Source organism: Rufibacter soli (assembly GCF_054781795.1).
Genome location: NZ_BAAGTS010000003.1, coordinates 1 through 55,299, shown reverse-complemented (window position 1 = coordinate 55,299; position 55,299 = coordinate 1). Strand labels below are relative to the sequence as shown.

Sequence of the window (55,299 nt, the reverse complement as noted above, 5' to 3'; positions counted from 1 at the left end):
GTTTCCTCTTCCTCCATGACTTTGGCAATCTGGTAATTAAGGAAATACGTGGTGGCCATGACGGCCGGGATATGGGTTTCCTGCATCCACTGCAGCCACTCGGCGGCCACGGTGTTATCTATGCTTACGGTTTCGTTGAAAAGAATCATTCCCAAAATTAGTGCTTATCTTGCTATAACATATATTCATCCAAAAAAGGTGCCTTACTAAAGGTAGGCGCGTTATCTGAAATCTAATGAGAAATTGTATTCTGGTCGTGCTCCTGTGGGGCTGGGCCTCCATGGCCGGGCTTTGCCAGGCAGACAGCGCCATTTACCTGAGCGCAAGTTACAAGCCGGTGCCCAAAGATAGAGCCGTGTACTTTAGGGTAGACCGGGTATTAGACGCCAAAACAGGGAAGGGCTACCGGCATGAATATTTTATCTCAGGCGCTAAATACCAGCAAATCAACTATGCCAAGCTAGACTCCGTGCGGGAAGGGCCTACGCTGCTTTGGCACAAGAACGGGCAGCTGGAACAGAGGGAAAACTATGTCCACAACAAGCTGCAGGGTAAATCTGAGGGATGGTTTGACGACGGCCACCTGAAGTTTGTGCGGCATTATGAAAAGGGCAAGCTGCACGGTGAGGTAAAGTCCTTCCACCAGAGCGGCCAGCTGCGGCGGCAGGACATGTACGCCGCCGGCGAGTTGGTGGAGGGCCATTGCTTTGACGAACAGGGAGCCGAGGTACTCCATTATCCCCATATGCTTATGCCGGAGTTCCCCGGAGGCCTGGAGGCAATGATGGGTTACATTGGTCGCTCGGTCAAAATACCCTTCGGTATGCGCCTGGCCGGGGCCGAGGGAAGGGCCTTGATCGGTTTTATAATAGACAAAAACGGCAAGGTGTCAAACGTGGAGGTGCTGCAGACCAGCCACGAGGCCCTGGGCAAAGCCGGCATCAATGCCATTAAGTCCATGCCCCGTTGGGCGCCCGGTCAGCAGGAAGGCGAGAAAGTGTCTGTCCGCTATACCGTCCCTATCAAGATAAAGTTTGTCTAGACTCAGGCGTTTTGGGCCTGTTTTTCTAAAAACAGGCCCAAAACGCCTTTACTCATGGTAATCAAGGTCTTTGCTGAAGCTTTCCGGCAGCGTACTAATAGACACCAGGGCAATCACAATGGAAACGGCTCCTAGCAAGGCGGCAGTCTCCAGGATACCCAGGTTGCCTTGCAGGCCTTTAAAAGAAAGCGTGAGAATGACCACCGCCCCGCGCACAAAGTTGGGCACGGTGGTAGTGACCGTGGCCCTGATGTTAGTCCCGAACTGCTCGGCGGCAATGGTCACAAACACGGCCCAGTAGCCACCGCCAAACCCCAGCGCTACGCACAGGGCATAGAAATACGTTTCGCTGGCGCCCTGCGCGAGCAGGAACAGCGCAATATTACCGGCCAGTAACAACAGAAAGATCATAACCACTTTCTTGCGGCTCTTCAGTTTCTGGCTCAACAGCCCACTGGCCAGATCGCCCAGGGTAAGGCCCAGGTAAGAGAAAGCAATGCCCTTGGCCGCCGAGATGGGCACCGGAATGTTTAGTGCCTGGCTAATCTCTGGGGAGAAAGTAATCAAGACCCCAATCACAAACCAGATAGGAATACCAATTAGAATGCATTTTAGGTATTTGAGAAAACGGGTGCCGTTGGTGAACAGGCTCAGGAAGTTACCTCTGGCCACCGCCTGTTGTTGCGTGCGGGCAAACATGCCAGATTCATAAACCCCAATCCGGAGCACGAGCAGCAACAGGCCCAGCCCCCCGCCCACAAAATAAGCGGTGCGCCAGTGAAAGTATTCCCCAATAATTCCCGCCAGGATGGCCCCCGAAATACCCACAGACGCCACGATAGTGGTGCCATACCCTCGTTTTTCTTTGGGTAAAACCTCGCTCACCAGCGTAATACCAGCCCCCAGTTCCCCGGCCAGGCCAATGCCTGCAATAAAACGAAGCCAAGCATATGCTTCCAGATTAGATACGAAGCCATTGGCTATGTTCGCGGCAGAGTACAAAAAAATAGACCCAAATAATACCGAGATTCGACCCCTTTTATCCCCTAATATGCCCCAGAAGATGCCTCCCAGCAACATGCCGGTCATTTGCATATTTATAAGATATACGCCCTGGCTCAAAAGTTGGGCAGGGTTGGTTACGCCTAAGTCTTTAAGGCTGGTGATACGCACAATACTGAATAGAACCAAGTCATATATGTCTACAAAGTACCCTAGTGCAGCTATTATAACCGCCGTATTTAAGATTCTGGGCTGATAAACCGAAGAAGAGGTTGTTGGCATGAAAGGACGAGCAGGAATAAGGTTAGAACTATTTAAAGTTTATGCTTGGAGAAAATTTATGTGGTTTTAGAAATGTTAAGATTTAACCTATATTAAGTTGCTTTCACCGAGTTTTTATACTCGTTCGTCGGAATTATAGGGGGTGAAAGGTTGCACTGCGAAAAAAAAATTATATTTTTGTTCAAGTTCTGTAACCTTAAGCAAATGGGCACGTATAGAGGCGGTTTTTTTTCTGTTTTTGTGGCTTTATTCCTAATAGGTCTGGTCTGGCCAAAAGTAGGGAATTGTGATACTCCTGAAACAAAGGAAAAGTCCTTGCTATGGAAGATAAGTGGTAAAGGTATAAAGACCTCTTATCTCTACGGAACGTTCCATTTAGTACCCAAAGCCCAGTTTGCTCTGCCTGAAAAGGTAACACAAAAACTTGAAAAATCCGAAACGGTCGTGTTTGAAGTAGATCTGGACAGCCCCAAACTGTCTCGTATGATCTCTAAGTCCATGCACATGGCCAAACCCATTGAAAGCCTTATGACGGCGCAGGACTATACGCTGTTTGCCAAGTTCGTGCGTGACAGCCTGGAGCGCAACATGCAAGTGTTCCGGTATATTAAACCGGCGTTCCTGGGTCAGTTACTTCTCTACCCTAAATTACTGGGGTACAGCCCAGAGTCTTATGACCTGGCCCTGCTTAACCTGGCTAAAAAGGAACACAAGGTCATTAAATCACTGGAAACCCCTGAAGAGCAGGTAGCCCTGTTCGAGAAAACCTCCCTGGAAACCCAGACCTCCCAACTCCTCCAGAATATAAAGCAGTTCAACCGCCAGCGCAAACTCATGAAGGACATGCTGAGCCTGTACCAGGAAGAAGACCTATATGGCCTCTATGACCTGATCAATGCCCAGGAAGATAATTCACAAGACCTGCTGCTGAATGAGCGGAATGAGAAATGGCTGGCGCCCTTGCTGACCATGATGCAGAAAAGCTCTTCTTTTGTGGCGGTAGGCGCGGCCCACTTGCCCGGCGACCAAGGATTGATTCAGTTGTTAAGAAACAAAGGCTTTAAAGTAGAGCCGGTATTGAGATAAACTTTACTATTTGAGAGAAACATCTACTATCCCTTTATTAACCAAAGGCCAGCTTCAGAACAGAGGCTGGCCTTTTGGTTTTTCAAGGGTTGCATTCTTGAAAGTAGCGCCTTATTGGTTTGGAAAAGTTAGAAGGCACTTCCTGCTTTTAAACCCACTTGGGAAAACGCCAAAAACCTTCCCGGGAAACGGGAGCAATAAGCAGAAATCTGCCCAGCCGTTTTAAGCATGTTTTTAAGAAAATAGGCTTAAAACGGCTAGGCTCATTATCTATTCTGACTTATCCATTCTGTCTCATCCATTTTGTCATCCTGAAAGTATTTTGGTGGCGAACGGTAAGCATGCATTGTTCAAAATAATCAGAGAAGGCTTAGTCCACTGAAGCTGCTTTTGCTATTTTTTGAAACGCATGGCAACAAAAAAAGGCGCGGGAGAAAGCTCCCGCGCCTTTTGTCTTGTAGGTAAATTAGAAGTTTAGAACCGTTGTTTACCCAAATGGCACCATCACCTTAATGCTCACGTTTCGGCCCATGTTGTACACACCAGTCCGGCCGGTGGCTGGGTTTTCTGGGGCGTACTTGAGGCGGCTGAGGTGGCTTTGGTACGCTCTGTCTAAGATGTTATTGCCAATAAGGTAAACCGAGAGCCTAGTCTTGCCGGCGGCATTAGTCAGGTTTCCGCCTACACCCAGGTTCAGGAGGCTGTAGCCGGGAGTAGGTGTCTCAGTGCCAAAAGCGGTGTAGACCTTGTTCTGGGCAAAGTAGTTCTCCAGTTCCGCCTTGGCGTACCAGTTCCTGATGTAGGTGCCGGCCGTAGGGAAACTTACCCGAAGCTCTGAACTCAGGCGCGGGGCCGGGGTAAAGGGCAGATACTTCCTATCCTGGGGTACATCTTTCTGGATGGAGCGCACCCACGAAAAGGAAGTTTCCAGGTGCAGCCAGTCCAGGGGGTGCGGGTGAATGTCCATGGTAAACTCGCCGCCATACACGTAGGCATCGCCCTGCACATATTTGAAGGTAGGGGCCAGGTCATCTGCCTCACCAGACAGGGAATCGCCGCCCAGCACGCTGGTCAGTTTCTGCGCGAAGATGTAGTTCTGGATGTTGTTCCGGAAGCCGTTTACCCCGAGGGTAATGTGCTTGGTGTCATAGGTAAGGCCGGCGTCTGCTTGCAGGCTGGTCTCTGCGGTAAGGCGGGTGTTGCCCAGTTCATACCTAAACGTACCCTCATGGCGCCCATTAGACGCCAGTTCCGCAATGTTAGGCGACCGGAACCCGCGGGCCAGGTTGGCTTTCACGGTCAGGCGTTCATTGAGGCTGTAGGTGGCGCCCACGCTACCAGACACATTGGAGAAAGTACTGGTGAAGGCGTCAAACTTGGTTTCAGAAGCAGTTGATGGGTCTGTGGTGAATTCGTCTTCCTCTGTCAGAAACAAGGCATCTGAGGAAATGCTGCGGTAGTCATAGCGCAGGCCGCCGCTCAGGTGCAAGGGCCCAAATTCCCGCTTCAGGTACCCAAAAACCCCGGCATCCCACAGACGATATTCAGGGATGATTACTTCCTCGCCTTCGTTGCGGTTCTGCTGTACCATGCCGTTCACGCCAACAGTGGGTTCCCAACCGCCTAGGGTTGGCAGAAAGTATTTCACGTCATAGTTGACGGTGTTCAGGCGCATGGCCAGTTCCTCTTCCTGGGTGTCTACCGGGTTGCCGTACTCGCGGCGCAGGTTCTGCTGCCAGGCCAGGTTGAAGGTAAGCCGTGATTTGTCAAAGACCAGGTTGTTCTGCGAGGCCACCCTAAAATGGTTGATGCGTTGCTGCGGAATGCCCAGGTCATAGCCTTTCAGATCTTCATTGGTAACTGGTTCCTCTTCGGCTTGGCCGTCATGGTTCACCAGTTTCAGGAAGGTGCCTTCCTCATCGCGTTCGCCCTCTACCAAACCCACGGTCTGGTTAAAGGTGCTGAAGGCCAGATGCGAATAGCCCCAGCTTTTGTTCAACCCCACGTATCCGTTGGCGTTGGTTTCCCTAAACCCAGAGTTGTACACGCGGCCGTCAAAGTCATTGCGGTAGTTTCCGGCCACTTTCTGGCTTAGGCGCGCGGCCCAGTTAAAGCCGTTCAGGTTGCCGGCGTTGTAGGCAGAATAGCCCAGCAGGTTGTTATTGGTCTGGTAATTAGTAGTGAGGTTGCCAATTACCTTGCCCTCGGCGATAGGGTCTGGGGTGAGGAAATTGAGCACGCCGGCTATACCGTCTGAACCATACATAAGGCTGCCGGGGCCTTTCACAATCTCGGCCCGCTCCACAGAGTACTCGTCAATCTCAATACCGTGTTCGTCGCCCCACTGCTGGCCTTCTTGTTTGATGCCATCGTTGAGGGTGATGATGCGGTTAAAGCCCAGCCCCCGGATAACCGGCTTGGAGATACCCGCGCCGGTGGAGATCTGCGCCACGCCCGGTGTTTTGGCAATGGCGTCAATCACGTTGGTGGCGCTGGTGCGGTCTAGTTGCTCGCGGCCTACCACGGTGGTGGCCACGGGGTTCAGGCGGGCCTCCGTTGAGGAGGAAACACCGGTCACCACCACGGCCCGCACTTCCACCACAGAAGGGGCCAGGGCCAGATTGAACGTGGTGGTGCCATTAATGGTAACGGGCAAAGCCTTGGTGATATAGCCCACGTATCGGACTTCGGCCAGAAAGCGGCCTTTAGGTAAATTATCAAGCTGGTAACGGCCATTGAGGTCTGTAGAGGCGGCGCGTTTGAGGTCAGTGAGGTAAATGGTGGCTCCAATGAGCGGGGCCTTGGTCTGGCCATCTGTAATGGTGCCCGAGAGCGAGTGGGTTGCCTGGGAGAAAGCGCGGCCACCACTCAGGAGCAAGACCGCCAAAAGCAGAAAATATTTAGGGAATGACATTCTATCTAAGTTATGAGAATAGGAAGACAAGCCGCTAATAGCAGCATAAGCCCCTGCCGTTTAACTATACGGGAGGCTGTTAAGAAATGGAACGCTAGCCCAAGGAGAACAAGGGCTTCATTCTGAGAAAAATACGGTTAGGCCACGGCGGGCGGTCCGCGCGGAGAGGCGGTGTGCGGGTAGCTGAATTTCCAGACGAAGGCGTAGCCTATCTGGTAACTATCTTCCAGGGTGAGAGGGGTAGTGAATACCACCACGGTCTCTGAAGGCTGGAAAGGGATGTTGAAAAGCTCGGCGGTAGGGCAGTGCGTGTGCTGGTGGTCTACGTGCGTACGGCGCTCATCATGGGGTTTGTGCTCTGTGTGCGTATGGGCGTGTAGGGCCACCAGTACCTTGTCAGGTACCATCACCCGCATGAAAAGCAGGAGCAATAGGTAGGCGCTTACGTTCCGGAGGTTTCGCACAGACAGTTGATGTATCTACAAATATATAATAATCTTTTTTGTTAGGAGCCGGGCTACCCGCTGACTTATGGTTTTTGCCCCGGTGGGGAAGTGCTGTTTTGAGGCCGTTTTTAGGAAAACAGGCTCAAAACAGCGGGGCTGGCTTTCTCTGCGGCGGCAGGCCTGGCATTGCTTAGGGCTAATGTATGCGGCTATTTCTGCCATCCTGTCACTTTTTGAGCTCTGGAACAGCTTTTGCCAAGCCTCCTCTACAAAACCGCAACAAATATCATTTTTATAGATAACGAAATGGAAGAAAAAGGCACGATTTCGATTCACACCGAGAACATTTTCCCCATCATCAAGAAATTCCTGTACTCAGACCACGAGATTTTCTTGCGCGAATTAGTTTCTAACGCCGTGGATGCGAGCCAGAAAGCTAAGAGCCTCTCCAGCATTGGCGAGCTGAAAGGCGACCTGGGCGAACTGAAGGTGACGGTGAAAGTGGACAAGGAGAAAAAGCAGATCATCATCTCTGACAACGGGATAGGGATGACCGCCGAGGAGATCAAGAAATACATTAACCAGATTGCCTTCTCGGGCGCCACTGAGTTTGTGGAGCGCTACAAAGACTCCAACGCCGACAAAAGCCAGATCATCGGTCAGTTCGGTTTAGGTTTCTACTCGGCGTTTATGGTGGCCAGCACCGTAGAGATTGACACTTTGTCGCATGCAGACGGCGCTGAGCCCGCGCACTGGACCTGCGACGGCTCCACGGAGTTCACCATCACCACCGGCACCCGCACCGAGCGCGGCACGGATGTGATCCTCAACATCGCCGAGGACTCTGAGGAGTTCCTGGAGGAGGCCCGCCTGCAGACCATCTTGAACAAATACTGCAAGTTCCTTCCAATCCCGGTAGAGTTCAACGGCGAGATTATCAACAACCCGAACCCTATCTGGACCAAGTCGCCGTCTGATTTGACCGATGAGGACTACAAGAATTTCTACAAAGAGCTGTACCCGTTCTCAGAGGACCCGCTGTTCTGGATTCACCTCAACGTGGACTATCCGTTCAACCTGACCGGTATTCTGTACTTCCCTAAGGTGAAGAACGAGTTTGACTTCCAGAAAAACAAAATCCAGCTCTACAGCCGCCAGGTGTTCATCACCGACGAGGTGAAAGACGTGGTGCCGGAGTTCCTGATGCTGTTACACGGCGTGATAGACTCCCCGGACATTCCGTTGAACGTGAGCCGCTCGTTCCTGCAGGCAGACGCCAACGTGAAGAAGATCAATACCTACATTACCCGTAAGGTGGCCGATAAACTGAACGAGATCTACAAGAAAGACCGCAGCGCCTATGAGGAGAAGTGGAACGACATTGCGGTGTTCGTGAAATACGGCATGCTCTCAGATGACAAGTTCTATGAGAAAGCCAAAGACTTCGCGTTGCTGCAAAGCACTGATGGAAAATATTCTACTTTAGAAGAATACCGCGCCCTGGTGCAGGCCAACCAAACCGACAAAGACGGCAATCTGGTCATCTTATACACCACCGATCCTGAGAAGCAGCACGCCTTCATTGAGACTGCCCAGAACCGCAACTATGACGTGGTGAAGCTGGACACCATGATTGACCCGCACTTCATTGGGCAGCTGGAGCAGAAACTGGAGAAAACCACGCTCAAGCGCGTAGATGCTGATACCATTGACAAGCTCATCCAGACGGATGCCAAGCCTGAGAGCGTGCTCTCTGAGGAGGAGACCACCCGCCTGAAGGAACTCTTTGAGAAGGCCATCTCTAACCAGAGCATGACCGTCACGGTAGAAGCCCTAAGCACCGATGACCAACCGGTGATTATTACCCTGCCTGAGTTCATGCGTCGCATGAAGGACATGAGCCGCATGGGTGGCGGTGGCATGATGATGATGGGCAACATGCCCGACATGTACAACGTGACCATCAATGCCAACCACCCCATCAACCACCGCATCTTAAAAGCCAAGGATGACCGCGGTGAGAAGATTGCCAAGCAGGCCTATGATCTGGCGCTGCTCTCGCAGAACATGCTTTCCGGCGCGGCCCTAACCGCGTTTGTGAAGCGTAGCGTGGAGCTGATTGACAAAGAGTAGTGATTAAAGTTTAGTTGTTGGAAAGAGGCCAGAGTAATCTGGCCTCTTTTTTTGGCGTTCTGGTTTCTAATCTTAGTTGGTCTTTATAAACGTTTCTTTTTTTATTCATCTAGTTCTCTATTATTGGTCCTTCTTCTCTAATCTATAGTCTTATTTCACGTCTCTCTTTCCTGTCATCCTGAACGGATCTTGGTAGCGCACGGTAATGACATTGAATTCACGCTACTGCCGTTCGCCCACAAGGTCCTTTCAGGATGACAAAAAGGGGAGTGGTGTTAACCATTGATATTCCAGGTAGCACAGTTTAGTACACCTCCCTGGTGGGCAATTTCATTGGATAAAATAGGATATACCTTGCAGTGAGGGTAAAGCTCCTTTGTTCTTGCCAATACGAATTCATCTTCTGGTAAATCAAAAAATGGAAGTAGAACGACATTCCCAATCTGGGCGAAATTGATGTAACATCCCCTAGCAGTATAATCACCGTTCTCATTCTTCTCGTCCAAAGGCACATAAGGGAAGGAGATAATCTCTAAACCCGTTTTTTGTAAGGCCAGTGCAAAGCGCTTTTTCCAACTTGGGCTTTCCGTTCTAAAATCATTTACCAGTAAACGGTGGTCGTCAAGGAACCTAACCATTCCATCTGAGTGGCCGGTAAAGTCATCTGGTTGGCTGGGGATGATAAATATTTCCTCCAAATGCAGTTCGTTTTGAAGAACCGCTTTCACCTCATCTTTTGATAGGTGACTATTCTCCTTGAAAACCCTCTCTGTGATTATTGCTTTACCTTTTGCCTTAACCACATTGCCCCCATCTAAATTCAAGGCTGAAGATTTGATGGGAAAATGCCAGTCAAAGGTTACCTCAGAAACATCTGTCCTAAGATGACGGTATTTGGCATTATCCAAGTAGCTTGGGTAATAATTGAACTGTACCAACTCTCGTTCTGACACCTGAACAGGCATATAATCCCGGCACCAAATATCTTTAGTGCCTTGTAGTAGTTTGTAACCTATACCTTCTAGGGCTAAAATATTTTTGAGCCTTGCCCAAAATGGACGGCACTTTTCTTCGGTGGAAAGTAAGGAAGAGAGGTAAACGAAATTGGTCTCTTGATCTGTAATCATTCAGCTAATCGCTTCTGCCAAACATTTTTGATTGCTTGTCCAATCTGCTTAAATTCTTCCTCCGTGAATGTATCCGTTTTAGCATTGTTGCACCAGTAGCAGGCACATACAATGTTGTCTAAGGTATACGCTTTATTAGGTTCCTTGCGGTCAATCTCAAATTTTCTTCCACGGTTCCGTTTGGTTAAGGTTTGATTCTTATCCCATAAAGCATCTAACTGCTCTTGTGTGATTCCACAGTATTCACACTGTTTTAATGCTTCATGCCAATTCTTAAATTCATAAAAATCCATTTCTCCCTTTAAAGCCTTAGACTTCCACACACGCAAGATTTCAGCCAATTTCTCACGGGTAGGTTTTAAGGTATTCCATAAGGTTCTACATTCTTCCAGTGAGATGTCATGCTTTTCGGCTATTTCATGATACTTAACTTGTTCAATAACTGCTAATCGTAAAAATTTCTCTTCAGTGGTTTCCTGCATATATTTAAGTAAGATTCTTTTTATAATTCTTGCTTCTAGTGAGATGAATATAGTGAATTTAAAATAGAGTTTCAGTTGCCTCAAAATATGATACTCAAGTACCTACGTTCACTGAAGCTTTCTAAAATTATTTAAAATATCCACTTAAGTCGCCGATAACTCTTTACATTAGCAGTCGCTCTTCACTCTATCATCAACTCAACTTTATTTCCCTCCTAACCATGCCCAAACCCATCCTCACTTTTATTTCCGTTGGCTTGCTCACCCTGGCCCTAGGCTGCTCTTCCTGTTCTAAAGAAGCCTCTACGGCCAACACAGCTGCTAGCGGCAAATCCACCTCCGCCAAACCCGGCAAAGGTTTAATCACCGGCGCTGATCAGACGGAGAAGTACGTGCCCTACCTGAAGGGCAAGAAAGTGGCCATGGTGGTGAACCAGTCGTCTACCATTGGCGGCAAGCCCAGCGTGGATAGCCTGCTGGCGGCCGGGATTCAGATTGTGAAGGTGTTTGGGCCGGAGCACGGGTTCCGGGGCAATGCCAGCAATGGCGCGCACGTAGGTGATGAGGTAGACGCCAAGACCGGTATTCCCATCATCTCACTGTACGGTAAAAAGAAAAAGCCCAGCAAAGAGGACCTGGCCGGGGTAGACGTGCTCATCTATGACATCCAGGACGTGGGCGTGCGGTTCTACACTAACATCAATACCCTGCGGGATGTGATGGAATCTGCCGCCGAGCACAACGTGGAACTGATGGTGCTGGACCGGCCCAACCCGCATGGTTATATGATAGACGGTCCTATCCTGGACATGAAGTACAAATCGGGCATCGGGCAGTTCCCTATCCCGGTGGCGCATGGGCTTACGGTGGGTGAGTTCGCGCAGATGGTGAACGGCGAGGGCTGGATGGCCAATGGCCTTAAGCTCAGTAAGCTCAACATCATCAAACTAGCCAACTACCACCATGATATGCCGTACGTGTTGCCGGTGAACCCTTCGCCCAACCTCAACACGCCTCAGAGCGTGATGCTTTACCCCAGCCTGTGCTTGTTTGAAGGCACCATCATCAGCCAGGGGCGCGGCACGCACATGCCCTTCACGGTTTTAGGCGCGCCGGCGCTCAAAGGCAAATATGAATTCAATTTTACGCCAGTGAGTATTCAGGGCATGAGCGAGACGCCGTTGCACATGAACGAGGCCAGCTACGGCCTGGACCTTCGGAAGTATGACGTGGAGCAGCTACGCAAGAAGCGCCAAATTAACCTGGGTTGGATGATTGAGCTTTACCAGGCCTACCCGCAGAAAGAGCGTTTCTTTGACTCCTCGTATAGCAAGCAAATGGGCGTGATTGAAAGATTGATCGGTGTGGCCGACTTCCGGAAGCAGATTCAGGAAGGCTGGTCAGAGGAGAAGATCAGGGAGACGTGGCAGCCAGGGCTGGCCGCGTACAAAGAAATGCGCAAGAAATACCTCTTGTATAAATAAAGACAACCTTTCCGTTTTAAGCCTGTTTTTGCCAAAAGAGGCCGGAAACGCTCCGGCCTCTTTTGCTTTTATAAGGGCTGAAGGGCGGGTCAGGCCGTAGGGGCAAGACCATTAGAGTGGGAGCGGTTTTTGAGCCAGAGGTTGACCAGCAACAGCACAAATAGCAGGGCACTGATGGCCGCAATAAACTTATGCGTGTACGGCAGTTTCATTCCTATGGTGAGCAGGCACATGTTGCCAATGGCCATCAGGACAATGGTTTTTTCCAGGGTGCTGAGTAAGGATCCCCGCAAGAGGGGAAGGCCGGCCAGCAGAAAGGTGACAAGCCCGAACACCAGCGCGAAAGTAGCCGAGAAAGGCGCCACGACCAGCGTCGCCAAAGCAGCGGCCAAAACAGCCCACGGCCAAGGCCCTTCCCTGAAGGCTTCCAGCGGCGAAGGCGGTACCTGAGAAGAGGCAATAGGCGAAAACAGAAACTGGAACCTTGGGTATTCATAGAGTAACAGCAACAGGTTCAGGAGCAGAAACACTGCGTTCACGTACGGGGTGCCGGTCCAGTGCTGTGACACGGTCACTGCCAGAATAGCAATGTTCATGGGCACCAGCATGATGGCGCCTAGCGTGCTGAACCGCTGCGTGAACAGCAAGGCCCCTATGATTACCTGGCAGCAGGCCACCACCTGGGCAAAAAAGCCCAAGCCATATTGGGCCAACCGCTCCTCCAGCCACGGCGGACCAATCAATTGCCCAAACTGCCCATGCGTGAGCTTGCAGACCCCCGCCGAGAAAAACACATAGCCCAGGAATAAGCGGGTAAGCAATAACAGAAAGTCTTTGTAGGTAAGCATGGCTATAGGAGATTTACGTGGCATTAAATTAGTAGCGGATGCACCTCATATATTACAGTGGGCCAGGCTTTTGCCTCTGAGGGCCTCCGGGCTGGTTCTGGGGGTACGACCATTATGGGCCGTTTTATGCAGGAAAAATGCCTAAAAGCCGGCTATTCGCTTTTTTAGGCCCCATGTTTGCATGCCGGTAAGCAACGCAATGTATTTACACCCATGAAAAGCAACTTCATTTTAGCGGGGCTTGCCGCCTTCACGCTCCTGGTAGGCGGCTGTACCCCCAGCGCCACTCCGGTTACTTCCACTACCACGGCTTCTACGCACACCAATGACCCCAACTTCTTGAACGGAAGCTGGAAACTGGTGAACCTGAACGGTAAACCGGTCTCTGCGGCAGATGCCTCGCGCACGCCCCAGCTCACCTTCCAGGTAGCCGAGCAGCGGGTAAACGGCTTTACCGGCTGTAACCGCGTTTTCGGTGGGGTGACCGCATCAGCTACCCATCTTTCCTTCCAGCACCTGGGTTCCACCCGCATGGCCTGCGCCGAAGACACCCTGGAACAGCCTTTCCTGGCCGCGCTCTCAGACACTGCTTTGACCTACCAGGTAACCGCCACGCAATTAACCCTGCTGAAAGACAGCCAGCCGGTGCTGGTCTTTGCTCGGGCCAAGTAACCTTGCCGCTTGTAAACCAGAAACCCCGCGTTTTGGGCCTGTTTTCAGGAAAACAGGCCCAAAACGCGGGGTTTCTATTGATAGGTGGGTATGGTGCTTGGAGCCGCCTTTCCTTTAGACTTAGGCCCCTATTTTCACCGAGGTCATGTTGAGCGAGCCGCCTACCAGTTTGTCGTTGAAGAAGGAAGCCGGCTCGTCTTTGCCTTGCAGACCTAGGGTATAGAGCAAGGGCAGATAATGCTCAGGGGTAGGAATAGCCATGAGTGCCTCTTTGCCCAGCTTCTGGTAATGGATCAGCGATTGATGCTCGCGGTTCTGGATCAGGTCCTTGAACTTGTCGTTGAGGGTGTAGGCCCAGTCATAGCCACCGCCGTTGATCATAGACCAGTTCACCATACGCAGGTTATGGATCATGTTGCCACTGCCCATGATCAGCACACCCTTCTTCCGCAGGGCGTTCAGTTCCTTGGCCAGGTCATAGTGGTACTGCGGGCCTTTGGTATAGTCAATGCTCAGCTGCAGGACCGGCACGTCGGCGCCCGGGTACATGTGCCGGACAATGGTCCAGGTGCCGTGGTCCAGGCCCCAGTCATGGTCCAGTTCCACCTTTGCCGATTTCACCAGCTCTACGGTTTCTTTGGCCAGCGCGGCGTGCCCCGGGGCGGCGTATTGCACGGCAAACAACTCCTTCGGGAAGCCCCCGAAGTCGTGGATGGTTTTAGGGAAATCCATGGCCGTGATCTTGGTACCCTTGGTAAACCAGTGCGCCGAAACCACTAGCACCGCTTTAGGGGTAGGTATCTCCTGGGCCATTTTAAGCCAGCGTTGGCTAAACTCGTTGTCTTCAATGCCGTTCATAGGCGACCCGTGGCCAATAAAGAGCACGGGCATGGTATATTCCTGAGGCGCAAGGTCCTCGGTAAATTTTCTGAAAGCGCTTAATGTGGTCATAGTAATGGCACCTCCTGCCGCTAATTTTAAAAAGCTTCTTCTTTCCACGGTTATTCAAGTTGCGTGAAGAATGTTGGGCGAACCTGGGGCCGAGGCTATCTTTTCAACAACAGCGTGGTCACCTCAGATTCACTACACAAAGGTCGGGAAGGAAGGGCCGGAAAAGAATAAGGTAGTTTAAGAAATGGCCTGCTGGTAGAGGTCCAGGCCTTCAGACTTGATGGAACTGAAGAATTCGGGCGTGATGCCCAGGTAGGAGGCAATGTGGTACTGGGCAATGCGCTGGGGCAGGGTGGGGAATTTGAGGAGGAAATCGCGGTAATTCTCGGCTGCGGTTTGGGTCATGCCTGTGAGCATGCGCTTCTTAAAGGCGAAGTAGCCGTTTTGGAGCAGTTTTCTGAAAAACAGGTTAAAAACAGGATACTGCTCGGTGAGCCGGTCAAAGGCATTGAAGTTGATGGCTACATACTTAGTCAGTTCCAGGGCCTGAATAGACAGCAACGCCGGCTTGTTGAACGCCACGTCACTGATCCAATAACCTTCAATGGCAAACTCCAGGTTTACCTCTTTGCCCGCCTGGTCCACAATGAAAGACCGAAGGCAGCCGCTTTGTACAAAATACAGCGTGTGGTTCTGGTCACCGGTACGCAGCAGTATTTCCTTTTTACTGGCCTCCCGGGGCTCACAGATAGCCAGAAAAGTCGCTTCCTCTTCCGGGGAAAGCGTTACGTGTTGGGCAAGGGCGGTAGTGAGGTTGGCGGGAAGCAAACTATAGTAATTAGGATGGATGGCTACTGGTGAACTCAACTAATCTGGAACTACTGCTTACCGGCTTGCACCTTTACGCGATTATCTGATACCCCCGCATTATATTCATATAATGAAAGGGCAAGCGTATTGCCTTGTAAATTCCCTTCAATACTGAATGTGCAGCCACAGCCTCTGGCAGACATAACATACGTTAAATCGCTTCCCGCTACCTCTACTTTCTCATACTTATACATTTTGCCAGTAGGCAGTTCTACTGAGACCGACACTTTTTTACCGTCTTCCGGATGCCTGGCTATCCTGACCAGGACCTCTGTGAAAGAAGTGTCCCTCCTGATGTAACTTTCAGAACCAGAATAATCCACTTGCGCAGTGCCCCTGTAGCTCCCAATGAAGTTCTGCGGATGATCTGCCTCTTCTGTTTCTTCACAGGAAAGGAAACAGAAGAGGCATGGCAACACAAGCCAGCAAGCATTTTTGGGAACCCTAAAAGAAGACATGGAGCAAATCTGATTTATTGGCAATAAGTAATTCCTGCAGGGCTGGCTGCCTACGCCCGGTACTTTCTTTATTGCTGTGCCTCGGCGTAGGTTTTAAAGTTATCCAGAATGGCTTGCCAGCCGGATCTTTGCAGCTCAACGGTATTCTGGTCTTCCACCTCAAAGGTCTCGGTTACCTGGGTCTGGCCGTCCTGGCTGTCAAAGATGATGGTAACCTGGCGGTCGTCATCCAGTTTGCTCACAATGGTTTGGTAGGGTACCACCTGCTCATAGGTGCCGCAATAGTCAAAGCCCATGCTGCCGTCTTTGGCTTCCATGCGCCAAACAAAGCGCCCGCCCGGCTGCAGGTCATTGGTGGCGCTGGGGCACTGCCAGGTATCTGCGGCAAAGTTCCAGTGCGTGATATGCTCAGGTTTGGTCCAGAACTCCCATACTTTCTCTACGGGTAACTGAACGGTGGTTTTAACGGTGACGGTGGTTTTGTTTTTTGTTTGCATAGCGGTTGGGGTTGAGTGAAGCGCGTAAGTGAAAAAGAAGTAGGCTTTAAATGGTTCTCTGCTTTGTGAAGGGTTTTACCACTCGGTACACAGCCGGGCCTTGGCGGCCAGAAACTCCTGCCACATCTCCTGCACAATGTCGCCGGCGGGCTTTATATCATGCACCAGGGCGGCGGCCTGACCTATCTCCAGTTCGCCCTCATCCAGGTCGCCTTCATACATGCCGCGCTTGGCGCGTCTTGAGCCCAGCAGTTCCACCAGTTCCAAGGTAGAGGCGCCTCTTTGCTCGGCGGCTTTTACGTCTTGGTAGAATTTATTTTTGAGCAGGCGCACGGGCGTGAGTTGCTTCAGAGACAGTTCGGTATCACCTTCCTGGGTCTGGATGACGCGGTCTTTGAAGCTCTGGTGCGCGCTGGATTCCACGCTGGCCACAAACCGGCTGCCTACCTGCACCCCTTCGGCTCCCAGGGCCAGTGCCCCCAAGATGCCGGCCCCGTTGGCAATGCCACCGGCGGCAATTAAAGGCAAACTAACCGCTTCCCTGATCATAGGAATCAGGCAGAAGGTGGTAGTTTCTTCGCGGCCGTTATGTCCGCCGGCCTCAAAGCCTTCAGCTACAATGGCATCTACGCCGGCCTCCTCGCACTTGCGCGCGAACTTGACGTTGCTTACCACGTGTATTACCTTGGCGCCGTTGTCCTGTAGCTTTTTAGTCCAGGTCTTTGGGTTCCCCGCCGAGGTCACCACCACGGGCACCTTCTCTTCCATGATGATCTTGAAATGCTCTTCCAAGTCTGGGTAGAGCAGGGGCACGTTCACGCCAAACGGTTTATCGGTGGCCGCCTTGCATTTCTGGATGTGCTCCCGCAGCGTGTCTGGGTACATGGAGCCCGCGCCAATAAGACCCAGCCCACCGGCCTTGCTCACCGCCGAAGCCAGCTTCCAGCCGCTGCACCAGATCATACCGGCCTGTATGATAGGATATTGTATGTTGAAGAGTTGGGTGATTCTGTTTTGCATTGTTTTTTAAGTATCAGGTAGCAAAATTGTCAACTAGTGCTTCACATGTGCACCTACCTAACGTAATGGCAACCGGACCAGGTAAATTGATTTGTTAAATCCTTCATAAATCAGCAAGCTACCTCCTTCTTCCTAGTTATAGCCTATCTTAAATCCAGCTCCCAAACTTATTTCTGTAAAGGAACCTAGACTATACACCTTGGCAAAAGTATGTATCCATTTAAACTGCCTGTTGAGGTCCCCTTGGTATTCAACGTTATCTCTAAAGATTGCAGCTTTCCCTGTTATGTAAAGTCTTAATGGTTCTCCTGTGTATGTTCCTAGCCCTAAAACTGGTCCCGTTGAGTTTTGCTGTAGTGCATCACTCTTTCTGTAATAAAGGTTGCTATAGCCTATAATAACGTTAAGATAATCTAAGCTCCAAAAAGGTCTGCTGAAATTTAAATCGGCCTCAACGGAATTAACTTTTGTTCTCAAATTTTGGTCAAAATTTACTTTCCGGTAATGCCACTTGGCGTCCATGTCAAAATCACAGGTTACCAAAAAGTGATTCAACTCTATCTGGGCATTATAAAACTTGTTTTCATTTAAATCTGATTGTAGTCCTATAGCGCTTTTGAGAGTTAGGTCCCTATAGAAGGCCGGAAGAGATAATTCTATTCTACCTCCTACGGGAGTATGGAACACCCCGCTCATTGCAAAGAGGCTTAAAACCTGGTGGTCAAAAAAGTCTTTATAACAGATTGATTTAAGCATCACCTCAATGGCGTCCTTCCCATTTAAATGTATTTCCTGAGGCAAAAACCCAATAAATGAAATAACTAAAATGGCATTTGGGTTGCTTACATCAAGTGTAAATTTTCCATCAATAGATGTGGCTGCACCATTTTGGGTTCCCTTTTCTAAAACGGTCGCTCCTGGAAGAGGGAGTTTATCTTCTTTGGAAAATACGCTGCCATACACCTTTGATTGGCACAAAGCCTTTCCTGAAAACAGAAGGAACAAGAAGAGGAATATGTGAGCTTTTAGCACGGGCCAACTTCACTTTTAATGGGTTTATAATCCTCAGCTGCTAAAATCTATCTCCGTACTATCCCCAATATTCAATCGCTGGCTCAGGCCTTTCAAAGACGAGTCTGAACCCACCAGCGAGTCTTCCAGCACAGCGTACCCCAACTCGGCGTAGCCGCCGATGATGGAGTTGCGCACGATGGTGTAGCTGAGGATGGCGCTCTCTCCTATGGCCACGTTGGGACCCACAATAGAGTTGGAGATCTGCACGCCTTTGCCAATGCTCACCGGCGGAATGATGATAGTGTTGGGGAACTCGGGGTAGTCAGGGCGCCGGAACTCAGGGCGATTGAGCAGGGTGGCGTTTGCCTGTAGCAGGGTTTCTTTGCGGCCGCAGTCAAACCAGTGGTCTACCGTGAGGGGCACCATCTGCTCGCCGTTCTCAATCATGTGCATGAGGGCATCCGTGAGGTGATGCTCATTCTGGGTGCGTATGTCATGGGCAATAATGTGCTCCAGGGCCTCGGCCAGCCGGGCGGGGTGCGCCATCTTATAGAGTCCCACCAGCGCGAAGTTGGATTTGGGGATTTTAGGCTTCTCCACCACCTTTGAGATAAACCCAAAGCGGTCCAAGTCGGCAATCCCGAACATAGAGGGCGTCTTTACCATTTTCACGGCCAGCATGGTATGCTCAGACTGCACCAATTGCTGCATGTCTACGTCCACAATAGTATCACCTAGCTGAATGAGCACACTGTCTTCGTGCCGGAACGTTTCGCGGGCGGCCCACAGGGCGTGTCCCAGGCCCTCACGGGGCTGCTGCACCACAAACTCGGCCTGTATGTTGGGGTACTTGCGCTGCACGTAATGCATGATTTTCTCGCCCAGGTAACCTACCACAAACACAAACTGGGTAATGCCCGTGGTTTGCAGGCGTTCAATGATATGGCCCAGAATGGCTTTCCCGGCCACGGGGACCAGCGCTTTGGGTTGGGTGTGGGTATGGGGCCTTAAACGAGCGCCCATGCCAGCCACCGGAATTACTGCTTTCATACAAAGAATTGGAAGCTTTTACTCCCCAAGCTACGCAATTCTGCCGGTTTTCCTGCATGCCAGGCAGCGGCCTTGCCCCTGCCCTGTGATATAAGCGGGGTAAATTAAATAGCCGTTCTTGAATATTTAAGCAGAACCTTGTTACCTTTAGCAGGGGCTTGCTTACCTGGGCGTTTCTGACCCAAACCAGTTTTAAAGCCGTTTTAACGAAATTCAACTAAAACCGTACATTCTACGCGCCCCCTCCGTATAGAGGATGCCTCTGTGTAGGAAGTACGCATGTAACTAATACCTAATTCTGCATAACTAACCCACCACTATGAAAAAATTATTGCTTTACTTTTTTGGTTTGGTAGTCCTTCTCTCCCAGACTTCCTGCGGGTACAATGACATGGTAACAAAAGACGAGCAGGTGTCCAGTGCATGGGCGCAGGTACAGAACGCCTACCAACGTCGCGCCGACCTGATCCCTAACCTGGTGAACACCGTGAAAGGCGCCGCCAACTTTGAGAAGTCAACCCTGGAGGCGGTCATCAACGCCCGCGCCAAGGCCACCAGCATCCAACTGAATGCCGATCAATTGACGCCCGAGAACATGGCTAAGTTCCAGGAGGCCCAAAGCCAACTTAGCGGCTCACTCTCCAGACTGATGGCTACCGCCGAGGCTTACCCAGACCTGAAAGCCAACCAGAACTTTCTGGAACTGCAGGCGCAGCTGGAAGGCACTGAGAACCGCATTACTGTAGAGCGCCAGAAATTCAACAACTCCGTGCAGGATTACAACTCCTACATTAGGGCATTCCCGCGTAACTTCTTCGCCGGCTGGTTCGGGTTTGAGAAGAAAGGCTACTTTGAAGCCGATGCCGGTGCCCAAAAAGCGCCTACGGTTACTTTCTAGGCTGCTGGCCAATGGCGCATCAGGTAGCAAGTCCTTACAGGAACTGCTTGTGCTCCCATGCCAGTTACGCTCGCTCTTACGTGCGTTTTGAGGCTGTTTTTTCAAAAACGGCCTCAAAACAGCCTTGCTTTCCTTTCTGCAAAACCCAAGACTCCAGACTCAGAAATTCCCATTAATGGCGCGCGAAAACATCACCGAAGCAGATGAGGCCCTCATTGTGAAGGCCATTCAGGACGCGGAAAACAACACCTCTGGTGAGATACGGGTGCACATTGAAGACACCTGTGACGGCCAGGTGCTGGACCGGGCCACCCAGGTCTTTGCCTACCTGCACATGCACCAGACCAAACTACGCAACGGCGTACTGTTTTACGTGGCCCTCAAGAGCCATAAATTTGCCGTATTAGGCGATGCCGGTATCAATGCGGTGGTGCCCAAGAACTTCTGGGAAGAGATCACGCAGCAGGTCATCGCCGACTTTAAGCAGGGCAACTATGCCCAGGGCCTGAGTGTGGGCATACAACGGGCGGGCGAGCAGCTTAAGCAATATTTCCCCTTTGCCGGAGAGCACAAGGATATCAATGAGTTATCTGATGATATCTCCTTCGGTAGTACCCTAGACGAGACCCCATCCAAATGAGAAAACATATCTGGCTTCTGGGCATGCTGTGGTGCTGGGCACTTAGTGGGCTGGCGCAGGACTTTCCGCCCCGCCCCTCGCCCCCGCGCCTGGTCAATGACCTGGCCAATATTCTCTCGCCGGAGCAGGAAGCCGCCCTGGAGCAAAAGCTGGTCAACTACAATGACAGCACCTCAACCCAGATTGCCGTGGTCAACATCACCTCCATTGGCCCCTATGACATCTCTGACTACGCTTTTCAGTTAGCCGAAAAGTGGGGCATTGGCCAGCAAGGCAAGAACAACGGTATTCTCATCCTCACCGCGGTGAATGAGCGCAAAGTCTTCATTGCCACCGGCTACGGCATGGAAGGCGTGGTGCCAGACGCTATTGCCAAGCGCATTACCGAGTACACCATCAAGCCCGAATACCAACAAGGCAACTATTACGCCGGCCTTGACAAAGGCACCAGCTTTATCATTGACGTGGCCAGCGGCGAATACAAAGCAGACCCCCGCGAACAACAGCGCGGCGACGAAGAAGGCGGTTTCCCCTTCCTCTGGATTATCATTGGCGTCCTTATTTTGCTGGTAGTCATGAGCCGTAGAGGCGGTGGCGGCAGAGGCGGACGCGGCGGCGGCATGCGCACCCTGGGCGGTCCTTTCTTTCCACCCGTTATCTTCGGGGATTTCTCCGGGGGGCGCGGCGTGTTTGGCGGCGGAGGCGGCTTTGGAGGAGGCGGTGGCGGTTTCGGCGGCTTTGGAGGCGGTAGCTTCGGAGGCGGTGGTGCAGGCTCAAGTTGGTAGTTTTTCGTCTTTGCCGAGAGAGAAATGCTCTTTTAATTATAACCTGTTTTAAGGGTGTTTTTTTGAAAATAGGCTTAAAATGATGAAGATAGCCCTTGCTGGTTTTAGAACCGGTGAGGGCTTTTTTCTTTTTTAAGGATTTGTCTTGCTATAGTAGTTGTGCCCGCCGTTGTTGGTGTTCCTAGGGGCCAACGACTTAGACTGCCTTTCCATCTGCCATTAAGCCTTTACTGTCCATTTACTTCCTACCAAGCCTCAGGGTTGAAGTCGGGGCCTACCCGCGTCTGTCACTTTTCTCCTTGATGAGAAAAGTAACCAAAAGAATCAAGAAGCCCCGAACTCGCTGCCGCTCAGACAGGCGGGGCTTCACTCTGGTACCACCCGGTAAAAGTCCTCTGTTCCATAGGAAGCCTGCGCCACTGCCAGTTGCAAGGTCATTGCTTACCCTTCCCCAAGCTTCGGGCTACGCGTGGCGGCCCTCCGCAAGGTCCGGGGCAGATTAGCCTACTGCTGCTTGGTCCGTTGCAAGGCCTGCATCGCCCTCTGTTTTTCTTTCAAGTATGGAATGAGCAATGATTTGCCATCTTCTAACAAAAGAAAGATATATGAGAATACTTTTCCTTTTAACGGTGATGTCTTTATTGATTTTTAGCTCTTGTGGTAATGAAAAAAACCGTTGGTGCTAAATTGCTATTGCCACCAGAAAAAGAACTTCATTCTATTATCAGGACTATAATTCAGGAGGATAGTTTGCCGGTTCTTATTGGTAAGTCAGGACAATATCCTTTGAGTGCTGTGGTAAAAAGCTTTAGGATTTCACTAGATACTTCTAATCATCCTGTTGTTTGGCCCGGGGAAGGTATACGATGGAAGGATTTGCTTTCAGTCAAGGCTGATTCTTTAGGCACTAGTAAGTTATTTGCGCTAGAGGATTCAGCCTACGTCATGTTCTTAAATAGCTCTTGGTTGAAAAAACGTAATACCATTAAAAATTTAAGAGCAGACAGAATAAAAGTAGAGGCCTTGTTGAATCTGGAAGAAGGGTTAAATGAATCACCAGCAAAAGCAACCGCGTTTTATATCTTCTCCAATCCTGTTATTTCTAAAGACTTTTCTAGAGCCTACATTGAATTGGCCTTTGCTTGTGATCGCTTATGTGGTTATGGTCATTCCTATAGTTTAAAAAAGGTAGATAGGAAATGGCGTATTGTTAATGAAGAGATAACCTATTTTGAATAAGAACAGAGAAGCCGCTCCAATTTGGAGCGGCTTCTCTGTTCTTATGAAGGCATGCTGCTTATAAATAGCACATCAGCACATTAAATAATCAGCACATTAAGACTATGCGTTGCGGTTGAGGCAGTTCAGGTCTTCAAAGGCCTCTTTCAGGCGGGCAATGAAGGTTTCTTCGCCTTTGCGTAACCACACGCGGGGATCGTAGTATTTCTTGTTCGGGCTGTCTTCGCCGTCTGGGTTACCAATCTGGGCTTGTAGGTAACCTTTTTTGTCTTCGTAGTAGTTTTTGATGCCATCCCAGAAGGCCCACTGCATGTCAGTGTCAATGTTCATTTTGATGGCGCCGTACTCAATTGCTTCCTTAATCTTCTCTTTCTCAGAACCAGAGCCGCCGTGGAACACAAAGTGTACCGGGTTCTCAGAGGTGCCGTATTTCTGCTGGATATATTCCTGGGAGTTTTTCAGGATCTCGGGGCGAAGCTCTACGTTGCCGGGCTTGTACACGCCGTGCACGTTCCCGAAGGCGGCCGCTACGGTAAAGCGGTGGCTGATTTTCTTCAGTTCCTCGTAGGCATGGGCTACGTGCTCAGGCTGGGTATAGAGGTGCGCGCTGTCAACATCAGAGTTGTCTACGCCGTCTTCTTCACCCCCGGTCACGCCCAGTTCAATCTCAATGGTCATGCCCAGCTTGTTCATGCGCTCCAGGTAAGAAGCACAAGTAGAGATGTTCTCTTCCAGTTCCTCTTCAGAAAGATCCAGCATGTGGGAGCTGAACAGGGGCTTGCCGTGTTGGGCATGGAATTTTTCGCCGGCATCTAGTAAGCCGTCAATCCAAGGCAGCAGTTTACGGGCGGCATGGTCTGTGTGCAAAACCACCGGTACGCCATAGGCCTCGGCCATTAAGTGTACGTGGTGCGCGCCAGAGATAGCGCCGGCAATGGCAGCGGCCTGACCGTCATTGTTAAGGCCTTTGCCCGCGAAGAATTGAGCACCGCCTTGTGAGAATTGAATGATCACTGGCGAGTTTACTGCCTTAGCTGTTTCTAGAACCGCGTTGATGGAGTTAGTGCCAATCACGTTGACGGCTGGCAGTGCGAAGTTATGTTTATTGGCGTAATCAAATAAGTCCTGCACCTCATCTCCGTACAGAACACCAGGTCTAAATTGTGGCATCGGTTTACTAGTTATGTCTGTGAGCAAACTTAACTAATTTATCTGGAAGGTTCTACACCTTCTTCCGGCGGGCCAGCTTCTCATACTCTCTTTCAGTGGCATCATCCTGGAAGCCGTAATAGGCATCATAGAAATTAAACGCCAGGCCAATTCCCCACCCAAACGTTAACCAGGCGGGCCAGGGTAGCCCATCTACCGTAAAGTTCTCCCCATTGTTAGAGAAGTGCCAGACGGCCCACACCACCAGGTTCACCATAAGATACGTGAAGAGTTGCCTACGGAAAGCCACCCGTTTCTTCGCCATTTTCCAAAGGATTTTATCTTTCTCAGTTTCCATAGTCTATAAGTGAAAGGTTGAGATAGTATACACTAAAGATAGCCCTAAAATAAGATAAAGTGCTACTATATAGTGGTTAAGTTAAAACGAAGGATTGGCGTAAGTGTTTTACCCATTGAGATAATACTTCTGGAATGCCTGATTTTGGAAAGGATTTGCCGGAAATGGATTGCCTTGATGGAGTATAATGTTCGGGCCTTCAAAAGGGGCGAGGAGGAGGACCATGCATTAAATTAGGGCATTGTGGAGAAGTTTTCGGTAGGGCTCTATGCACTGTTAGGATAGTCAATTAACTGGTTGGCGCTTCGGGAAATAATCATCGGTTGGTGTAAACCCATTACTTCAGAGCTGTGCTCGCTGCCTCAAACCCTCGGTTGGGCAATCCTCAAGGAGAGAGCCTGTGCTTATTTTATAGGAATAGCGTTTTAAGCCTTTTTAGGAAAAACGTGCTCAAGACACCCTCCCCTTTCACCACACATTCCCCCGATTCCAGTCTTTACTTCGAGCGCCTCGCTTGTGGCCCTGCAGGGACTTTACTAAGGGCAGACTGCAACTCGGCCGCAAGGGCAGTGCGAGGGGGAAAGACGGGGCCCCGCGGCCGTGAGCGCTCGGAGGGAAACCATGAAACAACCAAGCATAAGGGCTTAAGGCGACAGCGGCACCACGCCAGCAGGAAGCGGAAAGGCGTGCATAAGTTCTAACCCAAAAGCGGCAGCTTGGGTCGTTAGGCAATAAGAATACCTATTACATAAAACCGGGGAAAATTACCATCACCTCAAACCTTCTTGCTTTAATGCGGTGCCTCCACAAAAGAAACTGTGCCTTCAACCAGCGTCAACACATACAACACCGGTTTACTTGGGCTCGCATCTATCACCAAGCTGGTCACCTGCAAATTCAACAGATACCACCCATCCACCACGTTATCCGGCACGAAAATTAATTCTGTGATAGTGGCATGCACCCGGGTATTAGAAGGATATTGCCAGAAAGCGTGGTGCGCCAGCAGTTGTCCGCCGTCTTCCTCGCGGTCTACGGAGGGTAGATCCAGGAGCAAGTGTTCTACACCTTGCACAGCCAAAAGCTCCGTGAGGGCGGGCTCCAAATAGGTGGGATTGGTACCGGAATACTGGGCAGTGCGTTTCTCTGGAGAATTGGGTAGAGTGCGCAAGACCAGGGCCTCGGGAAGGTTCTCCAGGGAAAGCTGGGCCAGCACGTCCTGGGCCATCACTACCAAGTCTCCGTTGTCCTGGAGCTGGGGTGTTACTGAGACCACCTGGGCCACAAACAGGAAGCGGTGCAGGCATTTGTCTAAGGTGGCAGCGGGGTCGGGCGAAATGTGGCCGTAGCACTCGGTGTGGGTGCCGTTGCCGTGGGGGGTGAGGTGCACGCGCTGGTAATTGGTGGAGCCGCCCAGGGCCACACTGCCTACATAGTCGCCTACGCGTATGGTTTCTATCTGCACAGGCTCAGCCCAGAAGCAGTTTACGTTGTCTGGGCCGGGCGCCAGGGGCAGTGAAATATCCAAGGGTTGCAGCGGGTTGAACTGGTACGTGCGGTTCCGGAAGGAAAGAGTGGCAGCAGAAAGCATGGGCAACGTTTTAGACCTGTTTTTGCTAAAATACGCGAAAAACAGAACGCCGTGCCAGAAAATCAGCCCAAGTCAAAAGTGGCCAAGGTTTGGGTATTAACCCGGCGTTGGTACCAATCATTAAAAACCAATTCCACCTGACGTATCTCTGTTGACCCAAAGAATTGCCTGCGGTATTCCCGGAGCTTGTTCAGGAAAGCCTGGGGGTGTGCCGGCGGTTTCGGGAGCCTGATCAACGAGCTATGGGCCGTCTGGAGCGTATACCGCTGGTCTATGGACTGCAGCAGCACAGATGACTGGAAAAGCATCCGGACCTTCTCCCGCAATTTGCCAAGCTCATCCCCAAGGGGAAACCCCTGCACCATCACGCAAGAAGGTGAGGCCGACACTCCCATAAACACCACTTTAAACTTCTTGATCGGCCGCAAGGCCTGTTCCACCACGTCTATGTAGGCCTGCGGCTGCACCTGGTCCAGGGTAAAGCCCGGGTAGCAGGAAATAATGGTGAGCAGCGTAATGTGAAAGTCAGTAGGCGGATAGTAATACAGGTCGGGTTCCAGTTGGGACATGTCTTGCAGAAAGTTCTGAATGTTCTCTCTTACCGGTTCCTTGGGCCGGGCCAGCAGCGTAATGCCTCTTCTGGTGTCATGGGGTGAATCTATCTGGTCATCCAGCTCATAGTCAGCGGCGGAAAAGTGCTGTTCTGCATTTTCCCAGAGGCTTTGGTAGTGGGCCGCTAAATCCATGGTGCAAGCAAAGGTTATTCATTAGGTTACCAAATACAGCAGAACCGGCCTTCCTATTCTGCCGCCTGGGGCTTGCGGCGCTTCTATGCAAACTTTTAGAAAGGTGTCAACCAGAGGTTGTGGCTTGCCTGAAGGTAACAGATACTTCTTATTACCTCTATGTTTTTACGCTAGTTTCTTTAAAACAGCCCATAAACAGCCGCCAGGCAGGAACCTTAATTTCACGCAGGCTCACTTCCTGGCGGCCGTTCAATGTCATATCTAGTTACAGCACCGGCAACGGGGTAAGCGCCTTAGAATTACGCACCAGGCACACGTACTGGAATACGTCACTTACGCGCGGCTGATCGCCTTTGAAATCAATGCTCTGGTTAGGGAACAGTACTTTAATAGTGGCCAGGCGGGAAGAGGTGCGGTACGGCGAATCCGGCGCATCAGTTTTGAACAGGGTCATAGAGTTTTCCTGGGTGACCGCCCGAAGGTCTTTGATGCCGTGCACAAACACCATGGGCCCGTCATTGTTGGCCATACCGGTATTAATAAAGCGCTGGCCTTTGCTCAGGAACGCGGGCATACCAGCGGCTGGCATCATGTTCTCGCTGTCAATGGTGTACACCCCAATAGACACGGTCTTGCCTTTGAACGGCGAATTGGCCTGCTGCAGGTAATAGGCAAACGGCACCCCGCGCTGCACTTCCACCGGAATGGTATGGAACAGACCCCACATACCGTACAGCTTCGCGTTTTCCAGTTTCCGGGCCTTCACCACGGTATTCAGGTTCAGATACATGACGCTATCACGGCGGGTTTTGCCATCTAAATAGGCCAGGTTCTCCAGGGTGTGCTGCAAATCAAATTGGGCAGGGCCCGAAAGCGTGGGCGAAGCGGCTTCCTGCATGAAGGTAGGCAGTATTCTCTGCGCCATAACCACCAGTGAATCACGGTCCAGGCTGTCCTGGGAAACCGCTTTCCGCAAGGCGATGAAGGCAGAATCTTGCTGCACAACGGCGGGCAGTTGGGCCAGGGTCTGTTGTAGGAACTGCTGCGTTACCTGTACGTCCTGGATTTTGTCTACTCCCAGAATGGAAATCTGCTGGGCTGCAGGCAAGGTCTGGTTGAGGGCTCTTATCTTTTTGAGTTTATCAAAGAAATTTTGGTTTCCCCACTGGGCATTGTTTCGGGCCCAGAACTGGAAGACGGTCTGTAGGTGGCGCTCCTCACCAGTGCGCAGGTACTCGTTCAGGAACCAGGCCTGGCTATAGTCTACCTCGGCTAAGTAATGCTTCAGGCCCACCCGCTGGTTCAGGTGTTGCAGCAGGGCAAAGTCCAGGTCCTGCGGCATGGCGCACCCGTGGGCTTCGCCTAAAAAGAAAATCTGTTTCTGATAAAAGGCGCTGTCAAAAATAGGGAAGGACGTTTGATCGGTAAGCCTTACCTCCTGCTTGTTTTTCTGCAGGTAGGCCTGGTGCGGCGTGCTCTCTCCGCCCACCGCTAAGAGGGCGTAAATACCATAGGCAATAAAGCCTAAGACAAGGAGTACAACAGGCGTAAGCAAGACAAACAGCGCGATTCTTTTTAAGATTTTTTTCATGACGAGGGTGGGTGAATTGTTTCGTCAAAAGTAGAATCTGGGGAAACACGCTGCTTGGGCTTGGGGCGCCTGGCCCGCTTTTTGGGGCCGTAAGCACTATTTGGGGCGAATGACAAAGCCCCTTGGGACGATTAGACAGCTGTAAAGGTCTCTTTGACCACGCTGGCATACGACCGGGCTACCGGCACCAGTTGGGGCGTCTGCTCAAAGGACAGCTTGTACCCCTGCGCGTTGCCGCTCACGGCCTGCACCTGCTTAAAGTTGACCAGATAAGAACGGTGGCACCGGAAGATACCGGGCGCGGCCACCTGGTTTTCCAGCCGGCTCAGGCTGCTACGGAGCAAGGCTTTCTGGAGCCGGTCTTCTTGCAGATAGAAAACCGTGCAGTAATTGTCACTGGCCTCTATGAATAGCAGGTCCTGGGCGCGCAGGCGAAGGGTGTCTTTGTCGTTTTCGGCGGTGAGGGTAAGCCAGGTTTCTGAGACAGGGGCGGGAGAAGGGGCCGCCGCTTCTACAGCCGGGGTTCCTGCCTTGGCCACAGGTTCCAGCGGCTTGTATTTCTGCAGTAAATACACATAGTTCATCAATACCAGCAGCACGGCCGGCACCAGCCCCATGAGAAAAGCAATGAACGACATGTACGCCACTTGTGCTAGCGAGAACGGCATCACGCCCACGGCCGCGCCGTACACGGTGCAGATAAAACCGCCGGTACCGAAGTGCAGAAGGTTCCAGGCAATCTCTTTACCCACGTTCCACCTGTCCTCTGTGAATATCTGGGGCATCATCCGCCGGAAGGCGTAATAATTGAGGAAAGCCGAGAGCGCCGCCACTAGCCCGTAGCCGGCCAGAATATAGTTCTTAAGCGGGTCATGCCAAGCATAGGTCCCAAACGGCTGAAACACAATCAAGGTAAACCCAATGATGAACCCAAACACCAGCGCGTGCAGGGTAGACTTGGAAAGGGTGAGCTCACTGAGCGGGTACGGCTGCCGAAGGAAAGACAACATAAAGGAATGCTTGCGGTAAAACAGTCTCCGCGCAACAGGCGGATAGGAAAGATAAGCAGAATTTGTCTCTTCTACCGGCTAACGCTGAGCTACTTGATCACAATATCATATTTGGCCAGCAGCCCCAGCACGGCAGGCATAGAGAACTTCGCTTTCTTGATGCGGTTCAGCTCTGGGTCCAGGGCGTAGTGCACAGCCGTCCGGAAGTCAGCCTTCTCCAGGTTGGTGCGCTGGAAGACGGTGCGGGTGAGGTCACAGTCCAGGAAGGCGGCCTCGGTGAGGTCGGCGTCAGTGAAGTTGGCCTCCTTGATGCTGCAGTTCTCAAACACGGTCTTTTTCAGGTTCTTCTTGCCAAAGTAGGTGTAGTCAAGGGAGCAGCCCTTGAATTTCACGGCAAACAAGAAGTCATGGCACAAACTGAAGTCAACGCCTACCAGCTTGCAGTTGACAAAGGTGGCCCCGTGCATCTTGCAGTTGCTGAGCTGCACCATGCTCAGGTTGCAGTCCGTGAACCGGCAGTCGGTGAAGCTGCTCTGGGAGAAGTTGGAGTTGGAAAGGTCACAGCGGGAGAAGGTGCAGTCCTCAAACTCGAGGCCCGTCACTACCTTGTCTGCGTAGTTGATCTGGTCAAAGGTCTTGTCCTGGTGGAAGTTCTCAGTCATGGGTAGAGGAAGGCCGCTTGGGGTGAGAATGCGTTTTGCAGCCGTTTTTGCAAAAGTAGGCCTAAAACAGTTTTCTAGCGGGCTTGCGTTTTTAAGTTCTCTATATCCAGGGCCTTGTTAAATACTTTTAACGTGCTGGCTACCTGGGTCATGAGCGCAAGGTTGCCTTCCTCGGTTTGCCCTTCCCACACCGGCATGTTCAGGCTGTGCGTCTGGTTGAACAGGATACTGGTGAGGTACACCTGCTTCTTAATGCCTTTATTCTCTTTGGGCATAGAGAAATGCCAGAACACGTACGGCTTGCCCTGATAGGTGACCGGGTGCATTTCCAGCTCTCTAAAGTTAATTTTCAGCTCCTTTTTGAAATACTCCAACTCATACTGGATATAGGCCAGGATAATCTCGTGCTGCCTTTTCTCTGAGAAAGTGTCTTTGAAGATCTGCGCCGGAATAGCCACCAGGCTGGATTGGAAAACCTGTCCGTTTACGTAGAAAAAGCCCGGCGCCTCCATGGGCCTGACGCTGTCTGCCTCTATGGTAAAGGTGAACCCGTGCTCTTTGCCAGCATACGCCAGGATAGCGCCTTTTTTTGCAGGGATTACGTGCAGGTCAAACGCTTCAGTTGCCGCGCTGCCTTGGCTATAGCCTACAAACGTGGCCAGGGCGAAGAGAAAGACGAGTAAGGTTCTTTTCATATTGTATGCTTTTCTAGGCTTGCTATCACAAGATGCGTTTTTACCACTGAACGGTCTTCTCAATAAACCCAATAAGGCTCTGGGCCATGGCCTGCTGCTCTTCAACTTTGGGGTGGCCGGGCGTGTTCTTGTAGGGCATGAAGTGGGTGTAGATTTTAGGATCGTTCAGGCCGGCTACCGCTTTCTGCACGTAGCCCGGCCAGGGAGAGCCTTCGCGGGTAATGTCCATGTTGCCCAGGGCGGCAATGAGGTGCGCGTTAGGGTATTTGGCGCGTAGGCTTTTCACAAAGTTCTGGTAGGCAGTAATAATGAATTCCTCAGAGGGCTTGGTATCCCCGAACCGGCGCTTGTATTCCTGGTTATTGGGCAGGTTCACAATCCAGGAGTCGTTCTGGAGCAGGTTAATCACCACCACATCTGGCGCCGGCCCTTGGGTGAAATCCCATTTGCTGGCCGGGTCAGCCGGGTTGAGACGGTCATAGATTTCGGGCATGATCCAGCGCTCCCAGCTCACGGTAACGCCAATGCCGCTTTTACAGATGCAGGTGTAGTCAGCATTGAAGTGGCGGGCCGTGAGGGCGGCGTAGCTCAGGTAATTGTCGGTGTTGGTGCCCTGCCAGGAATCCTTGCCCGAGTAGTCATGCATGGCGTACCCGGCCGTAATGGAGTTGCCGTAGAACTCTATCCGGCGTTTTTTAGGGGCATCGGGGGGCAGTATTTTGCCCCCTACCTCAAACCCGTAGAAGGTGGTGGTGCCTTTGTCCCACTCGGTGCGCTTGAAGAGCTCCACGGTATGCGGGCCCCGCTTGAGGCCGGTCGCCAGCGTGAAGAGTTTGGCCACGGTATCGGGTTGGATTATCCGTACGCTGTCGCCGTCCAAAATTACGTTGTAATAGCTTTTGCCGGTATTGTCTTTGAGTCGGGCCTGCACGGCGGTACCCGAGAAATTGAGCTTCACGGAGGTGCCCGACCAATACAGCTCGCTGGCCTGTGGCGAGGGTTTGCCTACCCGCCCCATATAGGCCACGTTGGGGTCTTGGGGAGCCACCAGCGCCATTTTGGAAGAAGTGCAACGGCTGGTGAGCAGCAACAGCAGGAAAGCGTAGAAATAATAAAAACGGCTGGAACGCATGTGACCCAAAATTTAAAGTAAAACCGGCATTGGTAAAGATGCTGAGAACGGGGCTCCTTTCAAAACCCGTCTTGCGGCAAACCGCCAAGCTTTTCTTTAAATTTTGGGTCACTGCGCCTTTAGGCTCCTTCAGGAATTACTGCTGCCTTTCCACAAAGATCTTAGGCAAGGTGTCTGGGGCCGGGTCTACCAGTGGCGCAAACATGGGGTGTGCGCCCAGGTCTGCGGTGGACGGGAAAACGGACGGAGGGTAGTGCACTTCTAAAGAGTCTGCCGTTGCCGGGGCTACGGTAGCGGCGGCCGGGGCCGGCTGGGTCTCAAACACGTTGGCGCGGTACAAGGAGAAGAGCCCAACCAGAAAAAGGGCCACCAGGCCCCCAAGCACGGGCCCTGACAAACTGTACGGTTTTCTCTGCCGGCGCCCGGGCCGGTAGGTGATACTGGGGTTAGCGTGACGTTCCATAATCAGAGAAGGTTAGTTTCCCAGAAGATGCGTTTCGGGCCCGTTTTCCATAAAACAGGCCCAAAACGTTCATCACCCTACTTCTTTACGCCAGGTCTACTTTACGTCTTTCCACCAGGGCTGCTGCGGAAGCGCCCCGCCTAGCTGCCACCGTTGCCCTATCAAAGGCGTGGCCATGGAGATGCCGTGCTGCTGCACGGCGGCAGAAAGGCGGGTAATGGGCTCCTGCCACCGGTGCAGCGCCAGCGAGAAAGCGCCCCAGTGGGTGGGCATGAGCACGCGGCCCTTCAGGTCCAGGTGGGCCTGCGCGGTCTGCTCAGGCATCATGTGAATGTATTTCCAGGCCTCGTTGTACTGGCCACACTCCAGCATGGTTAGGTCAAAGGGGCCGTACTTCTCGCCTATCTGCTTAAAGTGCGTGTCATAGCCCGAGTCCCCACCAAAGTAAACCGATTGGTCCGTGCTTTTGAGTACCCAGGAGCACCACAGCGTCTTGTCGCGGTCACTGAGGCCGCGGCCCGAAAAGTGCCGCGCCGGCGTGGCGGTAAAGGAAAGGCCTTCAAAGGAAGTTCCTTCCCACCAGTTCAGCTCCGTTATTTTATTGGCCTCCACGCCCCAATGCACCAAATGCGCGGCCACGCCCAAAGGCACTATGAAATGCCGGGTCTTGTCTTTGAGCTTCAGGATAGAGCCCCGGTCCAGGTGGTCATAATGGTCATGGGAGAGCAGCACTACATCCAGCGGCGGAAGGTCTTCTATGTTGATGGGCAATTCCTCATTAAACCGCTTGGAGCCTATAAACGAGATCGGCGAGGCCCGCTGCCCCAGCATGGGATCCGCGAAAATGCGCTTGCCACCCATCTCCAGCAACACCGCCGAGTGCCCGAACCAGGTAACGGCAATCCCCATCGCCCCGGGGGCAGCGAAATCTTCTTTCTTCGGTTTCATCATGGGAAGCTTTCCCTCTGGCGCGCTGCCTTCCACCCCGCCAATGAACTTGTAGAAGATCTTGACCTTGTCCAGAAACGGGGACTCGTCCATCATGGGCGTGGGCGAGGTGTTCTGGAACTTGCCATCGCGGTACTGCGGGGATTTTAGGATGCGCTCCAGGCTAGACCCTTCGGGCGATGCCCCAAACTGCGGGGACTTGTTCACAAAAATGGCGCCCCCAATAAAGGCGGCTATCAGAAAGGATAATACAGTCAACATAAACTTCTTCATGATAAGGCAATCACTAGCACAAAACCCCCAGATCTGGCAAAATGTTATGCTTCTACGCTACTGGCCAGAGGTTTGCGCGCTAAAAGGCGTTGGTGGTTTAGCACTGTTTTACAAAAACCAGGCCCGAAACGGAAAGGGAAGTAATGGCAGGTAATTAAGGGGAGTTGGTATGATTTAAGAAGCCAAGTTGGCAGCGAAGGTGTGGAGGACGCTTCTGCGTTTTGAGCCCGTTTTTCGGAAAACAAGCTTAAAACGTCTCTTCGTTCCTTTTCGCTTGTCCTTCTTAATACTCCTGCCTCTCTTCTTTTCCCCATCTTAATAGTCTCGTTCTTTATATTCCAGATATTATATATTTAATCACCTATATATTAAATCGCTCATTTTTCTCAGCACTTTATTTCCCTCTTTCTTCGGCCTGCCTCTCTTTTATCATCCTGGAAGGATCTTGGTAGCCAACGGTAATGACGCCAGAGTAACCGCTTTTCTAGTTCGCCCACAAGATCCTTTCAGGATAACAGAAGAAGAAGAAGAAGAAGAAGAAGAAGAAGAAGAAGAAGAAGAAGAAGAAGAAGAAAAAGAAAAAGAAAAAGAAGAAGGCCTTGGATGAAAGAAGAGGCAAAGGGAATACCCAAAATAAAGCAATCCATATGTGTGCGGACGCTTGCGCCATTTAAGCCTATGCAGATAGCAACTCCCCTTAAAACCTGCCTAAAACTTACTCCGTCTCTTCAGGCAGCAGGAACAAGTCCAGGGCGATCTCATCGGCTAGCAGTTTGCCGGCTTCGGTGAGCAACAGTACGCCTTCTTTCTGCTGTAGGAGGCCTTTTGCCTGTATCTTCTGCAGGTAAGCCGCATGGATGCCAAGCAAGTCCAGGCCCCATTTCTGGGCTACATAGTGGGTGTCACAGCCCCAGTTGGTGCGCAGGGTGGTCATAACGTACTCGTTTACCCGGTCCTCTACGGAGAGTTCTTCTATACTAGCAGGTAACTTACCTTCGGCCAGGGCCTGCACGTATTTGGGGTTGTGTGCAATGTTGAACTGGCGGCTCACGCCGTTGAAGGAGTGGGCGCTGGGGCCTATGCCCAGGTAGGGCACCTGTTTCCAGTAGCTGCTGTTGTGTTTGCTCTCGAAGCCGGGTTGGCAGAAGTTGGAGATCTCATAGTGTTGGAACCCGTGGGCGGCGGCCTGGCTCATGAGCAACTCAAACTGCTGGGCCACGCGCTCTTCCTGGGCGGGCGTGAATTTGCCTTTCTTGAGCCGGTGCCCGAACACCGTGTTGGGTTCAATGGTAAGCGCGTAGCAGGAAAGGTGCTGCACGTTCAGGGCGAAGGCCTGGGCCAGGTCCTGCTCCCAGAGTTCGGGGTCCTCGGCGGGGACGCCGTAAATCAAATCAAGGGAGATGTTGTCAAACCCCAGTTCCTGCGCCAGCCGTATGCAGGCCGTGGCCTCCTGGGCGGAATGCGGCCGGTTCATGAGCTGCAAATGCGGGTTGTGGAACGACTGCACCCCAATGCTCAAGCGATTGATTCGGGTCTGCCGCAGGGCATGTAGCTTCTCAGGGGTAAGGTCATCTGGATTGGCCTCCAGCGAGATCTCAGCGGTGGGGCTTACCGTATGTTGCGCGTAAATGGTCTCCAGCAAGCTGTTAAGCTCGTCCACAGACAAGATAGAGGGCGTACCTCCCCCGAAGTAAATGGTGTCAATGGTCTCGCCGTTCAGGTAGGTCTGCTGGAGGGCCAGTTCCTGGTGCATGGCTTGCAATACCTGCTCTTTGAGGCCCATAGACGTACTGAAATGGAAATCACAGTAATGGCAGGCTTGTTTGCAGAAGGGGATATGAAGATAGATTCCGGCCAAAATAGAATGGGCTATGGAAAGCGTTATAGGTGTAAATAAACCGGCGGTGCGCGAAAGTCAGCGGCAAGCCGTACCTTGGAAACAATGAAGTGGAGGTCTAGTTCCCGTTTGTACCCAAAGATGTGCCGGCAAAGATACGCAATTCTGGGCTTGCTCCTGGGTTTGCTGCTGGTCGGCTTTGGGGCACGGGCGCAGGACAAGCGCGTGGTGCAGGTGGTTTCCCCAGACCCCGAAGCCATAAAACTCTGGCAGCGCCTCCAGCCCAAGCTCACTGCCCGCGATTCTCTAGGCCTGCGCCAAGAGCTGCGGGGCTGGCTCACGCGCGTGCAGGAAGAAGGGTACCTGACCGCCTCCATTGACAGCCTGCGCCAGGGAAAGGACTCGCTTTGGGTGTATGTGTACGCCGGTCGGCCTTACCGCTGGGCCTCCCTTAAGAACGGCAATGTGGGCGAAGGCCTGCTGGAGAAAGTGGGCTTCCGGGAGAAACTGTATAACAACACGCCCTTCCGCCCCGCGGAGTTTGCCCAATTGCAGCAGGCGCTGCTGCGCGAGGCCGAGAACAACGGGTTTCCGTACGCGGCCGTGCGCATTGACTCTATGCGGTTGTATGATGATTCTATCAGGGGCGTATTGCGGGTGGTACGGGGCCCCTTGATTCTGATTGACTCTATCCAGATTGTGGGCAGCAGCCGTCTGCAGCGGCAAGCCCTCTATAGATATACCCAACTGGCCCCTGGGCAGCCGTATTCCCAGCAGAAGGTAGAACAGGCCATGCGCGCGCTCAAACAGTTGCCGTTTGTGCGGATTGTGGGCGAGCCCCAGGTGCTGTTTGCCAAGAACCAGGCCCGGCTGTATTTCTTCCTGGATGAGAAAAAAGCAAACCAGTTTGACGGCATCATCGGGTTCCTACCCGACCCCAACTCTACCAAGGCCAAACTGTTGATTACCGGCGAGGTGAACCTGCAGGTGCGCAACCTGCGGGGCAGCGGCAAGCAGATTGGCCTGCACTGGCGCAAGGTAGAACGCAACTCGCAGCTCCTGGATGTGGAATATCGCCACCCGCATTTCTTCAATTCACCCTTTGAGGTGGCCGGCCTTTTCCATCTTTACAAGCAAGACACGTCGTTCCTGAACCTCCGGCCCCGCCTGGAGGTGGCCTACCCGCTCTCCACCACCAGCCGCGTTACGTTCTTTGCCGAGGTAGTCAGTTCGCAGTTACTCTCGCCGGAGGCCCTGCGGCAGCGCCGGTCAGACTCTTCGGCCATTGACGCCAACTTCACCTCCTACGGCCTGTCCTACGCCTGGAATAACCTGGACGACCTGTATTTCCCGCGCCGGGGAAGCCAGGCCTTCTTCCAGGGGGCGGTGGGCAACAAACGGGTGCAGCGCAACGCCCGGGTGGAGGCCAGCTACTATGACACCCTGCAGCTCAAGACCACCCAACTTTCTTTGGCTACCCGGCTGGAGCGCTTCTGGCCCGTGACCAAAAACGGGGTACTGCTTACCCGGCTGCACGCCGAAGGCCTGGTGAACCAGCGTCTGTACCTGAATGAACTGTATAGGCTGGGTGGCCTGGCTTCCTTGCGCGGGTTTGATGACTATGCGTTTTATGCCTCATCTTACGCCATCAGTACGCTGGAGTACCGGCAGTACACGGGGCAGGATTCCTACGTTTTCCTGCTCTATGACCAAGGCTACCTGCGCCGTGACCTAAAAAATGAAAAAAATATTCAGTGGCCCAGCGGCGTGGGCGGCGGTATCAGCTTTTCCACGGGAGCCGGTGTGTTTCAGCTAGTTTACTCTGTGGGCCGCACCGCGCAAGAGGGTTTTAGCCTATCCAGAGGCAAGATTCACTTCGGGATTACGGGCCGTTTTTAGCCCGTTTCCGTAAAAACTTACACAAAGCGTTTGGAGGATATAGAAAAAGCCCCTACATTTGTATTACAAACAGTGCGGGATGGAGCAGTTGGTAGCTCGTTGGGCTCATAACCCAAAGGTCACAGGTTCGAGTCCTGTTCCCGCTACCTAGAGTAAATGAAAAACGGTGTAACTCAAGCAGTTACACCGTTTTTTGCTTTTATGGGTAAAACATGAGTAAAACATTGGGCAAATAAGGGGGTTTTTCGCAACCATTCCAGGGGGTGGGGTTAGCTTCGTTAAACCCATTCCCGATGCAAGAAATCTTTGAGCAGCAGGCCAGCCAGTTCCTGGACTCAGTCGCCAAAGAGCAGGACAAGCTGCTCAATTACGCTCACTCCCTCACCAAAGACAAAGACGCGGCGCACGACCTGTATGCTGACACCCTGCTCAAATGCCGGGACCGCATCTTCTCCCATGGGTTCAACGGAGAAGGCTACCTGGCCTATCTGATCACCTCCCTAAAATTCAACCATTACTACGCCAAGCGCTCAGCGATGAAGCTGGACTTCTTTGCGCTGCAGCAGGCCCAGGAACAGGACGAAAACCGGGAAGAGCGCCAGGCTCTGGCCGCCGGGGTGCGGGCCTTCATTGTAGCCCACTTCAGTCAAGAGGAAGTGGCGGTGTTTGAACTGCACCTGCAGGGCTTGACTCAGCCAGAGATTGTCTTCCTGACCGACTGCAAACACGCCGTGCAGGTGCACCGCATCATTCAGAAGGTAAAGAGAGAGGTAAAGGCGGCGTTTGTCCGGTAATTAGTTATCTCCCGGGGGAATTCTATACCTGAGAGGTAAGGCAAAGGGTTATACAGGAAACAATTTATTGATATTTACAACATAAGCTCATAAAATACTGAATTGGAAATAGTGCTTATACTTTATTTGGGGATTATATTACCTTTGAATTCAGTATAAAAACAATAATGAACACTTCAAAGAATAGGCTACCTGGCCTTGATTACCTGCGCGGATTGGCAGCATTCGGGGTGATGATTTACCATTATATTTCCTGGACCTATGGGGATTTTGACGCAGATGCCTTCCTGGGGCGGTTCGGGATTTACGGGGTCGCCATCTTCTATATCCTGAGCGGCCTTACCCTCTTCCATGTGTACCATGGAAAGCTGGCGTTCAATTTAGGCAGTTTGCAGGGCTTTTTTAAAAAGCGGTTCTTTCGAATTTTCCCTCTGCTCTGGCTGGCCACTATCGGCGCGCTGGTCCTGGATGCCGCCATCCCTGATTTTACCCTGGTGGCCTTAAACCTATCAGGAGCCTTTAGTGTGATATCCCCCCACTCTTACATTGCTACCGGGGCTTGGTCCATCGGGAACGAACTGGTATTTTACCTTTTCTTCCCAGTCTTCATCTACGCCACCAGGAAATCTCCTTACCTTTTCAGCTTAGTGGTCGCCGGCTTCCTTGCAGCTTATCTATTTTTCGCCTTCAACCTTATAAGCCCGACCCTTCCCCTGGCGGAGCAGTGGCATAGGTATGTGAACCCCTTCAACCAGGCTTTCCTGTTTCTGACCGGGTTCCTGCTGGCCCAGGCATTCAGGGAACGTGATTTTCCCCAAGGGCTGGCGTGGCTGGTCCTTGGGGCGGGGGTGGCTTTGTTTTGCCTTTACCCCGCGTCTGGCGACCAGGTGAATATTGTGACGGGGGTTAACAGGCTGGTGTTCACCCTCGCCTCTGCCATGATATGTCTTGGCGCCTTCAAGGTGGATTTCAAGCTGCAAAGCTGGTTAGCTACCGGATTACTGCTACTCGGAGAGATAAGCTATTCGGTGTACCTGCTGCACCCGCTGGTGAACAGAGTGCTTACCATAATGGTGGACAAGACCGGCTTAGACCTTCCAGGCCACTACCGGGTGCCCGCCGCTATTTGTATAACTTTGGGGATGAGCTATCTGGTATACCAGTATTTTGAGAAATATTTTATGCGGTTTACTAAAGGAGAATATACATTAAAAATACCCAAGCCAGTACATAAATAAAACGTTCCTCCATTCCAATCTTGTTTTATAATCCATGTTATTCCCCTGACTCCGGCCGATAAAGCTATAAAACAAGAAAGGCCCGCCCCAAAAGAGCGGGCCTTTACTTTGGCCTCAAATCAAACAATCACACTAATAAATATTCTTCTCCGGTACGCCGATCTCCCGTAGCCAGGTAGGCACATGGAAAGAAGGGCAAGCCTTGGGTGCCACCTGGCCATGCCCCAGAATCTTGATGTCTGGGCAAACCCTTAGAATCTGCAGCACCTCTTTCTTGAGGGCTTCTTTCTGGGCGGCGGTGCGGGTGTCTTTGGCGTTCATCTTCTTATCCAGCCCGCCGATGTAGCAGATGTGCCGGGTGTTGCTATTAAAGCCAGTGGCACCGTTGGTGATCTCGCCAGCGTCCACCCAGGCGTCTTCATTGTTGTCCCGCAACTTGTCCACTGTACCATCTACCCGAATCACGCGGCTGTAGCCCGGTACTTTCCAGCCCCGGCCGCCTTTGGCCACCGGGTTGGTATGGTAAGCGGCAATGTCTTTGCCGGTCAGCTTGCTGCCTTCCGTGTTGGCAGAGCAATGCAGCATCAGGTATTTGTATTTAATCTTCATCAGGACAGACCGAAAACTTTAAGGATAATGGAAAGCACGCTCAGCAGTTCCGTGGCGTCAATGTAGCCAAGGCTCCAGCGCACCACCGCCAGAATAGCGGTGCCGGCAATAAAGAAGTGCTTGAAATTCTGGAAGGGCCATTGCACGATGCGCCTGGCACCGGTGCGTAGCCAAAGGGGAAACGTCTTCATTATCTCTGGAAAAGCCTAATGGCAGAATTAACAATGACCGCCAGGGAGACCAGACCCAAAGAGCCGAAAAGCCAGAAGTACCACTTATCCACAGGCCAACTCTTCTCTGGGGCAGGCTCCGGCCAAGTCGGTACCTGCACTGTGTAAGGTTCCCTGATCATGGAAAGCCTGAGACTGTCACCCACTTGCCTCAGCTCCACCTTCATGCCTAATGTGTCCAGCAAGATAGGTTTGGTCAGGCGGGGCCGGGTGGCCAGCGCCTTCTTCACCTCGTGCCTGATCACGGCTTTGGTGGGTGCGGAAAGCGTGTCCAGTTTGATGAGCAGGGAATCCACCACCGCATTGTCTGCGAGGGTGTCTACTGCCAGGCCAATGGTACCATGGTACTCAGCGGGTGGGATGATAAGCGGCTCAGTGGGCCGGGCGGTGCGGCAGGCCAGCGACAGCAGGCAGAGCAGCAGACAGAGGAAAAGGTGTTTCATCGGGTTTAGGGTTAAGGTTTGGAAATGCGTCTTTGGATGTAATGGAAGGCCCACTGCCTTGCCCGGTTAAAGGCCCAGCGGCCCAGGGCCCCGCCCGCGCCGGTAGCAATGGCCAGAATCACGGCCTTGGAGAAACTCTCCGGCTCCGGCAGCCATTGCAAGGCCTCAGCCATTTGCGCCGAGCCCATGCCCAGCACCACAGAAGGGCAGTAATCCCACAGTATCTTCATCTCTTTGGCTCCCATCTGCTTTAAAATACTATTCCTCCAAGGGGGCGGGAGGCTTTTGGCGTTGCGTTATAATTGGGGTAATCGGCTTTGTTCTTCTCTAGCCAGGCCTTCAGGTCATTGGTGCGGTCTTCGGCCTCTTCCCGGGCCTCTTTGGCGTACAGGCGCTGCTCGGCGTCGCTGGGCGTTTCCTGTGAGGTGGCCAGCCCTTTGTTGGTAGCCTTCACCGTCAGGAAGGGCAGCGACTTGAAGAAGACCCACTGAGCCATGACCGGCATGATCTGCGTGTGCAGCTTATCCAGTGGCTCAGACATGGGCGTTTCCGGTTCCGCTTCCAGCGCATCACAGAGCTGTTCATACAGGGCATTGCCCAAAACAGGCCGGATGTACTTTTCCTGGCAGCGGGCCAGCCGAGGCTCAAAGAACTGGTTGTCGGTGTTCTGCTGCGCGTCGGTGTGGTCTTTGACGTCCTGGGCGGTGATAAGGTATTTCTGGGCCATGGGGTTAACCGGTAGCGGTTTCTTTAATGTTGAAATCAGAGAAGTCGGTCACGAACTTGTTGCGCTCAAAAGACCATATCTTCAGGACCATGATTACCTGGTCACGCCGGAAGCTGCGCCACATCCCGTTCACCACCCCACCATCGGCGGTTTTGTACTTGCCGCCAGCACTTCGGATTTTCCCGAATTTGCCGGTGTCAAAGTACCGGACGGTCTTGGTATTGGGGTTGCGCTTTCTGGGCTTCTTCCTGGTAGGTATTAAATCCAGGTTGCGGGTGCCGAAGCGCACGTCAGTCACTTTCCCGGCCCGGCCGTTCTTGCGGTTTTCGGCGTTATCGGCGTAGAAGTACATGAACTGGCACCAGGTCTTGCGGGACCAGAAGAGAAAGTCGTCCACTGCTGAAAGCTCAAACTGCTTTTTCTCCAAGAGGGAGAGACTGGTGTAATTCTCCAGCTTCTCCGTTTTCAGTTTCTCCAGTTCGCGGTTCACTTACACCTCCTGCCCTACCGCAAGTGGCTTAGGCGTGCCCAGAATTTCCTCTGCCTGCTCCTGCGTGAAACCAAAGAGGTTCTTGAGAATACCCAGCGCGGATTCGCGGTCTATCACCTGCTTGCCCAGGCGTTCTATCACGTCCAGAATGGCGGTTACCCCGCCCACTGAGCCGCGAAGGCTGGCCTGGGCCATAGCATTGGGGTCATTGGCGGTAGGCGTGGCGAAGGCACCGCTTGTGCTTTCTTCCTCTTCCTCTTCTTTTTCCAGCGGCTCCATGTCTACCATGGCCCGTAGTTCATCCACGTCGGCGATGTCCTGCAGCAGCCCCTCAGAGAAGGTCTGTTTCACCGGCAGGGTGGTCACGATGTCCAGCGCCGGGGTGTCAGAGTCACCGTTCAGTTCCAGGCCGGCCACATGGGAAAGCAATTCCGTGAAGCCTTCAATGATATCCACCTGCTCAGGGCGCACCACGGTATTGTAGTAGAGCTCATAGGCGGCACGGATGGTATTGGCGTCACCACCCAAAGAGGCACCGCCAGGCAGGCCCACAATCACCGGGGAAGTCACCCGGTTGGCGGCCAGTATCTTCTCCACGCAGAGCGCAGAGTAGGTGTCATATAAGGTGTCGTTGTTCTGGGCATTGTAGGAAAGCACGTTGGCGGCATTGTCACCGGTGATGCCAAACAGCACCATCAGTTTCTTACCCTGCGGCCCCACGAAGTTCTTTTCTACATCTGCCTTAAATCTCTTGCGTTGATCGGCTGCAGTCCCAAGCTCGGCATCGTCTTGCGGATCTTCCGGCACTGTCAGGATGTTGCCCAGCGCAAAGTTGTTTTGCACGTTGGAAAGGTGGAATTTGGAAAGGTCCTCTTCCAGCTGCATGTAGTTTAAGGCACCGTCACACTCAGGCTCCGGAAAGTATTCGTTGCTATCTGAGGCATTCATGCGCACATACAGCTGCACTTTATCCCTGGAAGCATTGGTCGGGTTGAAAGCTGGGATCTGCACGGGCTTGTATTTAGCCTTATCGTTTTGGCTCCAGTCGCGACAGAGCCAGTAATTCTCAATAACACCTTCCTCATTCATGGGCTCAGGGGCCACCGTGCGAATGGGTTGGTGGTGCATCTCGGCAATGCCGGTACCGTCTTCGTTCCATACCACCTGCACAGCCCAGGCATTCAGAAAGCCTTTGTCGGCGGCAACCCCAGAGAGCTGGGTATTGGCATGCTTGCCTTTGCCGGCCATGTTCTTTAAAAACTCATGGAGAGCAGTATTCTCCCGGTCATAGGAGAACCCACCGCCACGCAGAAGAGCGGATTTAGTGGCCGTGATGGAGCGCTGGGTAGGGCTGTTCTTGCGCAGCTTGATCAGGTCACCCCAGTAGCTGTGCTTCTTGCCATATTCCACCCATCCTTTCTGTTTGTTCACCTTCACCTCGGGCGGCTCGGGCACAGCTAGCGCTACGGATATGTATTCTGCGTGCATGGTTCTTTAATTGAGGAAGCTGAGGAAACCGGGAATCAGGGCCAGGGAAACCAGTCTGGCCGGTTCCCGCTCCACCCCTGCCAGCGTAATGCTGAGGCCGGTGTCTGAGTCGGTTTTGTAGCGGATCTTGAGCCCGCGGTTCTGGCCATAGAGCCACCAGTTGCCATGGAAGTCCTGAATCAGGGCATGGGCTTTATGCTCGGCGATAGCCGCCAGGAGCGTGCGCTTGTCGGCGCTGAGCCCGGCGTTGGAAAGGTTCACCACCTGCAGGTAGAGGTCACCGTTGCGGTCACTGGTCTGCGTTTCGGCGAACTGATTTCCGGCGGCACCTTCCACCAGACAGGAAAGGCCCGCCTGAAAGGAGAGGCCGAGCGTGCTGATGGTGTCCAGCTGGTCAGAGGTATAGAACACCGGCGCATCAGGCTGGAAAAAAGTAAGCAGGCAGGATTTTACCCCTGCCTGCGCGTACTCTTTATGGAGGTGCCGAACCATCTTAGGTGGTTACCAGAACAGAGAGGGCGGCGAAAGCAGCAAGGGATACTTCACGTGGGCGTCCGTTTTCGGCTCCCCCAAGAATCACGTCAAATCCGTTCAGATCACCGGCGGCAGTACCTGACCCCGCGTTGTTCTGCGTGGCGATAAGGCCGTTTTCCTGACCCAGGATGAAGCACTTGCCTCTACGGTCTTTCACCACGAAGGTGTGCGGCACCAAATCAATGTCTTCCAAAGCGGTGCTCTTCACCTGGTCTACCCCGGCAAGGGTGTAACCCAATGACTGGGCTATGTAACGCCCAGCACCTACCGTCAGGTTAGCGGAGTAGTTGGCTTTGTCAATCTCTGACTCCAGAGTTACAGGCACTACGCCTGCTTCCAAGCCCAAATCAGTGATCACACCGTCTACACCTACAATTGGCGTCGCATTGAGGGTGACCCCGTTGGCCGCAAAGGTGGCGAAGGCGATGATGGCAACGAGCCCTCCCTGGGAGTAGCCGTTGGCGCGTTTGATGCTTTTAGTCAGCTTTGCCATTATTTCTTAGCAGGGCGTTTAACGGTAATTAACTTCTCGCCTTCCTCCAGGAAAGACTCAGCTACTTCTTTGTCAAAGTAGATGCCTCGCTTGATGATGTAACCTTCCTCCAAAGTGGGGAAAGCGGCCAGCGCGTTCAGGACGTCTTTCACCCGAGGGTCACCCTCTTTTTTAGGCTTGGCATCTGATTTTGGCGTAGGGTTCCCAGCAGGGGCACCGCCTTGGGTGCCCGCTGGGTTTAAGTCTTTATTCTCTTCCATGGTCAGGATTAGCTACCGATGTACAATTGTTTCTGCGATGGCACCACAACGGTGGCATCCAAGGTGCACACCTGCTTCAGGAACATCTTGTCACCCACGTTATTCACTTTGCCGATCTCAAGCGTGTTGATGTCAGAAAGCAAGTCGGTGGCAAGGATGATGTCTTGGCTGCGGCCAGAAAGGCGCATACCTGCCGGGATTGGAACAAACTCAATCTTAGTACCTAGGTAGGCGAATGAGTCACCAGCCACAGTGAAGATATCACGGTAGGTCTGGCTTGCGTTCGCCTGAAGAATAGCTTGCTTGTCGGCGAGCGGGGCGAAAATCACTAAGTCAGCGCTATCAAAAAGCTCAGAAGGAATGGCAGAGAAAACTTTGCCGTACTCTGTTGCTAAGGTTGCCACTGAGTTGGCGCCGCCTGCTACAGCCTGAATCTTCTTGGTGACGATCATGGAGGCAATTACACCATCCAGGAAGCCAGCCGGTTGTGCTTGGGCCCAGGCCTTTTGCGTGGCAGGGATTGTAGCGTCTGCAGCAATGGTAGCCTTTGTGGTGGCGGTAATGCTGTTCCAGAAGATTTTCTCAAAGCTCTTGCCCAGACGAGGAATGGCGTGCGTTAATACCGCCTGCTCAAATTCGTTTGAAGTGATGTTGGCCGCACCGGCACTCATGTCTTTTGCGAAACGGGAGTTGCGCAAATCATCCATGGTGAAGGTGGTCAAAGCCATCAACTTGACAGGTTGAACGGTGCTGTCCTCTAATTTGATAGAGTCAGCGTAGTTGTCCAAGTCAGCTTCTCTGATGTCTTCCTTGTATTCAGAATAAGGAATCTCACCTTCAATAGAAGTGACAGTCGTCTTATTCTTGATGTTGTCCATCACACGCACGAGATTCTTCTCTACCGTGTTGTTGCGGTGAATTACTTCAGAGAAAATCTCCTGGGCGTGCTCACCTTCAAATACCTTTGGATTATATTCCATGGGTTAATTCTATTTTAAAGGGTTGGGATTACTTTTTGGATTGGGCCCGTAACTCAGCCAGGCGCTGCTGTGATTTGGAAAGTTTCACTTCCGGCTCTTTGTCACCGCCCAGCTTCACCTTCTCGGCGGCTGGCTTCATGGCCAGTTTGGCCACCAGCTCAGCCTTCTCAGAGGCCAGCTTGGTGTTAGCTTCGGTAAGGGAAGCGATGGTGGCTTCTTGCTCAGTGATCTGGGCCGCAAGTGCGGTCTGGCCTACTGGTTCAGCGGAAAGATTTTCTTCTTCTTCAGCCGGGGCATCTGCTTTCTCAATGGCGTAGGCACCGTCGGCAACCTTTAGCACGTCACCGCCCGGCAGCTCATAGGTACCATCGGTTAAAACGGTAGAGGCCAATTCTTCCTCTTTAGGTTTCTCTTCCTCAGCGGTTTCCTCAGACAGCTTGCCGTCTTTCACCGTTATGGTGGTGCCGTCTTCCAGTTCATAGGAACCATCGGCCAGGGCCGTGGTGCGCTCACCCTCTTCGTTCAGGTTGAAAACCTCTTTGGTTTCGTCGTCTACCTCAATGGCGCCGCCGTCTTTCAGGGTCATGGAAGAAAGCGACAATGCGCTCATGAAGGCCAGGGCGGCGGCTTTGGCGCGGGCAAGGAAACCGGTTTTGTGTGACATATCGTTTTTAGATAATTGCGTTTTTATTTGCTCCATGGAGAAGAGCCCCTCCAGCGAGAAGCCTTTCACGACCCCAGTGGCTACCTTCTCGTCCCAGAACTCTTTGTCTGGCACTTTATAGGAAGCCATCCAGGTACCTACCGGCAAACCCTCAAAGCCCAAAGCCACGGCCTTGTCTTTCTTGGCATCTGAGATGAGCCAGGACTCAACGACATAGTTGCCGTCAAGTGCCAGCTCATGCTCAAGGTTGGTGGCGTGGGTGTTGCCTTTCTGGAAGAACTTGTTGCGGATACGCTCAATGGTATCGGCGCTGAAGGTGATGTAGAATTCCTCCTTCCCGTCTTTGCGGTAGATCTTCTGGTCCGGAATCAGCACCGGGCCGGTAAGGATCTGCTTGGCTTCGTCCTGGGCGAGGCGTACCTCTAACTGTTTGGAAAGCGCGATGAAGTCCGTTTCAATGGCAGGAGTGGAGACAAAAGAGATTAGGCTCACGCCCGTCTTTTCGTCGCTCTCATCTATCTGGCACTGGTAAACCCGTGGGGTCGGCTTCCGCTTCATGTGTGGATAATGCAGAAGGGTGGGTTTATTACAGTTTCAGGGAAAAAATATTTTCAGGAGCAAAGAAAAAGGCCACCGTTGCGGGTGGCCTTTTATACTTAAATGGTTCCGGCGGTCATGTCTCGTTCTTCCGCTTTGGCTTCCTGGACAATCTGGTAAGATTCCTGTCTGCCGATAACAGGTCTGAAATCCTTGGCGGCAATCTGGGAGTTGGTACCGGCAATATCCTGCAGCAAGATTCTGATGGCAGCTAACTCTTCAGTGGCTAGTGGTGCAGAATCTATATCTGCAACCCCAGGGGCTGCACTGCCACCGTTGCCAGGCAAAGCCCCACCCTCGGCCATGCGGCGCACCTGGTGGGCAGGAATAGCCACAAAGCGCACACTTCTGCCAATAGCGTTCATCCTTTCAATCACCTCACGGTTATTAGCATAGGCATGCTTGTTTACTACATACTCACCGCCCTCTACTTCAATGTTAGAGAAACGGCCAGTTCCCTTAATCCCGCCCGCATCATGGGAAGGACCATAAAGCGCCCCGCCGTTGGCCATCTTGGATTGCTGGATAGTGCCGGCCAGTTTCTTGGCAGAGGCAATGGCGGCGGCTACGGCGGCCACACTTGCAGCAATAGCTAAGATATTGCCAGGGAAAGGTACTGCAGACCCTGCTTTAATTGCCTTCACTGCTGCACCCACTGCATCGGCTGCGGTAGAAGCTGAGGTAATGGCAATACCGGCTTCCTGCGCTATTCTACCCTTAGCCTCCAGTGCCTGACGTTTCTGCTCAATCTCTTCTTTCTGCTTGGCCAGCCGTACTTCCTGGGCAGCGGCTTTGTTCTTTTCAGCGGTCAGGCGGGCCTCTTCCATGCGCTCTTTCGCAATTTTCTGAATCAAGGCCTCCCGCCGGGCCCCTTTGGATTCATCTACCTGTTTTTCCAGGTCAGCTAGACGGCTCTGGGATTCTTTCAACTCATCTTCCAGCTGGGACTTACGGTCCTGCAGTTCCTCCATGCGCTGGTCAATGGCCTCAGCCTGGGCATCTAACCGTAAGGCCGTTTCAGAGATAAGGTAATCCAGAACCACAAGCGAATTTTGGTAGATGGCCTCAAACTGCTCCATGGCCTGTTCTCCAAAAATCTTCTTCAGGAAATCAGACACCACGCCACCGGATTTTTTCATCTGGTCTTCCAATCCCAAAATGGCTAACTTAAGATCAAAGTATACCTTAGTACCGGTCTCGCCAAGCTTCTCCAGGCGAGCCACCTCTTCCCGGTAATGATATAGACGTTTGGCATTAAGGTGTTCCTCAGTAGCGCCAAACGCTTTCATGCGAGCAAGGTCCAACTCCATGTTGTCTGCAAACTGCACCATGGCCTGCTCTCTATCAGCCCGCTGCTTTTCCAGCTCAGCCTTGCGGGCGTCGGTTTCCTTCTGCTGCTTCTCAATGGAGATGTCTACCAGACGCAACTCTTTCTCCCGAATGGCCGCGATGTTGTTGAACCAGGCGGCGGTGTCCTTGGCCCCCTGTTCCAGAAGCTGCTGCTGCAGGTCTTTCAGGTTCTCAATCTCAATCTTGGCCAGGCGTTCCTCATCGGCTCCCTGGGCCCTTGCCACGGCCAGACGCACGTTACGGGACTCTTCCCGGGCGGCCAGTTCCTCAGAAGTGGCCTTTTCCCGCAGCTCTTTCTGCTTGTTGAAATTTTCCTCCAGCTTTTGAAGGTAGGCCTCATGGTCTTTCTTGGCTTTTTCCTGGGCAGCTTTCCGCTTCTCTTCCTCTTCTTTGGCGGTTTTGGCGGCATCGGCGGCCAGTTGCTTGTCATGCTGGTTTTTCAGCACGCGCACCTCACTCTGCTTGTCAGCCAGCAGCTTCTGGTAATCATCTGCGCTTTTGTCCAGCAGCTTTATCTCATCGGCGAGCTGCTGCTGTTTCAGGGCGTAGGTAGCCCGGCCAGCGGCCTCTTCCTCGGCGATCAGCCTTTTCCTCGCTTCCGTTTTATTGGTAAGCAATTGCTTCTCCACCTCTTCGGCTTTCTTTACCATGGCCGTGGCCGCATCGTCTATGAAGCCGAAGGTGATAAAGCTACCGATGTCGCGCAGCTTGTTGCCGATGAAGTCAATGAACTGGCCAATCACCGGGAAGTTCTTGGCGATGCTGTCTTTGAACTCCACCACCTTGCGCACAATGCTGTCCCAGTTGGCGACAATGGTGCCCAGCAGGATCACCAGAATCCCGATGCCGGTGGCGGTGATGGCGGCGCGGGTAGTGGTGCCGAACAGCTTGGCTTTGATACCCGCCAGCGTCCAGCTGCTGCCGATCCCGGTAATGCCCACGATCTGCGCTTTGGCAGAAGACAGGAAGGCTCTCAGGTTGGACTGGGTTTCTGAGTTGAGCGCTTTCTGCACGGCTTCCACTGACTGCATGACGGTGATGAGCTGCAGCATCTTTTTCTCTACCTCTTCGGCAGAACCCTTAGAGGCCAGGCCGAAAGACTCAGCGGCCACCGACATTATGCCAAAACCGCCCACCACTCCGTTGCCGAAGTCCAGGAAAGCCGCGGCTTTCTGCTTGGGGTCCAGGGCATCTACGGCATCTTCCAGTTCCTTGAGCGCTCCCTTGGCCCGGCCTAACTTGAGAATAGCGGCGTCGGCTTCCTTGGTGCCGGCCACCAGGCCGTCCATCTCGGCTTCCAGCTGTTCAATCTGGGCCTTGATCTGCCCAACGGTGGCATTGGCCTGCTTGCCGTCAATCTCAATGGTGTATACTTTGGTCAGTGCCATGGGGGTGTTTTATTTGATAATGGGGAATAACTCAATTTCGGCTTTGGCCTGCGGGTCAGCGATTGCGAAGCCCTGTATTTTGTTGAGCCGGTGCAGGATGCCACCAAACAGAATAGGCCGGGCCGGGTGCAGCCGCTGGTAGAGGTCAGCGTCCAGGGCGAAGGTGTTTTTCAGCAGGTGCCCCTTGCTGACCTGGGTCACGTAGCCGACGTAGTGGCGCTGGTAAAGCTCTTCCCAGCTCAGGCCCCGGGTGCTGCTCTGGCCAAAGCGGGCAAAGGAGGCCTCGCCGTAGCCCAGGCTGGTGCGCTGCGGCAGGAAGGCCAGCGGGACCACGTGCCCCACCGGTGAAAGGCCTTCGTAGCGCAGGAGCCGCGGCAGGTAGCCATGCGCCCAGGCCACCGTGTTGAGCGGCGCCTCCAGCTGGTCCTGCGAGGCCAGGCAGGGCAGCGTGATGTCACCTACTTTAGTGCCCAATGAGTCCATGACTTGAAAGACCCTGGTGCGGGTGGCGGCAAAGGGAAGAGGCAGCACCTGCTCCCCTACTGCGTTGGCATTGCCGCTCTCCACACTATAGTTGCCGAACTCTTTCTCCATAGCCAGCCACGCGTCAGAGGAGTCTTCAGCGTACCGGAACCCGAAGCGCCGGGCGGTGGTGGCAGGTAGGTACTCACTCCGCTGGATGTCGGCCAGTCCGGAAAGGTCCAGCGCGAAATCTGCCGGCAACTCATACCGCTCATGGTAATAGAAGGTCAGCACCTTGCGCAGCGGGTCAGCCTGAAAGCGCAAATTCCCCATGGCCACGAAGGCTTTCACGAAATCTTTGGCGTTCCACTCCGGTAGGTTCGCGGCGATGTCTACCGCCAGGGGCCCGGCCTGCTCATCTGGCGTGACGGTGAATTCCATGCCGGTGAGCGCATAGTCCAGCACCGGCAAACCGGTGGCGCTGGGGTGGGGCTCTGTGACGCGCAGTATCGGGAAGATCAGGTCACCTTCCTGTGCCAGCGCATAAGGGGCAGATAGGGTAAAGGCCCCGTTGGCTCCTTTGGTCAGGCGTTTGCTGGCTAGCACCTCGCAGTGCTCCAGCAATGTTTCCCGGTTATAGCCTACCGGTACGCGCACCAACTGCAGGTCCAGCCAGATCCCGCCCGGGTCGGTGCTGCGGTAGGTTGCCTGCAGCGAGGTTATTTTAAAAGTGACATTATAAGAGGCCTCTACCCGGGCGGCGTACACCTCCACCGGGGTAAGCAGTTGATCCCACTGGCGGTACCGCTGGGCGGGATTGTAGGAGTCCAACGGTGAAAGCACCTGGTAAAAGTACACCTTGCCGGCTTCCGTGTCAAAGCCCATCAGCTGCAGCCCCTCATTCTGGCGGTCGGCCTCGCTGGTATTGTTGGTCAGGGCCGCCGAAGCCTTTAATTTAAGTAGCTCGCCCCAGTTCCAGCCAAAGCCCTCACCGGTATAGGGTAGGAACAACTGGGCGAAAAACGGGTCTTCCAGCGGTTCGCCCTGCGCCTGCCAGCCGACAGAGGCAAAGATGTTCTTGAGAATGGGCGTAAAGAAGAAGCCCGGCAAATAGTCGTCCAATTCCAGCGGGGCATGGATCTGGGCAGAAGCGGGAATGTCTACCCCTTCCTCTTTTTCCGGCGCGAAGAAATTCCCGTAGGCCACCAGCGGCAGGCACACGTCTGAGGTGGCGGCGGTGGCAGGGAGCAGACCCACAAAAGAATGCTTGCCCTGGTAAACCCAGGGGGTGAAGGCGGTGAGCTGGCGCAAGGTCTTCTCGCCAATCTGACTGAACAGGTCTACCTCATCGGAAAGAATCTTTCCCTCATAGCCGCCTTTAACCCCGGTCAGGCGCCACACGCCGGCTAATATCTCCCGGCCACCCACTTCCAGGCGGGCCCGGAAAGGAGTAGGCGCGAAGAATTTGCCAGTGGTCTGGGCATCGGTGCGGTTCTTAAAAACCTTCTCGTTCACTCGGGTAGGTGGCAGCACCAGCGTATAGGAATGATCTCCGCTACGGCTTTCCATGTCGGCCACGTCAGCGCCGCCCTTGCTCACCCTGAGCTGGCGGGCAAGGTCAGCAGGCAGGTCTACCAGGGTATCATTGATGTATAGCTTTACCTCTTCCATTAGTTTCTCAGCGGGTTATGGGGCAAACCCTGCTCCAGGGTAAGGGTGAGGTAATACTCTTCTTCCACCTCATCGGCCTTGGTGTCAAAGTCGGTGATATTGGCGGCGGTATAGGCCCCGGTCAGCGGGTCAAACAGGAACACGTCTGGTGAGGCGGCCAGCTCGGCGCAAAGCCAGCGGTACGTGGCCTGGTCCAACAGGCCACTGTGCAGCACGGTGGCCGGGTTCAATTCCACCGACCGCACTACCTGCTGCCGGGAAGAAGAAGTGCGTACCGGTGGCAGGGTACGGGCGAAGGTGTCGGCGTTGCGCTTCAGGCTGTTTTCCGGAATACCTTCCATCCAGAAGAATTCATAGGCCCCCAGCGAAGAGACAAACACCAGGCAGCGCATGGGCTCGGTCAGCTTTTGAAAATTCACTTTGTAGCTGCCCAGCGATTGCCCGTCGGCCCGCACTTCCATGGTGGCGGCAATCACTTTCTTGGTGGCTCCCAGCGCCAGCGCCCGGGTGAAGAGCCTATCTAGCGGTAGGCGCATCACGCCACCTACCGTGCCACCCCCGAAGGTGTAGTCAAAGGTGTAGTCAAAGGTACTGTTGGCCCCAATGGTGCGGCTCTCCAGCGACTCAGCTGCCGGGGTGGTGCCGTCATAGGCGGTGAAGGTGCCCCGTACTTCCAGGGTACCCGTTTGGGCTAAAACATATAATGCCTCGCAGTGCTGGAAGCCATGCAGGGGTAAGGTCAGTTTGGCCGGTAAGGTAGAGAGCAGCCGGGATGCGGTAATCTGGTTGACCTGCTGAAGAGGCAAAGCCCCTTCCATGGCCCAGAGGATGGGCGTGTCTGCCATTGGCTTGCGACGGCGCCGGGTCTGACCATGGGGTGTGTAGATTTCCCCATAGCGTAGGAAGTACGGCTGCAGGCGGTCGTTTTCCGAAAACAGGCTATGTCCCAGCTCTCTGGCCATCAGTTGGGACACGTCAAAGCGGTAGCTGTTTTCGGGCAAACGGAGCCGCTCCAGCCTTCCGGCCAGCGTGGCAGCCGATTTACTTACCTCGGTGCCCAGCTTGCCCTGGCAGGCCCACACTTCCACGTAACAGCCCCATTCGGCCAGCGCCTCAGAGCGCAGCGCATCTACGCCAGCGGTAAGCGCCAGGGCGAAGTTGCCGCTGTGGGTAATTTCGGGCGTGTACCGGGTTCCCCCTTGCTTGGCTTCCAGCTTCACCTGGTTGGCGGTAGGCTGCGTGATAAGGTAAAGCATACCCAGCAACTCTTCGTCTTCCAGTGCCTGGGCCAGAGTAGACACATCGCTGAACTGACCGGCGGCAGGGATTGGGGCATAGGTGAAGGTGATGCCGTTCACGGTCACGCGGTCACCGGCTACCATTGCACCTACGGTCAGTACTGCCGATGCCTTGCGGCTTACCCCAGCGCCCCGGGCGGTACTCTGCAGCACTATTTCCATCGGGTTACCCACTACCGCAATAGGAGCTGGCAGGGTAACGGCCAGCGGCGCTGGATAGGTGCAGGTACCGTTGTCGGTATTGGCTTTGGGGTCAAAGTTGCTGGCCTCATAATCAATGCAACCATACACCGGGTTGGCGATGTAGCCACAGGAAACGGCGTTGGTCTCCACCACCACGCCCCACTTCTCGCCGCCGGCACCATCGGCCAGCACCTGCTGGAGGTCAAGCCCGTTGCAGTCATTGCGCAAAAAGGTGCCGTCAGCGGGCACGCCGCCACCGGTGGTGCAGCTGGAAGAGTTGGCGGTGTCCTGCACCGTGAAGCTGCCATCCCCGTCATGGTAATAGTCGCGCCGGGTAGAGGTTCCGTTCAGGCACTCCCAGAAAAAGCTTTCCGTGGTGGGTCGGCTGTAGTCTTCGGCCAGGGCACTGTCTGGCAGCGTGATGTCATTGGTGGTATTGGTTACCGACCGGGTAACGGTGTCAAACTCCCACACCGTCACGTCATAGAAGTAATCCGTGTACTGCTCGTATTGCTGGTTCCCGGTGTAGCTGTAGCTTACCTTCAGTTGTATTTTTGCCACCTTATTTGAATTTCAGTTGGGTATCCAGCTCATGGGTCATGTCGTCCAGAAGCTGGTTGTTGATGTAGATGTCAAACAGCTCGGCCCCTTTGTCAAAGGCAGGCTGGATGAAATGCCGGCCCCTGATCCCGTTCTTGTAAATGGAATTCTGGATCATGAAGGCCAGCTGGTTATTGGAAATAAAGCGGCCCTTGCCTTTGCCCTTGCGCACCCGGCCTCTGAGCCGGCGCTTGCTGATCCAAGCCAGGAGCACGCTGAGCGGAACCTTCTTGATAGCGGGTTTCTCTTTGACGGAGTAGCGCCCCTTGTCCAGGTACTCAGCGTAGAACTCCAGATAGGCCACCAGCTTGGCATCAGGCGTGAACCCTTGATACTGGCCTTTTGCGTTACGGGCCTGCTGCACCTCCACCTTCATGGTCTTGAGCAGCTTGGAGCTATTGCGGCTCAGCGGGTACTTGCCCGTTTCCAGGATGTAGGCCATGTGCTGACGTATGGCTTCGGCAATGGCCAGCAGGGTGTCCTTGATGCTTTCCATGTTTAGCGGTTACTGACTACCCAGCGGTAGAAGACCTGAAAGCAACCGGTGAAGGCCACGTGCAGCAGCAGCACATCTACCCACCAATTGAAGAAAGGGCCTGAAAGATAGAAGGCCACGGCGGCAAACAGGTAGCACCAGAGCTGCAGCATGTTGAAGAAGTGCCAGCCATCGGTCAGGAAGACCAGCCCGGTGCTGGAGAAAGGAAAGGCCTCACCCTGGGTCCAGTCGCCGTCTTTCCATTTGGCCTGCCAGCTCTGCTTCCCGTCCCACCAGTAGCCACCGAAGCGGATCTTGTGATGGGCGATGCTGTCAGAGAAAGCCTTGCAGACGCTGGCCAGCAGGAAGAAGACGAGCGCCCACATTAGCGGGGCCCTTTCTTGGTGAGGTTCATGTAGGCCAGGCCACCGGAAACACCGGCACCCAGCACAATGAAGAACCAGCCACCTTCCGGAAGGTCTGGGTACTGGAACAGGGAGCCAACGCCAATGATGATCAGGGCCAGGCCAAAAAGGAAGGCGGCAATAGATAATTTATTAGGGAATAACTTAGGCATGGTCGTAAATTTTGGTAAGAGTTATAGTGTATGGGTCAGGGTGCGGTAGGCGCTGGAACCTAATGTATTCACCGCCTTCACCCGCACGTAATAGGTTTGCCCCGCCGTCAATCCGTAGAAATAAGTATAGGTAGAAGGCAGCTTGAAATTCTGCATCAATCGGCTAGGGTCGGGGTAAAAGGTTCCCGCGCTTACGAATTGAGTGAAGGCGGCATCTGTGGCCAAATCAATCCTCCACTCCCTTATCAACTGCAAGTCCTGCAACGTGTAGCCCACGCCGTTCAACTCTTTCGTAGGCATCCTGAACCCAAAAGAGGTACTGGTATTGTTCAGCACCATCAACTCAGGCGGCTGTGGGGCCGGGCCTGCATCGGTGTCAAAGTCCAACAGCGAATACATCAGATCCGCATCGTTGTGCGTGTTCTCATGTCCGAAAATGACAAAGTTTTTTTTCGGCCCCAATACCACTACACATTGATATCCCAAAGCCGGGTTACCGCCCGTTTCCCCGTTC

General features: G+C 53.0%; 58 protein-coding genes and 1 tRNA gene (1 of these 59 only partly in view). 14 read left to right on the top strand and 45 right to left on the bottom strand.

The annotated features are described in order from the left end of the window. On the bottom strand, positions 1–149 hold the 5' end (the start) of the coding sequence (locus ACYVJQ_RS13645) for a DUF4286 family protein (protein WP_460893656.1). It extends 172 nt beyond the left edge of the window; only the first 149 of its 321 coding nucleotides appear in the window; it begins with the start codon at positions 147–149; its stop codon lies off the left edge, out of view. 86 nt (positions 150–235) lie between these two features. Between ACYVJQ_RS13645 and ACYVJQ_RS13640 the strand changes: the two genes are divergently transcribed. Continuing rightward, complete coding sequence (locus tag ACYVJQ_RS13640) at positions 236–1,042, top strand: TonB family protein (RefSeq protein WP_460893655.1); 807 nt, start codon at positions 236–238, stop codon at positions 1,040–1,042. A gap of 48 nt (positions 1,043–1,090) precedes the next feature. Here the strand turns inward: ACYVJQ_RS13640 and ACYVJQ_RS13635 are convergent, their stop codons facing one another. Next, complete coding sequence (locus tag ACYVJQ_RS13635; protein ID WP_460893654.1) at positions 1,091–2,326, bottom strand: MFS transporter; 1,236 nt, start codon at positions 2,324–2,326, stop codon at positions 1,091–1,093. Positions 2,327–2,530: 204 nt separating this feature from the next. Here ACYVJQ_RS13635 and ACYVJQ_RS13630 point away from each other — a divergent pair, with 204 nt between their 5' ends. Then, positions 2,531–3,412, top strand: coding sequence for a TraB/GumN family protein (locus tag ACYVJQ_RS13630; RefSeq protein WP_460893653.1), 882 nt, complete (start codon positions 2,531–2,533; stop codon positions 3,410–3,412). A gap of 487 nt (positions 3,413–3,899) precedes the next feature. Here ACYVJQ_RS13630 and ACYVJQ_RS13625 read toward each other — a convergent pair whose 3' ends face one another. Both ACYVJQ_RS13625 and ACYVJQ_RS13620 read right to left on the bottom strand, forming a co-directional pair. After that, a complete protein-coding gene (locus ACYVJQ_RS13625) occupies positions 3,900–6,326 on the bottom strand; it encodes a TonB-dependent receptor (RefSeq protein WP_460893652.1) in 2,427 nt (808 codons plus the stop codon). Positions 6,327–6,463: 137 nt separating this feature from the next. Next, positions 6,464–6,790: a hypothetical protein gene (locus ACYVJQ_RS13620; RefSeq protein WP_460893651.1), complete on the bottom strand. Its 327-nt coding sequence runs from the start codon at positions 6,788–6,790 to the stop codon at positions 6,464–6,466. A gap of 288 nt (positions 6,791–7,078) precedes the next feature. On the opposite strand from ACYVJQ_RS13620, the gene htpG reads away from it, so the two are divergent. After that, complete coding sequence (htpG, locus tag ACYVJQ_RS13615) at positions 7,079–8,905, top strand: molecular chaperone HtpG (RefSeq protein WP_460893650.1); 1,827 nt, start codon at positions 7,079–7,081, stop codon at positions 8,903–8,905. A 275-nt stretch (positions 8,906–9,180) separates the two neighbouring features. On the opposite strand, the gene ACYVJQ_RS13610 is transcribed toward htpG, so the two are convergent. Together ACYVJQ_RS13610 and ACYVJQ_RS13605 are read right to left on the bottom strand one after the other, a co-directional pair. After that, positions 9,181–10,032, bottom strand: coding sequence for an agmatine deiminase family protein (locus tag ACYVJQ_RS13610; protein WP_460893649.1), 852 nt, complete (start codon positions 10,030–10,032; stop codon positions 9,181–9,183). Continuing rightward, positions 10,029–10,514 (bottom strand): HNH endonuclease family protein, encoded by a 486-nt coding sequence (locus ACYVJQ_RS13605; RefSeq protein WP_460893648.1) that lies wholly within the window; start codon positions 10,512–10,514, stop codon positions 10,029–10,031. Before ACYVJQ_RS13605 ends, ACYVJQ_RS13610 begins: the two co-directional genes overlap by 4 nt. 221 nt (positions 10,515–10,735) lie before the next feature. Between ACYVJQ_RS13605 and ACYVJQ_RS13600 the strand changes: the two genes are divergently transcribed. Continuing rightward, the gene (locus ACYVJQ_RS13600) at positions 10,736–11,998 is read left to right on the top strand and encodes an exo-beta-N-acetylmuramidase NamZ family protein (protein ID WP_460893647.1); all 1,263 of its coding nucleotides are present in this window, start codon (positions 10,736–10,738) and stop codon (positions 11,996–11,998) included. Between the two features lie 89 nt (positions 11,999–12,087). Here ACYVJQ_RS13600 and ACYVJQ_RS13595 read toward each other — a convergent pair whose 3' ends face one another. Beyond that, entirely contained in the window at positions 12,088–12,846 is a 759-nt protein-coding gene (locus ACYVJQ_RS13595; protein WP_460893646.1) for a DoxX family membrane protein, read from the bottom strand. Positions 12,847–13,059: 213 nt separating this feature from the next. On the opposite strand from ACYVJQ_RS13595, the gene ACYVJQ_RS13590 reads away from it, so the two are divergent. Continuing rightward, positions 13,060–13,518 carry an META domain-containing protein gene (locus tag ACYVJQ_RS13590; RefSeq protein WP_460893645.1) on the top strand — a complete coding sequence of 153 codons (459 nt, stop codon included), beginning with the start codon at positions 13,060–13,062 and terminating at the stop codon, positions 13,516–13,518. Positions 13,519–13,638: 120 nt separating this feature from the next. Here ACYVJQ_RS13590 and ygiD read toward each other — a convergent pair whose 3' ends face one another. The 7 genes from ygiD to ACYVJQ_RS13555 form a co-directional block, all read right to left on the bottom strand. Next, positions 13,639–14,469, bottom strand: a complete 831-nt coding sequence (gene ygiD, locus ACYVJQ_RS13585) for a 4,5-DOPA-extradiol-dioxygenase (RefSeq protein WP_460893644.1) — start codon at positions 14,467–14,469, stop codon at positions 13,639–13,641. Between the two features lie 177 nt (positions 14,470–14,646). Further along, the gene (locus ACYVJQ_RS13580; RefSeq protein WP_460893643.1) at positions 14,647–15,276 is read right to left on the bottom strand and encodes a Crp/Fnr family transcriptional regulator; all 630 of its coding nucleotides are present in this window, start codon (positions 15,274–15,276) and stop codon (positions 14,647–14,649) included. Between the two features lie 11 nt (positions 15,277–15,287). Continuing rightward, positions 15,288–15,737 carry a hypothetical protein gene (locus ACYVJQ_RS13575; RefSeq protein ID WP_460893642.1) on the bottom strand — a complete coding sequence of 150 codons (450 nt, stop codon included), beginning with the start codon at positions 15,735–15,737 and terminating at the stop codon, positions 15,288–15,290. Between the two features lie 68 nt (positions 15,738–15,805). After that, positions 15,806–16,234, bottom strand: a complete 429-nt coding sequence (locus ACYVJQ_RS13570; RefSeq protein ID WP_460893641.1) for an SRPBCC domain-containing protein — start codon at positions 16,232–16,234, stop codon at positions 15,806–15,808. 75 nt (positions 16,235–16,309) lie between these two features. Next, on the bottom strand, positions 16,310–17,254 hold the full coding sequence (locus ACYVJQ_RS13565; protein WP_460893640.1) for an NAD(P)H-dependent flavin oxidoreductase: 945 nt from the start codon (positions 17,252–17,254) through the stop codon (positions 16,310–16,312). A gap of 132 nt (positions 17,255–17,386) precedes the next feature. Further along, positions 17,387–18,286: a carboxypeptidase-like regulatory domain-containing protein gene (locus tag ACYVJQ_RS13560; protein ID WP_460893639.1), complete on the bottom strand. Its 900-nt coding sequence runs from the start codon at positions 18,284–18,286 to the stop codon at positions 17,387–17,389. A gap of 33 nt (positions 18,287–18,319) precedes the next feature. Beyond that, positions 18,320–19,318: a sugar phosphate nucleotidyltransferase gene (locus tag ACYVJQ_RS13555; RefSeq protein ID WP_460893638.1), complete on the bottom strand. Its 999-nt coding sequence runs from the start codon at positions 19,316–19,318 to the stop codon at positions 18,320–18,322. Between the two features lie 319 nt (positions 19,319–19,637). Between ACYVJQ_RS13555 and ACYVJQ_RS13550 the strand changes: the two genes are divergently transcribed. The 4 genes from ACYVJQ_RS13550 (at position 19,638) to ACYVJQ_RS13535 (ending at position 22,880) form a co-directional block, all read left to right on the top strand. Beyond that, positions 19,638–20,216, top strand: a complete 579-nt coding sequence (locus ACYVJQ_RS13550) for a LemA family protein (protein ID WP_460893637.1) — start codon at positions 19,638–19,640, stop codon at positions 20,214–20,216. A gap of 175 nt (positions 20,217–20,391) precedes the next feature. Further along, on the top strand, positions 20,392–20,856 hold the full coding sequence (locus ACYVJQ_RS13545; protein ID WP_460893636.1) for a TPM domain-containing protein: 465 nt from the start codon (positions 20,392–20,394) through the stop codon (positions 20,854–20,856). Continuing rightward, positions 20,853–21,641 carry a TPM domain-containing protein gene (locus ACYVJQ_RS13540; protein WP_460893635.1) on the top strand — a complete coding sequence of 263 codons (789 nt, stop codon included), beginning with the start codon at positions 20,853–20,855 and terminating at the stop codon, positions 21,639–21,641. Before ACYVJQ_RS13545 ends, ACYVJQ_RS13540 begins: the two co-directional genes overlap by 4 nt. 663 nt (positions 21,642–22,304) lie before the next feature. Further along, on the top strand, positions 22,305–22,880 hold the full coding sequence (locus ACYVJQ_RS13535; protein ID WP_460893634.1) for a hypothetical protein: 576 nt from the start codon (positions 22,305–22,307) through the stop codon (positions 22,878–22,880). A 102-nt stretch (positions 22,881–22,982) separates the two neighbouring features. Here the strand turns inward: ACYVJQ_RS13535 and fbaA are convergent, their stop codons facing one another. The 11 genes from fbaA to ACYVJQ_RS13480 all read right to left on the bottom strand — a co-directional run bounded on the left by fbaA (position 22,983) and on the right by ACYVJQ_RS13480 (position 33,486). Further along, on the bottom strand, positions 22,983–24,050 hold the full coding sequence (fbaA, locus tag ACYVJQ_RS13530; RefSeq protein ID WP_460893633.1) for a class II fructose-bisphosphate aldolase: 1,068 nt from the start codon (positions 24,048–24,050) through the stop codon (positions 22,983–22,985). Between the two features lie 52 nt (positions 24,051–24,102). After that, positions 24,103–24,387 (bottom strand): 2TM domain-containing protein, encoded by a 285-nt coding sequence (locus ACYVJQ_RS13525; protein WP_460893632.1) that lies wholly within the window; start codon positions 24,385–24,387, stop codon positions 24,103–24,105. Positions 24,388–25,177: 790 nt separating this feature from the next. Further along, positions 25,178–25,978, bottom strand: a complete 801-nt coding sequence (locus ACYVJQ_RS13520; protein WP_460893631.1) for a cyclase family protein — start codon at positions 25,976–25,978, stop codon at positions 25,178–25,180. Positions 25,979–26,040: 62 nt separating this feature from the next. After that, positions 26,041–26,724, bottom strand: coding sequence for a 2'-5' RNA ligase family protein (locus ACYVJQ_RS13515; RefSeq protein ID WP_460893630.1), 684 nt, complete (start codon positions 26,722–26,724; stop codon positions 26,041–26,043). Positions 26,725–26,989: 265 nt separating this feature from the next. Continuing rightward, complete coding sequence (locus ACYVJQ_RS13510) at positions 26,990–28,315, bottom strand: TraB/GumN family protein (protein ID WP_460893629.1); 1,326 nt, start codon at positions 28,313–28,315, stop codon at positions 26,990–26,992. Between the two features lie 131 nt (positions 28,316–28,446). Next, positions 28,447–29,325 (bottom strand): LytR/AlgR family response regulator transcription factor, encoded by an 879-nt coding sequence (locus ACYVJQ_RS13505; RefSeq protein WP_460893628.1) that lies wholly within the window; start codon positions 29,323–29,325, stop codon positions 28,447–28,449. Positions 29,326–29,414: 89 nt separating this feature from the next. Then, entirely contained in the window at positions 29,415–29,987 is a 573-nt protein-coding gene (locus ACYVJQ_RS13500) for a pentapeptide repeat-containing protein (protein ID WP_460893627.1), read from the bottom strand. Positions 29,988–30,061: 74 nt separating this feature from the next. Next, positions 30,062–30,682, bottom strand: a complete 621-nt coding sequence (locus ACYVJQ_RS13495) for a hypothetical protein (RefSeq protein ID WP_460893626.1) — start codon at positions 30,680–30,682, stop codon at positions 30,062–30,064. Between the two features lie 40 nt (positions 30,683–30,722). Continuing rightward, a complete protein-coding gene (locus ACYVJQ_RS13490) occupies positions 30,723–31,814 on the bottom strand; it encodes an SGNH/GDSL hydrolase family protein (RefSeq protein WP_460893625.1) in 1,092 nt (363 codons plus the stop codon). Between the two features lie 136 nt (positions 31,815–31,950). Further along, complete coding sequence (locus tag ACYVJQ_RS13485; protein ID WP_460893624.1) at positions 31,951–32,277, bottom strand: hypothetical protein; 327 nt, start codon at positions 32,275–32,277, stop codon at positions 31,951–31,953. 96 nt (positions 32,278–32,373) lie between these two features. After that, complete coding sequence (locus ACYVJQ_RS13480; RefSeq protein ID WP_460893623.1) at positions 32,374–33,486, bottom strand: MBL fold metallo-hydrolase; 1,113 nt, start codon at positions 33,484–33,486, stop codon at positions 32,374–32,376. A 457-nt stretch (positions 33,487–33,943) separates the two neighbouring features. Between ACYVJQ_RS13480 and ACYVJQ_RS13475 the strand changes: the two genes are divergently transcribed. Then, complete coding sequence (locus ACYVJQ_RS13475) at positions 33,944–34,105, top strand: hypothetical protein (protein ID WP_460893622.1); 162 nt, start codon at positions 33,944–33,946, stop codon at positions 34,103–34,105. 108 nt (positions 34,106–34,213) lie between these two features. Here ACYVJQ_RS13475 and hemW read toward each other — a convergent pair whose 3' ends face one another. Continuing rightward, positions 34,214–35,356, bottom strand: coding sequence for a radical SAM family heme chaperone HemW (gene hemW, locus ACYVJQ_RS13470; RefSeq protein ID WP_460893621.1), 1,143 nt, complete (start codon positions 35,354–35,356; stop codon positions 34,214–34,216). A gap of 120 nt (positions 35,357–35,476) precedes the next feature. On the opposite strand from hemW, the gene ACYVJQ_RS13465 reads away from it, so the two are divergent. The 4 genes from ACYVJQ_RS13465 to ACYVJQ_RS13450 all read left to right on the top strand — a co-directional run bounded on the left by ACYVJQ_RS13465 (position 35,477) and on the right by ACYVJQ_RS13450 (position 39,266). Continuing rightward, entirely contained in the window at positions 35,477–37,234 is a 1,758-nt protein-coding gene (locus ACYVJQ_RS13465) for a BamA/TamA family outer membrane protein (protein WP_460893620.1), read from the top strand. Positions 37,235–37,307: 73 nt separating this feature from the next. Then, positions 37,308–37,380: transfer RNA gene (locus ACYVJQ_RS13460), tRNA-Met, on the top strand. A 147-nt stretch (positions 37,381–37,527) separates the two neighbouring features. Then, positions 37,528–38,028 carry a sigma-70 RNA polymerase sigma factor region 4 domain-containing protein gene (locus ACYVJQ_RS13455; RefSeq protein WP_460893619.1) on the top strand — a complete coding sequence of 167 codons (501 nt, stop codon included), beginning with the start codon at positions 37,528–37,530 and terminating at the stop codon, positions 38,026–38,028. Between the two features lie 167 nt (positions 38,029–38,195). Continuing rightward, complete coding sequence (locus ACYVJQ_RS13450; RefSeq protein WP_460893618.1) at positions 38,196–39,266, top strand: acyltransferase family protein; 1,071 nt, start codon at positions 38,196–38,198, stop codon at positions 39,264–39,266. Between the two features lie 132 nt (positions 39,267–39,398). Here the strand turns inward: ACYVJQ_RS13450 and ACYVJQ_RS13445 are convergent, their stop codons facing one another. The 19 genes from ACYVJQ_RS13445 to ACYVJQ_RS13355 all read right to left on the bottom strand — a co-directional run. Beyond that, the gene (locus ACYVJQ_RS13445) at positions 39,399–39,875 is read right to left on the bottom strand and encodes an N-acetylmuramoyl-L-alanine amidase (protein ID WP_460893617.1); all 477 of its coding nucleotides are present in this window, start codon (positions 39,873–39,875) and stop codon (positions 39,399–39,401) included. Next, positions 39,875–40,066, bottom strand: coding sequence for a hypothetical protein (locus ACYVJQ_RS13440; protein WP_460893616.1), 192 nt, complete (start codon positions 40,064–40,066; stop codon positions 39,875–39,877). The genes ACYVJQ_RS13445 and ACYVJQ_RS13440 overlap by 1 nt, the downstream gene beginning before the upstream one ends. Continuing rightward, complete coding sequence (locus ACYVJQ_RS13435; RefSeq protein ID WP_460893615.1) at positions 40,066–40,548, bottom strand: hypothetical protein; 483 nt, start codon at positions 40,546–40,548, stop codon at positions 40,066–40,068. The genes ACYVJQ_RS13440 and ACYVJQ_RS13435 overlap by 1 nt, the downstream gene beginning before the upstream one ends. Positions 40,549–40,559: 11 nt before the next feature. Continuing rightward, positions 40,560–40,778 carry a hypothetical protein gene (locus tag ACYVJQ_RS13430; protein WP_460893614.1) on the bottom strand — a complete coding sequence of 73 codons (219 nt, stop codon included), beginning with the start codon at positions 40,776–40,778 and terminating at the stop codon, positions 40,560–40,562. A gap of 20 nt (positions 40,779–40,798) precedes the next feature. Further along, on the bottom strand, positions 40,799–41,275 hold the full coding sequence (locus tag ACYVJQ_RS13425) for a DUF6712 family protein (protein WP_460893613.1): 477 nt from the start codon (positions 41,273–41,275) through the stop codon (positions 40,799–40,801). A 4-nt stretch (positions 41,276–41,279) separates the two neighbouring features. Then, positions 41,280–41,765: a hypothetical protein gene (locus ACYVJQ_RS13420; RefSeq protein ID WP_460893612.1), complete on the bottom strand. Its 486-nt coding sequence runs from the start codon at positions 41,763–41,765 to the stop codon at positions 41,280–41,282. Beyond that, the gene (locus ACYVJQ_RS13415; RefSeq protein WP_460893611.1) at positions 41,766–43,253 is read right to left on the bottom strand and encodes a hypothetical protein; all 1,488 of its coding nucleotides are present in this window, start codon (positions 43,251–43,253) and stop codon (positions 41,766–41,768) included. A gap of 6 nt (positions 43,254–43,259) precedes the next feature. Continuing rightward, the gene (locus ACYVJQ_RS13410) at positions 43,260–43,745 is read right to left on the bottom strand and encodes a hypothetical protein (protein ID WP_460893610.1); all 486 of its coding nucleotides are present in this window, start codon (positions 43,743–43,745) and stop codon (positions 43,260–43,262) included. A gap of 1 nt (position 43,746) precedes the next feature. Continuing rightward, on the bottom strand, positions 43,747–44,280 hold the full coding sequence (locus ACYVJQ_RS13405; RefSeq protein ID WP_460893609.1) for a hypothetical protein: 534 nt from the start codon (positions 44,278–44,280) through the stop codon (positions 43,747–43,749). After that, positions 44,280–44,540, bottom strand: a complete 261-nt coding sequence (locus ACYVJQ_RS13400) for a hypothetical protein (RefSeq protein ID WP_460893608.1) — start codon at positions 44,538–44,540, stop codon at positions 44,280–44,282. Before ACYVJQ_RS13400 ends, ACYVJQ_RS13405 begins: the two co-directional genes overlap by 1 nt. Before the next feature lie 8 nt (positions 44,541–44,548). Next, entirely contained in the window at positions 44,549–45,520 is a 972-nt protein-coding gene (locus ACYVJQ_RS13395; protein ID WP_460893607.1) for a hypothetical protein, read from the bottom strand. A 28-nt stretch (positions 45,521–45,548) separates the two neighbouring features. Next, the gene (locus ACYVJQ_RS13390) at positions 45,549–46,742 is read right to left on the bottom strand and encodes an XkdF-like putative serine protease domain-containing protein (protein WP_460893606.1); all 1,194 of its coding nucleotides are present in this window, start codon (positions 46,740–46,742) and stop codon (positions 45,549–45,551) included. A gap of 98 nt (positions 46,743–46,840) precedes the next feature. Next, positions 46,841–49,519: a hypothetical protein gene (locus ACYVJQ_RS13385; protein ID WP_460893605.1), complete on the bottom strand. Its 2,679-nt coding sequence runs from the start codon at positions 49,517–49,519 to the stop codon at positions 46,841–46,843. 9 nt (positions 49,520–49,528) lie between these two features. Continuing rightward, complete coding sequence (locus tag ACYVJQ_RS13380; RefSeq protein ID WP_460893604.1) at positions 49,529–51,652, bottom strand: hypothetical protein; 2,124 nt, start codon at positions 51,650–51,652, stop codon at positions 49,529–49,531. Beyond that, the gene (locus ACYVJQ_RS13375) at positions 51,652–53,694 is read right to left on the bottom strand and encodes a hypothetical protein (protein ID WP_460893603.1); all 2,043 of its coding nucleotides are present in this window, start codon (positions 53,692–53,694) and stop codon (positions 51,652–51,654) included. Before ACYVJQ_RS13375 ends, ACYVJQ_RS13380 begins: the two co-directional genes overlap by 1 nt. A gap of 1 nt (position 53,695) precedes the next feature. After that, positions 53,696–54,229: a hypothetical protein gene (locus ACYVJQ_RS13370; protein ID WP_460893602.1), complete on the bottom strand. Its 534-nt coding sequence runs from the start codon at positions 54,227–54,229 to the stop codon at positions 53,696–53,698. 2 nt (positions 54,230–54,231) lie between these two features. Next, the gene (locus tag ACYVJQ_RS13365; protein WP_460893601.1) at positions 54,232–54,594 is read right to left on the bottom strand and encodes a hypothetical protein; all 363 of its coding nucleotides are present in this window, start codon (positions 54,592–54,594) and stop codon (positions 54,232–54,234) included. Then, a complete protein-coding gene (locus tag ACYVJQ_RS13360; protein ID WP_460893600.1) occupies positions 54,594–54,785 on the bottom strand; it encodes a hypothetical protein in 192 nt (63 codons plus the stop codon). The genes ACYVJQ_RS13365 and ACYVJQ_RS13360 overlap by 1 nt, the downstream gene beginning before the upstream one ends. Positions 54,786–54,806: 21 nt before the next feature. Beyond that, the coding region (locus tag ACYVJQ_RS13355) for a fibronectin type III domain-containing protein (protein ID WP_460893599.1) at positions 54,807–55,299 on the bottom strand (493 nt) is incomplete at its 5' end.

Excerpts from the sequence above, each read along its gene's own strand:
- ACYVJQ_RS13565 (WP_460893640.1), bottom strand. The coding sequence starts at position 17,254 with ATGCAAAACAGAATCACCCAACTCTTCAACATACAATATCCTATCATA.
- ACYVJQ_RS13595 (WP_460893646.1), bottom strand. The coding sequence starts at position 12,846 with ATGCTTACCTACAAAGACTTTCTGTTATTGCTTACCCGCTTATTCCTG.
- ACYVJQ_RS13485 (WP_460893624.1), bottom strand. The coding sequence starts at position 32,277 with ATGGAACGTCACGCTAACCCCAGTATCACCTACCGGCCCGGGCGCCGG.
- ACYVJQ_RS13625 (WP_460893652.1), bottom strand. The coding sequence starts at position 6,326 with ATGTCATTCCCTAAATATTTTCTGCTTTTGGCGGTCTTGCTCCTGAGT.
- ACYVJQ_RS13635 (WP_460893654.1), bottom strand. The coding sequence starts at position 2,326 with ATGCCAACAACCTCTTCTTCGGTTTATCAGCCCAGAATCTTAAATACG.
- ACYVJQ_RS13630 (WP_460893653.1), top strand. The coding sequence starts at position 2,531 with ATGGGCACGTATAGAGGCGGTTTTTTTTCTGTTTTTGTGGCTTTATTC.
- ACYVJQ_RS13410 (WP_460893610.1), bottom strand. The coding sequence starts at position 43,745 with ATGGTTCGGCACCTCCATAAAGAGTACGCGCAGGCAGGGGTAAAATCC.
- ACYVJQ_RS13575 (WP_460893642.1), bottom strand. The coding sequence starts at position 15,737 with ATGTCTTCTTTTAGGGTTCCCAAAAATGCTTGCTGGCTTGTGTTGCCA.
- htpG (WP_460893650.1), top strand. The coding sequence starts at position 7,079 with ATGGAAGAAAAAGGCACGATTTCGATTCACACCGAGAACATTTTCCCC.
- ACYVJQ_RS13605 (WP_460893648.1), bottom strand. The coding sequence starts at position 10,514 with ATGCAGGAAACCACTGAAGAGAAATTTTTACGATTAGCAGTTATTGAA.
- ACYVJQ_RS13450 (WP_460893618.1), top strand. The coding sequence starts at position 38,196 with ATGAACACTTCAAAGAATAGGCTACCTGGCCTTGATTACCTGCGCGGA.
- ACYVJQ_RS13430 (WP_460893614.1), bottom strand. The coding sequence starts at position 40,778 with ATGAAGATACTGTGGGATTACTGCCCTTCTGTGGTGCTGGGCATGGGC.
- ACYVJQ_RS13540 (WP_460893635.1), top strand. The coding sequence starts at position 20,853 with ATGAGAAAACATATCTGGCTTCTGGGCATGCTGTGGTGCTGGGCACTT.
- ACYVJQ_RS13390 (WP_460893606.1), bottom strand. The coding sequence starts at position 46,742 with ATGAAGCGGAAGCCGACCCCACGGGTTTACCAGTGCCAGATAGATGAG.
- ACYVJQ_RS13400 (WP_460893608.1), bottom strand. The coding sequence starts at position 44,540 with ATGGAAGAGAATAAAGACTTAAACCCAGCGGGCACCCAAGGCGGTGCC.
- ACYVJQ_RS13380 (WP_460893604.1), bottom strand. The coding sequence starts at position 51,652 with ATGGAAGAGGTAAAGCTATACATCAATGATACCCTGGTAGACCTGCCT.
- ACYVJQ_RS13520 (WP_460893631.1), bottom strand. The coding sequence starts at position 25,978 with ATGCTTTCTGCTGCCACTCTTTCCTTCCGGAACCGCACGTACCAGTTC.
- ACYVJQ_RS13405 (WP_460893609.1), bottom strand. The coding sequence starts at position 44,280 with ATGGCAAAGCTGACTAAAAGCATCAAACGCGCCAACGGCTACTCCCAG.
- ACYVJQ_RS13510 (WP_460893629.1), bottom strand. The coding sequence starts at position 28,315 with ATGAAAAAAATCTTAAAAAGAATCGCGCTGTTTGTCTTGCTTACGCCT.
- ACYVJQ_RS13425 (WP_460893613.1), bottom strand. The coding sequence starts at position 41,275 with ATGGCCCAGAAATACCTTATCACCGCCCAGGACGTCAAAGACCACACC.
- ACYVJQ_RS13445 (WP_460893617.1), bottom strand. The coding sequence starts at position 39,875 with ATGAAGATTAAATACAAATACCTGATGCTGCATTGCTCTGCCAACACG.
- ACYVJQ_RS13640 (WP_460893655.1), top strand. The coding sequence starts at position 236 with ATGAGAAATTGTATTCTGGTCGTGCTCCTGTGGGGCTGGGCCTCCATG.
- ACYVJQ_RS13535 (WP_460893634.1), top strand. The coding sequence starts at position 22,305 with ATGAAAAAAACCGTTGGTGCTAAATTGCTATTGCCACCAGAAAAAGAA.
- ygiD (WP_460893644.1), bottom strand. The coding sequence starts at position 14,469 with ATGACCACATTAAGCGCTTTCAGAAAATTTACCGAGGACCTTGCGCCT.
- ACYVJQ_RS13590 (WP_460893645.1), top strand. The coding sequence starts at position 13,060 with ATGAAAAGCAACTTCATTTTAGCGGGGCTTGCCGCCTTCACGCTCCTG.
- ACYVJQ_RS13555 (WP_460893638.1), bottom strand. The coding sequence starts at position 19,318 with ATGAAAGCAGTAATTCCGGTGGCTGGCATGGGCGCTCGTTTAAGGCCC.
- ACYVJQ_RS13550 (WP_460893637.1), top strand. The coding sequence starts at position 19,638 with ATGAAAAAATTATTGCTTTACTTTTTTGGTTTGGTAGTCCTTCTCTCC.
- ACYVJQ_RS13495 (WP_460893626.1), bottom strand. The coding sequence starts at position 30,682 with ATGAAAAGAACCTTACTCGTCTTTCTCTTCGCCCTGGCCACGTTTGTA.
- ACYVJQ_RS13480 (WP_460893623.1), bottom strand. The coding sequence starts at position 33,486 with ATGTTGACTGTATTATCCTTTCTGATAGCCGCCTTTATTGGGGGCGCC.
- ACYVJQ_RS13570 (WP_460893641.1), bottom strand. The coding sequence starts at position 16,234 with ATGCAAACAAAAAACAAAACCACCGTCACCGTTAAAACCACCGTTCAG.
- fbaA (WP_460893633.1), bottom strand. The coding sequence starts at position 24,050 with ATGCCACAATTTAGACCTGGTGTTCTGTACGGAGATGAGGTGCAGGAC.
- ACYVJQ_RS13515 (WP_460893630.1), bottom strand. The coding sequence starts at position 26,724 with ATGGATTTAGCGGCCCACTACCAAAGCCTCTGGGAAAATGCAGAACAG.
- ACYVJQ_RS13505 (WP_460893628.1), bottom strand. The coding sequence starts at position 29,325 with ATGTTGTCTTTCCTTCGGCAGCCGTACCCGCTCAGTGAGCTCACCCTT.
- ACYVJQ_RS13440 (WP_460893616.1), bottom strand. The coding sequence starts at position 40,066 with ATGAAGACGTTTCCCCTTTGGCTACGCACCGGTGCCAGGCGCATCGTG.
- ACYVJQ_RS13365 (WP_460893601.1), bottom strand. The coding sequence starts at position 54,594 with ATGTGGGCGCTCGTCTTCTTCCTGCTGGCCAGCGTCTGCAAGGCTTTC.
- ACYVJQ_RS13455 (WP_460893619.1), top strand. The coding sequence starts at position 37,528 with ATGCAAGAAATCTTTGAGCAGCAGGCCAGCCAGTTCCTGGACTCAGTC.
- ACYVJQ_RS13415 (WP_460893611.1), bottom strand. The coding sequence starts at position 43,253 with ATGCACGCAGAATACATATCCGTAGCGCTAGCTGTGCCCGAGCCGCCC.
- ACYVJQ_RS13500 (WP_460893627.1), bottom strand. The coding sequence starts at position 29,987 with ATGACTGAGAACTTCCACCAGGACAAGACCTTTGACCAGATCAACTAC.
- ACYVJQ_RS13435 (WP_460893615.1), bottom strand. The coding sequence starts at position 40,548 with ATGAAACACCTTTTCCTCTGTCTGCTGCTCTGCCTGCTGTCGCTGGCC.
- ACYVJQ_RS13600 (WP_460893647.1), top strand. The coding sequence starts at position 10,736 with ATGCCCAAACCCATCCTCACTTTTATTTCCGTTGGCTTGCTCACCCTG.
- ACYVJQ_RS13360 (WP_460893600.1), bottom strand. The coding sequence starts at position 54,785 with ATGCCTAAGTTATTCCCTAATAAATTATCTATTGCCGCCTTCCTTTTT.
- ACYVJQ_RS13525 (WP_460893632.1), bottom strand. The coding sequence starts at position 24,387 with ATGGAAACTGAGAAAGATAAAATCCTTTGGAAAATGGCGAAGAAACGG.
- ACYVJQ_RS13545 (WP_460893636.1), top strand. The coding sequence starts at position 20,392 with ATGGCGCGCGAAAACATCACCGAAGCAGATGAGGCCCTCATTGTGAAG.
- ACYVJQ_RS13610 (WP_460893649.1), bottom strand. The coding sequence starts at position 10,032 with ATGATTACAGATCAAGAGACCAATTTCGTTTACCTCTCTTCCTTACTT.
- ACYVJQ_RS13370 (WP_460893602.1), bottom strand. The coding sequence starts at position 54,229 with ATGGAAAGCATCAAGGACACCCTGCTGGCCATTGCCGAAGCCATACGT.
- ACYVJQ_RS13395 (WP_460893607.1), bottom strand. The coding sequence starts at position 45,520 with ATGGAATATAATCCAAAGGTATTTGAAGGTGAGCACGCCCAGGAGATT.
- ACYVJQ_RS13490 (WP_460893625.1), bottom strand. The coding sequence starts at position 31,814 with ATGCGTTCCAGCCGTTTTTATTATTTCTACGCTTTCCTGCTGTTGCTG.
- ACYVJQ_RS13385 (WP_460893605.1), bottom strand. The coding sequence starts at position 49,519 with ATGGCACTGACCAAAGTATACACCATTGAGATTGACGGCAAGCAGGCC.
- ACYVJQ_RS13465 (WP_460893620.1), top strand. The coding sequence starts at position 35,477 with ATGTGCCGGCAAAGATACGCAATTCTGGGCTTGCTCCTGGGTTTGCTG.